This window comes from Pseudomonas sp. YY-1 (assembly GCF_002843095.1).
Taxonomy (GTDB): domain Bacteria; phylum Pseudomonadota; class Gammaproteobacteria; order Pseudomonadales; family Pseudomonadaceae; genus Aquipseudomonas; species Aquipseudomonas sediminis_A.
On record NZ_PJLX01000004.1, the window covers coordinates 1 to 57,061 of the forward strand.

The window sequence follows — 57,061 nt, forward strand, 5'->3', positions numbered from 1 at the left end:
GCGCGTCAAGCTTATTTTGCAGTTTTATTACTCAGCTTTGAGGGTGATACGCGCAAAGGCCCTCTTGCCGGCCTGACAGACATGAGCAGAACCCAGTTTGAACAGGAAGGTGCGATCAACCACTTCACCATCGACGCGCACGCCTCCCGAGCCCAACAGGTCGCGAGCAACCGCAGCATTTTTCACCAGGCCTGCTTTATTAAGGACGGACGAGATCGGCATATCTTCAGCCGATACCAGTTCGACCTCGGGCAGATCTTCCGGCAGCTCGCCATCCTTCATACGGTTGCCAGCGGAACGGTGAGCATTGGCCGCAGCCTCTTCACCATGAAAGCGCGCCACAAGCTCTTCGGCCAGCTTGATCTTGATATCACGCGGGTTCGCACCCTGCTCGACATCGCGCTTGAACTGCTCGATCTCCTCCATGGAGCGGAAGCTGAGCAGCTCGAAGTATCGCCACATCAGCGCATCAGGCATGGACACGAGCTTGTTGTACATCACACCCGGCGCTTCCTGGATGCCCACGTAGTTGCCCAGAGACTTGGACATCTTCTTCACGCCATCGAGGCCTTCCAGCAACGGCATGGTGACGATGCACTGCGACGCCTGCCCATAGGCTCTCTGCAACTCGCGCCCCATCAGCAGATTGAACTTCTGGTCAGTGCCGCCCAGTTCGACATCGGCTTTCAGCGCCACGGAGTCATAACCCTGCACCAGCGGATAGAGAAACTCGTGAATGGCGATCGGCTGGTTGCTGCTGTAGCGCTTGTCGAAGTCATCACGCTCCAGCATGCGCGCCACCGTGTACTGCGACGTCAGACGAATGAAATCGGCAGGCCCCATCTGGTCCATCCAGGTGGAGTTGAAGGCCACCTCGGTCTTGGCCGGGTCGAGAATCTTGAAGACCTGCTGTTTATAGGTCTCGGCATTATCCAGAACCTGCTCACGGGTCAGCGGCGGACGAGTAGCGCTCTTACCGCTGGGGTCACCGATCATTCCGGTGAAATCCCCAATCAGGAAGATCACATGGTGGCCGAGTTCCTGGAACTGGCGCAGCTTATTAATAAGAACGGTATGGCCGAGGTGCAGATCTGGAGCAGTAGGGTCGAAACCCGCCTTGATCCGCAGCGGCTGACCACGCTTGAGCTTTTCGACCAGCTCAGCCTCAACCAGAACCTCTTCCGCACCGCGCTTGATCAGCGCCAGCTGCTCTTCAACCGACTTCATAAAATGACTCACAATGACCTTGTTCGAAAGGGAACCAACCATACAAGAACGCCGACAAATCACAAGTTTTGCTCAGCGTAAGGCAGACCATGCGCCGATCATCATCTGCAGGGTTGCCTCTCGGCGGTTTTGGTTATATTTTATACAGTTAGTGCATATTCATCATGCTCTTCTTTTAATCTTCATCTTTTCACTTCAAAAGCAGCCCTATGACCTCTACACCTAAAGCGCCGCCGCTCTATCCAAAGACCCATATTCTTGCAGCGAGCGGCGTAGCCGCGTTGCTCAGCCTTGCCCTCCTGGTTTTTCCTTCGCGTGAAGTCGAGGCACAGAAAACCTTCATAGACCTGGATCTGGGCAACGATGCCGAGATGGCGCTACAGGAAAAGGATGACCTCCGAGCGGGACTACCAGTGCCAGGCGCCGTCTCGCCATTCGCCGAGATCGAGCAAGGCACCGACACTGCCGAATACAGCGCACAAGACGCTGACGAAGACCTCCTAGAAACAGCCGACTCCTCTCCTCCCTCCGATCCCAACCACCACAACATCACGGTCAGTAATGGCGATACGCTTTCTACCGTGTTCGCCAAGGTCGGTCTGAGCGCCAACGATCTGCATGAGGCCCTGAACAGTAATAAAGAGGCCAAACAATTCAGCCGCCTTAAAGTGGGCCAGGTGCTGGACTTCGAACTGAACGAAGACGGCAAGCTGAAAAGCCTGCAGAGCAAACTCAGCGACCTGGAAACCATTCGCCTGAGCCGTACCGATAAAGGCTTCGATTTCCAGCGCGACCAGGTCAAGCCTGAGGTGGTCACCGCTTACAGCCGTGGCGTGATTAACAGCTCGCTGTTTCTCTCCGCCAAACGTGCAGGCCTGTCGCATAGCCTGACCATGGACCTGGCCAACGTATTTGGTTACGACATCGACTTCGCCATGGATATTCGCGAAGGGGACGAGTTCGAAGTGATCTACGAAGAGAAGGTGGTCAACGGCAAACGTGTCGGCACCGGCAATATTCTCTCGGCGCGCTTCACCAACCGCGGCAAGACCTACACCGCCGTGCGCTACACCAGCAAGCAAGGCATCACCAGCTACTACAACGCCGATGGCGAGAGCATGCGCAAGGCGTTCATCCGTACGCCGGTGGACTTCGCTCGCATCAGCTCGCGCTTCTCCACTGGGCGCAAGCACCCGATCCTGAACAAGATTCGCGCGCACAAGGGTGTCGACTATGCCGCGCCACGTGGCACGCCGATCAAGGCTGCCGGTGACGGTCGCGTAACACTGGCAGGTCGTAATGGCGGCTACGGTAATACCGTGATCATCCAGCACGGCCAGCGCTACCGCACTCTTTACGCACACATGCAGGGTTTTGCCAAAGGTGTTCGCAACGGTTCGAACGTCAAGCAAGGCCAGATCATCGGTTACATCGGTACCACCGGGCTCTCCACCGGCCCTCACCTGCACTATGAATTCCAGGTCAACGGCGTACACGTAGATCCACTCAGCCAGAAGCTGCCGATGGCCGACCCGATTGCAGCGAGCGAGAAGCAACGCTTCATGCAACTGAGCAAGCCGCTGATGGCGCGCATGGACCAGGAAAAGACCACCATGCTAGCCGCTAACCAGCAGTAAGCCGTGCCCCTCTATATTGGTGTGATGTCCGGCACCAGCCTGGACGGGCTGGACATCGCGCTGATCGATCTGGATCAGCGCCCCAAACTCCTCGCAACGCTCTACCGCCCCATGCCAGAACAACTGCGTAGCGACCTCCTGGCGCTGTGCACCTCGGGCGATGATGAGCTGGCGCGCGCAGCCATCGCAGAACAGCGCTGGGTCGAATTGGCCGCTGTCGCCATCAACGAACTCCTGCAGCAACAGAACCTTACCGCGCAGCAGATTCGCGCCATCGGCAGCCATGGCCAGACCGTGCGCCATGAGCCTGCACGCGGCTTCACCATTCAGATCGGCAATCCAGCGCTGCTGGCCGAGCTCACCGGGATTTGCGTGGTCGGCGATTTTCGTCGCCGCGATGTGGCAGCCGGCGGACAAGGGGCTCCCTTGGTCCCTGCTTTTCACCACGACCTGTTCGGCAACAGTCAACGTCATGTCGCCGTGCTCAATGTCGGCGGCTTCAGCAACCTCAGCCTGCTTTCACCCGGCCAGGAGGTTCTGGGATTCGACAGCGGCCCTGGTAACGTTCTGCTCGATGCCTGGATTCAGTATTGCCAGGGCCTGACCTATGACCGTGACGGCGCCTGGGCATCCAGCGGCAAGGTAGACGCAGAGCTGCTGTCGCGACTACTGAGCGATCCCTTCTTCGCCACCCAGGGTCCGAAGAGTACCGGCCGCGAGCTATTCAACCTCGACTGGCTGCTGGCCCATTTGCATGGATCACCGCGCCTGGCCAACGAAGATGTACAGGCGACCCTGGTAGAACTCACCGCACACAGCATCGTCAGCGCCTTGCGCAACGCGCAAGCTCACACTGATGTCCTGCTGGTGTGTGGCGGCGGTGCTCACAACGCTTGTCTGATGAAGCGCCTGAGCGAGATGCTGCCTGGAACCGAAGTCAGCAGCACCGCAGCTGCAGGTGTTGACCCGGACTGGGTCGAGGCAATGGCCTTCGCTTGGCTGGCACATTGCGCCCTTGAGGGCATTGCTGGCAATCGCCCGAGCGTGACCGGAGCCAGAGGCCTGCGCGTGCTCGGCGCCATCTACCCGGCCTGAAAACGAAAACGCCGCGCATAGAGCGCGGCGTCTGTCATCAGGCGAAGCATTCAGATCGAGAAGGACGACCCGCAACCACAGGTGGTGGTGGCGTTGGGGTTCTTGATCACGAAGCGCGAACCTTCCAGCCCCTCCTGATAGTCCACCTCGGAGCCCGCCAGATACTGGAAGCTCATGGCATCGACCACCAGGCTTACACCTTCACGCTCGACGATGGTGTCATCCTCGGCTACTTCCTCATCGAAGGTAAAACCGTACTGAAAGCCCGAGCAGCCGCCGCCCGTGACGAACACGCGCAGCTTCAGGCGCGGATTGCCCTCTTCATCGACCAGGTTCTTCACCTTGCCGGCCGCGCCCTGGGTGAAGTGCAAGGGGGCAGGGGTGAAGGTTTCGACGCTCATTCTGGACTCCCGGCGCTATGCGCCATACTGCTTTGGGCGTGCATTATCCGCTTGCCCGACGAAATTGGTCAACTATTGCTCGATTTCCAGCGTCGCCGGAAGCTCGAGTGGCCGCTCACCATCCTTGAGGTGACAGAGGCGCCCTTCGATCTGCGCCCCCATGGCCATCTCCATAAGGCCGTAATGCAGGTTACCGCGAACCCGGGAGCGCGAGCCTAGTTCCAGATGGCCGCTGGCGAACACATCACCATTCACCTCGCCATCGATCACTATATGGGGTGCACGTATCTCACCTTCAACCAGGCCGCCCGCGCTCACGCGCACCAGACCTTCGGTAGCCAGCAGATTACCGGTGACCCGACCGTCCACTTGCACTGCGCCCTGAAAGCGCATGTCGCCTAACAGCTCAGCGCCAGCGGCAATCAGGCTGGTCTTACCGCTGAAACGCTGCAAGTCGGGTTTGGTCTTGTCTTTACTCCACATGGGTGGCTATCGCTCCTGATTTTATCCATTCGAATGTACGGCTCAGCGGTTTGTCGCCCTCGACCTCAGCCTGCACCTTGACCTGACGCGGCTCGAAGCCCTCAGGTAGTTGTAGCTCGCCAAAACGACCCGCCTCGGGGAAGGACTGGAAGTGCTTGAAGGAGAACGCAATGCTGCTCTCGCTGACCTCGTCGGACAGCGCCGCGAGCTCCAGCACAGCCGGCTTACCGTTCTGCTGCCCTTCGATCGTAATGCGCAAACGCCCCTGCAATGCGTCATCACTGGCGCCGACTCGGCTCATCAGCAATTTGTAGCGGAATCGTAGCGGCACGTCCGTGGCTTGCAACTCAAAGGCACGAATGCGAATGCCTTCACGACGGCTGGCAGGTGCCAGCACACCTTTGTAGAAGGCCAGGTCCTGCTGTTGCTTGAAGATCTGCTCCTCCAGCAACTTGATGGTGCGACGATTCTGCTCCATGGCTTGCTGAGTGACTTTGTCGCTACTGCCGACCACAGCCAGACGCTGGCGCAACAGTTCCAGCTCCTGCTCCTGTTCGGCAACGCGAGTCAACAACGCATGTGGCTCTTCGGCTGCCTGCGTAGGCTGCACTTGTGGCCAGTACCAACCCAGGGCAAAGGCCGCTGGCACAGCGAGCACCAGCAGCAGTTGCAGCCAGCGACGCCTGCGCTCACGGCGCGGATCGCTGAGGCGGACCTCCCAGCCAGGTATCACGGCAGCAGGGCCGCGTGCGACAGGCCGAGGCGCTCGTCGAGACCGAAAAGAATGTTCATGTTCTGCACCGCCTGACCGGATGCGCCCTTGACCAGGTTGTCGATCACCGAGAGCACCACCACCAGATCGCCGCCTTGCGGACGGTGCACGGCGATGCGGCAAACATTGCCTCCGCGCACGCTACGGGTTTCCGGGTGACTGCCCGCCGGCATGACATCGACGAACGGCTCGCCGGCGTAACGCTTCTCGAACAGCGCCTGAAGATCGACCGAGGTATCGGCCACGCGTGCATAAAGGGTCGAGTGAATGCCGCGAATCATCGGCGTCAGGTGTGGAACGAAGGTCAGACCAACGTCGCTGCCTGCGGCCTGGCGCAGCCCCTGACGAATTTCCGGGAGGTGACGATGGCCCTTGACCGAGTAGGCCTTCATGCTTTCGCCAGCCTCACAGAACAACGAACCAACGCTGGCTCCGCGGCCCGCACCGCTGACGCCGCTCTTGCAGTCGGCGATCAAGCTGCCGACATCGGCCAAGCCGGCTTCCAGCAGCGGAATCAGGCCGAGCTGAGTAGCGGTCGGGTAGCAGCCGGGTACGGCGATCAGACGCGCGGTCTTGATCGCCTCTCGGTTGACCTCGGGCAGACCATATACCGCCTCACTCAGCAGCTCGGGCGCGCCATGAGGCTGGCCGTACCACTTGGCCCACTCCTCGGCGTCCTGCAAACGAAAATCGGCGGACAGATCGATCACTCGCGTGCCTGCGGCCAGCAGTTCACCCGCCAGCGCGTGAGCCACACCGTGGGGGGTGGCGAAGAACACCACGTCACAGGCGCCCAATGTGGCAACGTCCGGCACGCTGAAAGCCAGATTCGGGTAGTGACCGCGCAGGTTGGGGTACATCTCATCAACGCGCAGGCCGGCCTCGGAACGGGAAGTGATCACGGTCACCTCTGCCTGCGGGTGTTGCGCCAGCAGACGCAGCAGTTCGACACCGGTGTAGCCCGTGCCGCCGACGATACCGACCTTGATCATCACATGCCCCTTTGCAAAAGCCATTGGAAAGCTGCCGATGATAAAGCCGCATCGGCCAAGCTCCAACCACGGAGGTGACGCAGGGCGTCAGCTGCCTCTACTATCGAGGCCATTTTTTTTCAGCGCGGGAAGCGAAAATGCTCTATCTCTGGCTCAAGGCTCTGCACATCATCGCCATGGTATGCTGGTTCGCCGGCCTGTTCTACCTGCCACGCTTGTTCGTCTATCACGCCATGAGCAGCGACGCCGCCAGCCACGAACGTTTCTGCATCATGGAGCGCAAGCTGTATCGCGGCATCATGATTCCCTCAATGATCGCCACGCTGGGCCTGGGCATCTGGTTACTCAGCCTCAACTCGGCGTACTACTTCACGCAAGGCTGGATGCACGCCAAGCTTACGCTGGTGGTGGCGTTGGTGATCTATCACCACTTGTGCGGGGCTCAGCTCAAGCGCTTTGCTCGCGGCGAGAACAGCCGCAGTCACGTGTTCTATCGTTGGTTCAATGAAGCCCCGGTACTGGCACTGCTGGGCATCGTCATCCTGGTCGTTGTCCGCCCCTTATAAGGAATTCGCCATGTCTCTGCCTGCCCTGCTCGAAGAACGCCTGCGCCTGCCCTTGGTAGCTGCACCGATGTTTCTGGTATCCAACCCGGCGCTGGTCAGTGCCTGCTGCAACAGCGGCATTGTCGGCAGCTTTCCGGCGCTGAACCAGCGCGAGAGCGCCGGTTTCGCCGCCTGGCTCGACGAGATCGAAGCGAGCCTGGCGAGCAATGCTGCCCCCTACGCCGTCAACTTGATCGTGCATGACAGCAACCCACGCCTACAGGCGGATCTGGCCATCTGCGTCGAACGCCGCGTACCGATCGTCATCACCAGCCTGGGCGCGGTGAAGGAAGTGGTCGATGCCGTGCACAGCTATGGCGGCCTGGTGTTCCATGACGTGACAACCCGCCGCCATGCCGAAAAAGCTGCCGAGGCTGGCGTGGATGGTCTGATCGCCGTGGCAGCTGGCGCGGGCGGCCACGCCGGCACCTGGAGCCCCTTTGCCCTGCTGGCCGAGATTCGTCAATTCTTCGACAAGACCGTGCTGCTGTCAGGCTGCCTCAACCACGGCCACGAGATCCTCGCGGCACAACTGCTCGGTGCCGACCTGGCCTATATGGGGACCCGCTTTATCGCCACCCAGCAAAACAATGCCTCCGAAGACTACAAGCACATGATTCTCGGTGCCCGGGCCGCCGATATCATCCATACGCCGGCTGTGTCCGGTGTGCCGGCAAGCTTCATGCGCCAGAGCCTGGAACAGGCCGGCTACGGCTTGAAGCAGTTGCAGAACAAGGCCGATATCAACTACGGCGAGAAGCTCAAGCCGATGGATGAAGAAGCCAAGGCCTGGAAGACCGTCTGGTCGGCCGGCCAGGGGGTCGGTGGCATTGACGACCTGCCATCGGTGCAGGAGCTGATAGCGCGCCTCGACCGCGAATATCGCGCCGCACTGACGCGCAGCCAGCAGCTGGGGCAATGCTGGCCACGATGAAACGCCGCCACCTGCTCGGTCTGAGCGCGCTCGGCTTACTCGGTGGTTGGGCGCTGCGTCCAACTGATCACGGTCGTGAGCATGACGCCTACTTCGCCGAGCTCAACCGGCAGTTGCAGCGCGATAGCGAGGGCATTCCGACCCTGCTGCTCGACCTTGATCGACTAGACGCCAACGCCGACCTGCTGGCCGCAAGACTGGGCGGCCGCCTCCAGCTGCGCCTGGTCGCCAAGTCGCTGTCCAGCACCGGCCTGCTGGAATACCTGGCCAAGCGCCTGCAGACCCAGCGTTTCATGGTCTTTCATCAGCCACAGCTCAATCGCCTGGCCAGGAGCTTTCCACATGCCGATCTGCTGCTTGGCAAATCTTTGCCGGTAGCTGCAGCCCTGAACTTCTATCGCCAGCTTGCGCACCATCTGGATTTCGATCCCGACCACCAGGTGACTTGGCTGATCGACAGCCAGCAACGTCTGGTGCAGTACAGTGAGCTGGCCAAGGCGCTGGGGCGACCGCTGCGCATCGCACTGGAAATCGACGTTGGCCTGGAGCGCGGCGGTTTCGCCACCCCGCAGGCGTTTGCTCAGGCGCTGCAGCTGCTTCGCCAGCAGCCGGCACTGCGACTGCAGGGTCTGATGGGTTATGACGCGCACGTCGCGCACAGCCCGCCCTGGCAGACCCCGTTGCGAGCATTCAGCGAGACCGATGAGCGCTATCGACTATTCATCAGCAGCGCCCAGCAATTCAGCGATCTTTGGCCGGCAAAGCCGCTGCTCAACGGTGCTGGCAGCCTGACCTACCCGCTGCACAGCCAGCAGGAGACTTCGCTCAATGAAGTCGCTGTCGGTTCAGCCCTGCTCAAGCCCGCGGAGTTCGACACGCCACTGCTCAAGGAGCATCAGCCAGCCCTGTGGATCGCCAGCCCCGTGCTCAAGGCGGTCGACGGCGCCCTGCCCTATCTGCAACCGCTGCAACCTTTGATCAGTGCCTGGAACCCCAACCGCGAGCATGCCTACTACCTCTATGGCGGTCGCTGGCCGGCGCAGCCTGTTTCACCTGCGGGGCTCGACTACGACGACCTGTATGGCCGTAGCGCCAATCAAGAGCGCCTGATCGGTGGTAACGGTACACAACTGACGAGCAACGACTGGGTATTTCTGCGCCCAGCGATCAGCGAAGGTGTGTTGGGTGATTTCAGCGAAATACGTCTACTACGCCGCGGCCAACTGGTCGGCCGCTGGAGCACAATAGGCAATGCCTGAAAAATGCCTGCCCATGGCGCTTCAGGCCGCTTGTATATTGGCCTCGCGGCACTCTAGGCTTATGCCTCGCCCGCATTGACCGGGCACTTTGCTCCCCCACCCTTCCCGCCGACAAGGAAGCTCGCATGAACCCACCGCGTTACAAGATCGTGTTCGACGGCCAACTGATGCCCGAGGCGTCGTTGGAAATGGTCAAGACAAACCTGGCCCGCCTGTTCAAGAGCGACCTTGCTCGTATCGACAGTCTGTTCAGCGGAACGCCGGTGGCGCTCAAGCGTGATCTGAGCGAAAGCGAGGCAGAGCAGTACCTCAGCGCCCTGCAGAAGGCGGGGGCCAACGTGCGCAGGGAGCTGGATCAGGCCGCCAGCCTGAGCCTGGTGCCGACCGAGGCTGAAACCGAGCAGGCTGCGGACGCGGCCACACCGCACATGACCTGTCCCAAATGTGGTCATCAGCAGGCCAAGGCGAGCGAGTGCTCCGCCTGCGGCATCATCATCGAGAAATACCTCGCCCGTCAGGCTCAACTGGCCGAAGCTGCTCCAGCCACAGCCACAGCCGCAGCGCCTGCCGCAGCGACTGCATCGCCCTATGCGCCGCCACAGGCGAATGTCGCCGAACAATTGCCGCAATACTCCGAGCTCAAGGTCCTCGGCGTCAGCGGCCGGATCGGCCGCGTGCGTTACCTCGGCTGGCTGATGGCGATGACACTGTGCTTCATCCCGATCATGTTGATCGGTACCGGCATTGCAGCGATGTCTTCGACCCTGGCCATGCTAGCGCTGGGCATCGTCAGTATTGCCGCGGTGGTGATCGGTATCTTCATCGGCGTGCAGCGTCTGCATGATATCGGTTGGTCCGGCTGGCTGCTGCTGGTGCACCTGATCCCGGTAGTCGGCAGCGTGTTCGCCCTGCTGATGCTGATCATCCCGGGCACTCAAGGCGTCAACCGCTACGGCCCACCACCCCCCCCCAACAGCACCGCAGTCAAGGTACTGGCCTGGTTGTTCCTGCTCATCCCCATCAGCGGCATCGTCGCTGCCATCGCCATTCCCCAGTATCAGGGCTATGTCGAGCGCGCCGCCGAGTATCAGGAGCAGTAATTCCCGACCATGCGCAGCTATGCATTGATCACCGGCGCGTCCAGCGGCATTGGCCTGGCCTTGGCAGAAGCCCTGGCACGCCGGGGGCGCAACCTGATCCTGGTGGCGCGCCGGCGTGATGCGCTGGAAAGCATCGCCTGCGAGCTGGCCCAGCGCTTCGGCGTCGAGGTGCTGTTTCGACTCTGCGACCTGAGCGAGCCGCTACAACTGTCCGGCCTGTTGATGGAGCTTGAGGAAGGCCAGTGGCACGTCGATCTGCTGGTGAACAACGCCGGCCTTGGCTGCGCAGGTCCGTTCCTGGAACAGGACTGGAGTCGCGAGCTGGAGCAACTGGAAGTCAACGTGCTGGCGTTGACCCGCCTGTGTCACGCATTCGGTCAGCGCATGGCCGAGCACGGCAGCGGGCAGATTCTCAACGTCGCCTCGGTCGCGGCCTTCCAGCCCGGCCCCTGGATGAGCAGCTACTACGCCAGCAAGGCCTATGTGCTGAACTTTTCCGAGGGTTTGCGCGAGGAGCTGAGAGGGCGCGGCGTGCGTGTGTCAGTGCTCTGCCCTGGCCCGACCCACAGCGCCTTCTTCCGCGCCGCACAGATGGACGTCGCGCGGATCGCCGGCAGCAAGCTGATGATGAGCGCCGAGGAGGTCGCGCTGATCACCGTTCGCGCACTGGAAAAGAACCGCGCCATCATCATCCCTGGCTGGCGCAACCGCCTGCTGGCCCTGAGTCCACGTCTCGGACCGCGCTGGCTGGTGCGCAAGCTCAGTGGTCGCCTGACCCGTCCCTTAACCGGCGCCTGATCGGCTGTTCAGCCGGCATTAACCGTCCGCCCATCTGCCCACTCCCGCAGCGCCATCAATCGCTCGGCCATTACCACCGACAGCGGCGCCGTGCTTTGTAGTGCGCGTAGCAGCAATCCCTGATCGACCGCCTGCTGCTGCGCCTGACCTGCGTAGAGCGCGCTGACCACCGCCTGCTCGATCTCGGCGCCGGAGTAGCCCTCGCTGGCAGCAGCGAGTTGCGCGAGATCGAAGGTGTCTGGCTCCAGTTCACGGCGCTGCAGGTGGATACGGAAGATGTCGGCCCGCACCTCTGCACTGGGTAGGTCGACGAAGAACAGTTCGTCGAAGCGCCCCTTGCGTACCAGCTCGGGCGGCAGACGGTCGATGGCATTGGCCGTAGCCACCACGAACACTGGCGCCTTACGCTCGGCCATCCAGGTCAGCAGGGTGCCGAGTACCCGCTGGCTCACGCCGCCATCGTGGTCGCCACTGGCAAGCCCTTTTTCCACCTCGTCCATCCACAGCACGCAGGGTGCCATCTGTTCGGCCAGACGCAGTGCCTCGCGCAGGTTGCGCTCGGTCTCGCCGAAGAACTTGTTGTACAGGCAAGCGAAATCCAGACGCAGTAGCGGCAAGCCCCAGAGTCCGGCCACTGCCTTGGCCGCCAGGCTCTTGCCGCCGCCCTGTACCCCGACCAGCATCACGCCTTTCGGCGCATCGAGGAGCTTGCCCTCGAGAAAGCCAGCCTGACGTTCAGCCAACCAGCGTTTGAGATTGACCAACCCGCCGACTTCGGCGAAGCGTGCGGTGTCGTATTCGAAGCTGAGCACGCCCTCCAGATCCAGCAGCTGGAACTTGGTCTTGTTCAGTTCAGGGATGTCTTCCTGAGTGATCGCGCCGTCGTCGCAGATCACGTTGCGCGCCAGCGCGCGTGCCTCGGCATGGCTCAGGCCGCGCAGATTCTTCACCACCTGCTGCAGCGTGCGGTTGTCGGTGCGCACGCGAGCGCCGCGATTGCCTTCGCTCCAGCGCGTCGCCTCATCACGCACGATGCCCAGCAGCTCGTCTTCCGACGGCAGCGCGAGACTGAAACGTGCCGCGAAACGCTGCACTTCAGCAGGCAGTTTGAGCGCATGCGACACCAGCACCAGCGTCGGCTTGTGCACTGCCTCGCTCATGGCGATTTCCTTGAGCAAGCGTACCAGCCTGGGGTTGTCATCAAGGAAGGGATGCAGGTCGCACATCACGTAGAGGTTCGGCTGCAGATCGGCCTTGATCATGCGCAGCGCCGCTTCCGGCTCAAGGGTCGGTGATTCATCCACCGACGCGCCACCGAAGCCCAGGCGCTGCAGGCCCTCGGTCACTGACCAGGTATGCAGGCCGAGACCGCGCTTGATCGCCAAACCGGTCAGGGTTTCCAGCACGCGCAGCTCGTCCCAGGACTCGATCACCACCAGCTTGACCTTGGAGTCCAGCACCAGCCCAAGATCATGAATATCGTTCTTCAACACCGACTCCTTGTGAGATTTGGCCAGCCAGGCACGCAGGGTTACCATCCGCGGTTTAACAGAATCGAGAACTTACAGCATGGGCCGCCTGAACACGCAGATCGTCGCCGGAGGCATCACGCCGTGCAAGTGCTGAACGCGCGTCACATCACAGTATCCATGACCATCGCGGCCGGCCTGCTGGTTAACCTGCCGGCCGTCGCCATCGAAACCATCAGCGACCCGTTGCCCAGCGGTGCCCGAGGCCCCGAGATGGTGGTGATTCCAGCTGGCGAGTTTCGTATGGGCGATGCCAGCGGTCGTGGCAATGACAACGAGCGCCCGCCACGGGCGATTGTGCTCGATCAAGCCTTCGCCATCGGCCGCTACGAGGTCACCTTCGCCGACTGGCAGAAATACGCCGACGCCAACGAATTGCCCATGCCTGACAACGAGGGCTGGGGCCTTTCGGCGCAGCGCCCGGTGATTCATGTTTCCTGGCGCGACGCTCACGCCTACACCCAGTGGTTGTCACGCGAGACGGGCGCGCGCTATCGCCTGCCGACCGAAGCCGAATGGGAGTATGCAGCGCGTGGCGGCAGCCAGAGCTACTACTGGTGGGGCGACCAGCTCGACAGTAGCGAGCAGGCGCCACGCGCTCACTGCCGCGGCTGCGCCAGCTCGCGCCTGTTACGCAACAAGACGGCAGCCGTCGGCCAGTTCCCGGCCAACGGCTTCGGCTTGCATGACACCGCGGGCAATGTCTGGGAATGGACGGCCTCGAACTTCACCCAGCGCTTCGATGGTAGTGAAACGCAGAGTGCCAGCTTGCTCGACAACAGCCCGCGCGTGGTGCGAGGCGGCGCCTGGAACAGCGGTCCGGTCTATCTGCGCAGCAGCATGCGCGACCTCAAGCAACCGCATCACCGCGACTATGCGCTGGGGTTTCGCGTGCTGCGCGAGCTGCCCTGAGCGCGGACGATCTGGTGACTTTGCAGTAAACTAGTCAGGTTGTTTCTTCTGGAGGTGCCTTATGGCCAGCGAACGCCAGTATTCCCCCGTCGACCGCCTGCTACTGCAAGCCGATGCCGCGCTGCGCACGCTGTTGCCATTCAGCGGTGCCTCGGGCCGCCCCTCGCCCGCCATCGTGCAGAACGACAGCGAGCTGAGCAGCGAGGAGTCGCGTCACGTAGCCGGTCTGATGCGCATCAACCACACCGGCGAGGTCTGCGCCCAGGCGCTCTATCAGGGTCAGGCGCTGACCGCCAAACTGCCGGAAGTGCGTAGTGCCATGGAGCATGCGGCCGACGAGGAAATCGACCACCTGGCCTGGTGCGAGCAGCGCATCCGCGAACTGGGTAGCCACCCGAGCGTGCTGAACCCGCTGTTCTATGGCCTGTCCTTCGGTGTGGGCGCCGTCGCCGGCCTGGTCAGTGATCGCGTCAGCCTGGGTTTCGTCGCAGCCACTGAAGATCAGGTGTGCAAACACCTGGATGAGCATCTGGAACAACTACCCGAGCACGACACCAAGTCGCGCGCCATCCTCGAGCAGATGCGCGTCGACGAACAGCAACATGCCAACAGTGCCATGGCAGCCGGCGGCGTGCGTTTCCCGGCACCAGTCAAGTTCGGCATGACCTTGCTGTCGAAGGTCATGACCAAGAGCACCTACCGCATCTGAAACGAACGAGGGCGCCAATCGGCGCCCTCGTCATTTCCAGCGGACCTCAGCCCAGCTCAACGATTTCGTAGTCGTGGCTGATGTCCACACCGGCACGGCCCAGCATGATCGAGGCCGAGCAGTACTTCTCCGCCGACAGCTCCACCGCCCGCTTCACCTGAGCCTCTTTCAGCCCACGGCCCTTGACCACGAAGTGCAGGTGGATCTTGGTGAACACCTTGGGCTCCTCGCCTGCACGCTCGGCATCGAGGAACACTTCGCAGCTTTCTACCGGCTGGCGGCCCTTGCGCAGAATGCTGACCACATCGAAGTTGCTGCAGCCACCGAGGCCAATCAACAGCATCTCCATCGGCCGAACACCAAGGTTACGCCCACCGGCATCGGGCGGGCCGTCCATCACCACGGCATGGCCACTACCGGACTCGCCGAGGAACAGAGCTTCACCGGCCCATTGCACACGCGCTTTCATCGTTCTTGGCTCCCAGAGTGGAAAAGTCCGGCAGATTAGCACAGCCGGGCAGCAGTCCGATGTTCGTCGATTACGCTAAAGTTCCGCCGGGTTATGTTACCCAGGTCGCAAAAAAGACCCCACTCATAGCGTGTCTGTTAAGCTGACGTCGGATTGCTGGCACACTTGGCCGGATAACAAATAAGAAATTGCCGTTGGACAAAGGCCTTCATTTTTTCATATTCGGGACTCGGGCATGGTTGCTATTACCCTTACACCTAAAATCAAGAATCTCGACAAGCTTCTCGCGCACTGTCATCGCCGCCGCTACACCTCCAAAAGCACCATCATCTATGCAGGTGATCGCTGCGAAACCCTGTTCTTCATCGTCAAGGGCTCGGTCACTATCCTCATCGAGGACGACGACGGGCGTGAAATGATCATCGCCTATCTGAACTCTGGCGATTTTTTCGGCGAGATGGGGCTGTTCGAAAAGGATGGTTCAGAGAAGGAACGCAGCGCCTGGGTGCGCGCCAAGACCGAATGCGAAGTAGCGGAAATCAGCTACGCCAAGTTCCGCGAACTGACTCAGCAAGACCCTGAAATCCTCTTCGCCCTCGGTAGCCAGATGGCCGAGCGCCTGCGCAATACCACGCGCAAGGTCGGCGACCTGGCCTTCCTCGATGTCACCGGCCGCGTCGCGCGCACTCTGCTCGACCTGTGCAAGCAGCCAGATGCCATGACCCATCCGGATGGCATGCAGATCAAGATCACCCGCCAGGAAATCGGCCGCATCGTCGGTTGCTCGCGCGAGATGGTCGGCCGTGTACTCAAGTCGCTGGAGGAACAGGGCCTGGTGCACGTCAAAGGCAAGACCATGGTGGTCTTCGGCACCCGCTGAAACCAGCCCAATAAAAAGCCGGCTTGATCGCCGGCTTTTTCATGCGTGCTATTCGGGGTCGGTGCCGATCACGGCTGGCCGTCCGCGCTCGGGAAAGAACAGGCGCTGCAATTCACTGCCGGGACTTTCCGCGCGCATGAAGGCTTCGCCGACCAGGAAGGCGTAGACCTCGTTGATCTCCATCAGCTCAACATCGGCGCGATTGAGAATGCCACTCTCGGTGACCACCAGGCGGTCACGCGGAATGCGTGGCAGCAGGTCGAGAGTGGTTTCCAGGCTGACATCGAAGGTATGCAGGTTGCGGTTGTTGATCCCCACCAATGGTGTGTCCAACGTATTCAGCGCCCGCTCCAGTTCGGCGCCGTCATGCACCTCGACCAGCACGTCGAGGCCGACATCCTTGGCAACAGAGGCCAGCTCGGCCATGCGCACGTCATCCAGGCAGGAGACAATCAGCAGCACGCAGTCGGCGCCCAGTGCGCGCGCTTCGACGATCTGATACGGATCGACCATGAAGTCCTTGCGGATAACCGGCAGCGCACAGGCAGCACGGGCCTGCTGCAGGTACTGGTCGGCGCCCTGGAAGAAATCGATATCGGTCAGCACCGACAGGCAGGTGGCGCCTCCCGCCTCGTAACTCCGGGCGATATCCGCCGGGACGAAGTCGGCGCGCAGCACGCCCTTGCTCGGCGAAGCCTTCTTGATCTCGGCGATCACCGCCGGCTCCTTGCGCGCCGCCTGCTCCAGCAGCGCGCGGGCGAAACCTCGCGGAGCGTCGGCACTGCGTGCAGCAGCCTCGACCTCGGCCAGGCTGACCTGGGCACGGCGCGCGGCCACTTCCTCGAACTTACGGGCGACGATCTTCTCCAGTACGGTTGGTACGCTCACCCTTCGTTCTCCTGTTTGAATACCGCGGTAAAGGACACCAGCTCTTCCAGCTTCTCACGCGCCAGGCCGGTGTGCAGGGCGTCGTGCGCCAGTTGCATGCCTTCACGCAGGCTGCTGGCATGATCCGCAGCGTAGAGAGCCGCGCCAGCGTTGAGCACGATCATGTCGGCAGCTTTCTGGCCATTATCGGTCTTGCGCCGGCCGAGGGCGTCGCGAATCAGTTCCAGCGACTGTTCGGCATTGTCGACGGTCAGACCGATCAGGCTCTGGCTCTTGATGCCGAAATCCTCGGGCTGGATACGGTACTCGCTGACCACGCCATTCTTCAGCTCGGCGACGAAGGTCGGCGCAGCCAGGCTGACCTCGTCCAGACCGTCCTGCGCGTGCACCACCAGCACGTGCTCGCTGCCCAGACGCTGCAGCACTTCGGCCATCGGCCGGCACAGCGCCTGGCTGAACACGCCGATGACCTGATGCTTGGCGCCGGCCGGATTGGTCATCGGGCCGAGCATGTTGAAGATGGTGCGCAGGCCCAGCTCGCGGCGCGGGCCAATGGCATGCTTCATCGCGCCGTGATGAGAGGGGGCGAACATGAAGCCGACCCCGACGCTTTCGACGCAGCGCGCCACCTGCTCGGGCTTGAGCCCCAGGTAGACACCAGCCGCCTCCAGCAGATCGGCGCTGCCGCTCTTGCCGGACACCGCACGGTTGCCGTGCTTGGCCACCTTGCCGCCCGCCGCCGCGACGACGAAGGCCGCCGCGGTGGAGACGTTGAAGATGTTCATGCCATCGCCACCGGTGCCGCAGGTGTCGACCAGGCGCTCGGCGTCGATTTCCACTGGCGAGGCCAGCTCACGCATGACGCTGGCGGCACCGACGATCTCGTCGATGGTCTCGCTCTTCATGCGCATGCCCATGAGAAAGGCGCCGATCTGCGCCTCGGTGCACTGGCCGGTCATGATCTCGCGCATGACCGCCTGCATTTCCTCGGTGGTCAGGTCGAGCTGGGCGACGATGCGGTTGAGGGCTTCCTTGATATTCATGCGCGCACGCCTCCGGTCTGCTTGAGGAAGTTGGCGAACAGTTCATGGCCCTGCTCGGTGAGGATGGACTCAGGGTGGAACTGCACACCCTCGATGTTCAGGGTCTTGTGGCGCAGGCCCATGATCTCGTCGACCGAGCCGTCTTCATGCTGCGTCCAGGCAGTGATTTCCAGGCAATCCGGCAGGGTTTCGCGCTTGACCACCAGAGAATGATAGCGGGTCACGGTGAGCGGGTTGTTGAGGCCGGCGAATACGCCCTTGTCTTCGTGGAACACCGGGCTGGTCTTGCCATGCATCACCTGGCGCGCGCGCACCACATCGCCGCCGTAGGCCTGGCCGATGCTCTGGTGGCCGAGGCAGACGCCGAGGATCGGCAGCTTGCCAGCGAAATGCAGGATGGACTCGATGGATACCCCCGCTTCGGTCGGCGTGCACGGGCCGGGCGAGACGACGATGCGCTCGGGCTTGAGCGCTTCGATTTCGGCGATGGTCAGTTCGTCGTTGCGAATCACGTGAACATCGGCGCCCAGCTCACCCAGATATTGCACGACGTTGTAGGTGAAGGAGTCGTAGTTATCGATCATCAAAAGCATGGTACGGCTCCTCTTATTCCTGGGCCTGGACGGCAGTCTGTTCGGCGAGCGCAACGGCGCGGAACATGGCGCGGCGCTTGTTCAGGGTTTCTTCCCACTCCAGCGCGGGCACCGAGTCGGCGACGATGCCGGCGCCGGCCTGCACGTGCAGTTCGCCGTCCTTGATCACCGCGGTGCGGATGGCGATGGCGGTGTCCATGTTGCCGTTCCAGGCGTAGTAACCGACCGCGCCGCCATAGACGCCGCGCTTGACCGGCTCCAGCTCGTCGATGATTTCCATCGCGCGGATCTTCGGCGCACCGGACAACGTGCCGGCCGGCAGGATGGCGCGCAGGGCATCCATCGAAGTCAGGCCTTTTTTCAGCTCGCCGGTAACGTTGGAAACGATGTGCATGACGTTGGAGTAGCGCTCGATGACCATCTTCTCGGTCAGTTTCACCGAGCCGATTTCCGAGACGCGGCCAGTGTCGTTGCGGCCCAGGTCGATGAGCATCAGGTGCTCGGCGACTTCCTTGGCATCGGCCAGCAGATCTTCTTCCAGCGCCAGGTCCTGCTCCTCGGTGGCGCCGCGCGGCCGAGTGCCGGCGATGGGCCGCACGGTGACCAGGTTGTCTTCGACGCGCACCAGCACTTCCGGCGACGAGCCGACGACGTGGAAGTCGCCGAAGTTGAAGAAGTACATGTACGGCGTCGGGTTGATGCAGCGCAGCGCACGGTACAGGTCGATGGGCGCGGCCTTGAACGGAATCGACATGCGCTGGGAAATCACCACCTGCATGCAGTCGCCAGCGAGGATGTAATCCTTGATGGCGCTGACCGAGCGTTCGTAATCCTCGCGGCTGAAGCTGGAGCGGAACGCCGGCTCCGCGCCTGCTGGCTTGTTCAGATCCACACCCAGACGCGGTGTGAACGGCTGACGCAGCTTGTGCAGGATGTCCTGCAGCTGCTGCTGACCACGCTCGAAGGCATCGCTCTCAGCCGGATCGGCCAGCACGATGGCGTGCATCTTGCCGGCCAGGTTATCGAACACCACCACGGCATCGGAGACGTTGAGCAGGATATCCGGCGTGCCCAGCGCGTCGGGGTTCACCCCGGCGGCCAGTTTGGGCTCGACGTAACGCACGCTGTCGTAGGCGAAGTAGCCGACCAGGCCGCCATTGAAGCGCGGCAAACCAGCAATGGTCGGCACCTTGTAACGCGCCTTGAACTGCTCGACGAAGGCCAGCGGGTCGGCACATTCGTGGCGCTCGATTTCGACACCGTCGGTGGTGATCACTACGTCATGACCGTGCACACGCAGCACGGTGCGCGCCGGCAGGCCGATGATCGAGTAACGGCCCCATTTTTCGCCGCCCTGCACGGACTCCAGCAGGTAGGAGTTGGGCGCATCGGCTAGTTTCAGGTAGATCGACAGCGGCGTGTCGAAGTCGGCGATGGTTTCGCAGGCAAGCGGAATGCGGTTGTAGCCTTCATCGGCTAAACGCAGGAATTCTTCATGGGTCATGATCAGCCTCATGGCTCGGGGTAAACGGTCGGGTGCAAACGGGCCGCGCAGCGGCGGCAGGACGAAATCAGGCGCGCCAGCGCCAACGGGCCAGGGCCTTGATCACTTTCATCCAGAGTTTGCAGCTAACCACCACGGTGCGATCTCGACAGGCGGGGGAATAAGGAGAGCGGCCACGGTAGCGCAGCCGCTCGGGCTAAGCAACTATCAGAGCAGTTCGGCGAGACTATCGACTACCAGCCCCGGTTTTTCTTCGGCAATCGGCCGGCCATGGTTATAGCCGTAGCTCACTGCGATGCACGGTACGCCCGCAGCGCGTGCGGCCAGCACGTCGTTGCGCGAGTCACCGATGAACAGCGACTGCGCCGCCTCGACCCCAGCCAGATGCATCACCTGCAGCAGCGCCGCAGGGTCCGGCTTCTGCTGCGGCAGGGTATCGCCGCCGATGATCCAGCGGAAATAACCGCCGAGACCCACCTGCTCCAGCAACGGCGCAACGAAACGCTCCGGCTTGTTGGTCACCACCGCCAGCTCCACAGCTGCAGTGCTGAGCGCCTCGAGCAGCTCGTGCACACCGGGATAGAGTGCGGTCAGGTTGTGGCAGTCGGCGTAGATATCGAGAAAGCGCGCCAGCGCCTCTTCCGTCTCGGCTTCACCCACGGCGGCGTGATCCAGACCACCGGCCAGGGCACGGCGCACCAACACCCGTGCGCCATTGCCGACCCAGTCACGGACCTTTTCAACGCCAGCAGGTGCACGCCCCATTTCGACCAGCATGCGGTCGACGGCTTCGGCCAGGTCTGGCACCGAGTCGATCAGCGTGCCATCCAGGTCGAACATCACCAGGCGCGGCAGCTCACCGGCGCACAGCGCGCGCAGCGGTTTCATCCACGCACCTGGGCCAGTTCGGCGCGCATGGCGTCGATCACGGCCTTGTAGTCCGGCTGGTTGAAGATCGCCGAGCCGGCGACGAAGGTGTCGGCGCCCGCCTCGGCGATCTCGCGGATGTTCTGCACGTTGACGCCGCCGTCGATCTCCAGACGGATCTCGCGGCCGCTGGCGTCGATCAGCGCGCGGGCTTCACGCAGCTTGTCGAGGGTGCCTGGAATGAACTTCTGCCCGCCGAAGCCGGGGTTGACGCTCATCAGCAGAATCATGTCGACCTTGTCCATCACGTACTTGAGCACATCGAGCGGGGTGGCCGGATTGAACACCAGGCCCGCCTTGGCGCCGCCCGCCTTGATCAGTTGCAGCGAGCGGTCGACGTGCTCGGACGCTTCCGGGTGGAAAGTGATGTAGCTGGCGCCAGCTTCAATGAAGTCGCCGATGATGCGATCCACAGGCTTGACCATCAGGTGCGCGTCGATGGGCGCGGTGATGCCGTACTTGCGCAGCGCGGCGCAGACCATCGGGCCGATGGTCAGGTTGGGCACGTAATGGTTGTCCATGACATCGAAGTGGACGATGTCCGCACCGGCGGCGAGTACGTTGTCCACTTCCTCACCCAGGCGGGCGAAGTCGGCGGAAAGGATCGACGGGGCGATGGCGAAGGGTTGCATGGCGCACCTCTAAGGGCTTGGGTCACGGTGGCGCGCATTGTAGCGGCTGTAGAGCCTTCAATCGACCGGAGCCAGCTTCGCGTAGGGTGCGACATGCCGAAAGTTTGTCCACCATGGGCCGGCAGCGGCGCAGTAAGAAAGGTGGACAAGCTTCGCGTTGTCCACCCTACGCACTCGCGCAATAGCGACCTGATTCAGATACCGCCGAGGCAGAGGTACTTGATCTCCAGGTACTCATCCAGGCCGTACTTGGAGCCTTCGCGGCCCAGCCCTGAAGCCTTCATACCGCCAAATGGCGCCACTTCGTTGGAGATCAGCCCGGTATTGATACCAACCATCCCGTACTCCAGCGCTTCGGCTACACGGAAGGTGCGACCCAGATCGCGGGTATAGAAGTAGCCGGCCAGGCCGAACTCGGTGTCGTTGGCCTGACGCACCACCTCGGTTTCGTCGCTGAAGCGGAACAGTGGCGCCAGCGGGCCGAAGGTCTCTTCACGGGCCACGCGCATATCCACGGTGACGCCCGTGATGACCGTGGGCTCGAAGAAATGCCCGCCCAACGCGTGCGCCTTACCGCCCTGCAGTACCTTGGCGCCCTTCTCCAGCGCATCGGCCAGATGAGCCTGCACCTTGGCCACGGCATTGCCGTCGATCAACGGGCCAATGACCACGCCCGCCTCATCACCCGGGCCAACCCGCAGTTTGGCCACGGCCGCGGCCAGCTTTTCGGCAAAGGCTTCGTAGACGGCATCGTGTACATACAGGCGGTTGGCGCAGACGCAGGTCTGCCCAGCATTGCGGTACTTGGCCACCAGCGCGCCTTCGACCGCTGCGTCGAGATCGGCATCCTCGAAGACGATGAACGGCGCATTGCCGCCCAGCTCCAGCGAAAGTTTTTTCAGGGTCGGAGCGCATTGCTCCATCAGCTTGATGCCAACACCGGTGGAGCCGGTGAACGACAACTTGCGCACGATGGGGTTAGCGCACAGCTCGGCGCCGACTTCGCGAGAACGCTCGGCATCAGCCGGCAGTACGCTGAACAGCCCGGCCGGGATGCCCGCGCGCTCGGCCAGCACCGCCAGCGCCAGGGCACTGAACGGTGTCTGCGGCGCCGGCTTGAGCACCATGGCGCAGCCAGCGGCCAATGCCGGACCGGCCTTGCGGGTGATCATCGCCGCCGGGAAGTTCCAGGGCGTGATCGCCGCGGTCACGCCAATGGGTTCCTTGGTCACTATCAGGCGCTTGTCCGGCTGATGGCCGGGAATGGTGTCGCCGTAGACGCGCTTGGCCTCTTCCGCGAACCACTCGATGAAGGATGCCGCGTAAAGCACCTCACCGCGCGCCTCGGTCAGCGGCTTGCCCTGCTCGGCCGTCATGATCCGCGCCAGATCTTCCTGGTTGGCCAGCATCAACTCGTACCATTTGCGCAGCCGCGCCGCGCGCTCCTTGGCCGTCAACGCACGCCAGGCGGGCTGAGCAGCCTGCGCCGCCTCGATGGCCTGACGGGTCTGCACGCCACCGATGTTTGGCACGACACCCAGCGACTCGCCGTTGGCAGGGTTGAAGATTTCAGTCACATCGCCATTGCTGGCATCGCACCACTGGCCGTCGATATAGGCCTGATGGCGCAGCAGATCGGGATCATTCAGTTGCATGATTTTCTCCTGCTGCCGAGGGAGGAGATCACCCCTCGGCTGAATTAGGGATTGCACAGGCCTCACTCGCCTGGCGGCAGATCCTTGGTGAAGGTCTGGTCGTTCTCGCCGCGGAACATCTGCGCCCCGTAAATCAGCGCGCACAGGCCAACGCCGATGGCGAAGGCCCAGCCGGCGCCTTTGATCGCCAACACTGCGCCGATCACCCCGGCGATGCCCAGATCACGCTGGCTGCGCGCTTCCATGATGCCCAGACGCACGCTGACGTAGCCCTGGATCAGCAAGGTCAGCGCCAGCGCCACGCCGAGAATCGGCTGCAGCAGGGTGACCACCGGCAGCAGCAACAGGCCGGTGTTGGTGCCCCAGCGGAACGAGCCAACACCGCCGTAGATGGACTTCATCGCCTGGGCACCGCCCTTGAAGCGCTCGGTGATCACCACCTGCATGGCCGACCACTGCGGCCCGCACATGGCCACGTCCGGACCAAAGATACTCATCAAGGCATTGCGCCCACCGAAGATCATGTGCGAACGGTTCGGGTTGAAGTCGACCTTCTCGTCACTGCGAATATGGTCGGCCTCGGAGAGGATCGCCCTGGCGCCCAGCACATCGCCGAACACCACCAGGTAGGCGGCGAACACGGTGGGAATGGCAGTGACGAACATCATCAACGGCGGCATGCCGAGGCCGAACACGGTGTACTCGTTCCACAAGGTGACGAAGTCCGGCTTGCTGATGCCCCACTCGATGTTCGGCCAGGGCGCCTCACCAAAGATCGGCGCGACGAACACCGCCAGCAGGATGATCGGGAAGATGCCCAGCTTGGCGAAGTTCCACCAGAAGCGGCTGCGCTTCTTCAGTTGCTGGAAGTGCAGGGAGAACACCAGGTAGAAGGCGATGCCGACCGCGATGGAAATGGTCCAGGGGAAGCTGTCGAAGCGACCGCCTTCCTTGAATACCGTCACCACCGCGCTGAGGCCGGCGCCCATGATGATCCCGGCCTTGAGCGCCGAGGGCACCAGCGACACCACCTTGCGCGCCATGCCGGTCATGCCCAGGCCGATGGAAAATATCCCCAGCATCAACTGGAAGGCAATCAGCGCATGCACCCGCTCCGGGCCCTCCGGGAACTGGCTGCAGTAGGCCATCAGCAGTGGGATCGCCGGGGTGATCCAGCCCGGAACGACCGGATCGCCCAGCAAATGGTGAGTCAAGTACAGCAGGCCATTGAGCATGACCACTGCCAGCGCCACCTCGAAGGGCATGCCGAGGAACTCGGTCATCAGCGGAATCGCCGCCAGATCCACCGCGCACATGAGCAGGCCCTGCATGTAGTCGGAGATCTCGAAGCGGTAATGAATGAAAGGCAGACGCACCTTGAATGGCCCCACCGGCCAGTAGGGGGCTTCCACACCAAGGTCTTGTTGATGCAGTTCGGACATTTGAGTCACCCAGCTTTATTAGAGTTGTATTTCAGCCGGCCCCAGCACCCTGGGGCCTTTCATCTTCGTTGCGGTAATCAGTAGGCAGCGCGGTAGATCTGTTCGATGTCGCCAGCCGTCAGGCGCCGCGGGTTGTTGCGCATCAGCCGATCGATCTTGCTCGCTTCCTCGGCCATGGCCGGGATGGCGTCTTCCGGCACGCCGAAGCTGCGCATGCCCTTGGGAATGTCGACGCTGGCGCACAGCTCGGCCATGGCCTCGACGGCCAGGTCGGCGGCGGCCTTGTCGCTCAGGCCATGGGTTTGCACACCGAGAGCAGCAGCGATCTCGGCCATGCGCTCGACACAGGCCAGCTTGTTCCAGGCCATCACGTAAGGCAGCAGCAAGGCATTGCTGACGCCGTGAGCGATATTGAAGCGACCGCCCAGCGGATAGGCCAGCGCATGCACCGCGCCCACGCCGGCATTACCGAAGGCCATGCCGGCCATCAGGCTGGCGGTCGCCATATCCTCCCGAGCGAGCAGGTCAGCCGGATTGGCATAGGCCTTGGGCAACGCCTTGGCGATCAGCTTGATGGCGCCGATGGCCAGGGCGTCGGTGATCGGCGAAGCATTAACCGACAGGTAGGACTCCACCGCATGGACCAATGCATCGACGCCACTGGCGGCGGTCACGCCACGGGGGCAGGTTAGGGTCATCAGCGGGCTAACCAGGGCCACGTCGGGCAGCAGGTAGTCGCTGACGATGCCCTTTTTCAGTTGCGCCTGCTTATCGGAGAGGATCGACACGTTGGTCACTTCCGAGCCGGTGCCAGCAGTGGTCGGAATGGCAATCAGCGGCGGGCCTTTACGCTTGATCTGATCGACGCCGAACAACTCTTCCAATGCACCGTCATGACCGACGTAACCGGCCACGGCCTTGGCGATATCGATGGCGCTGCCGCCACCGACGCCGATCAGGCCATCGTGGCCGCCGTCGCGATAGACCTTGGCGCAGGCTTCGACGATGGCGATCTCCGGCTCCGGCTCGACACCGTCATAGATGCCATAGCGGCGCTCGCCGAGTTGCTTGAGGACATGCTCAACCGTACCGGACTTGATCAGGATGGCGTCAGTAACGATCAGCGGGTTGGTGATATTCAGTCGAGACAGTTCGAGCGCCAGTTGCTCCACGGCCCCTTGGCCGGTCAGCAGCTTGTTGGCGATCTTGAATGCGGCAGTGTTCATCAGCAGGCCCCTTGTGCGTTGTTGTGCTGAGCGGGTTCGGGGCTTGCCATAGCCAATCCTGTGCCAGCTCGCTGAAAGCGGCGTGCTAGAAGGCTTGCGTCGATTTGTCACAACGCGCAGCGGGTTGCGCTTGATCAGAAAACCAATCAAATGAGCCTTTTACGATCCATTTTCCAATCAACCCTGCTCCCAGCGCTTCATCTTCTGCACCAGGGTCGCCTGGCTCAGACCGAGCACCTTGGCCGCTTCACGGGTGGTCTTGTGCTGCATCAGGGCGCGGCGGATGAGGCGCCGCTCGAGGTTCTCCACCTGCTTGCGCAATGGCAGCAGGTCGTCGACATCGCTGCGAGCAACGCGCATTTCCTCCGGCAGATCGCACAGTTCGATGCGTTCACCACTGCTGGTCACTACCAGGCGCTCGACCAGATTGATCAGCTCACGGATGTTGCCGGGCCAGGCGTAGTCGGTCAGCGCGTCGAGCGCCTCGAGCTCCCAACTCAGCACTCGACCATAACGCTGATTGAATTCGGCCAGGTAGAAATCCAGCAACGGCTGAATTTCCTCGGGCCGCTCGCGCAGCGCCGGAATGTGGATTGGCACGACGTTGAGGCGGTAGTAGAGGTCGGCGCGAAAACGGCCCTCGGCGACCATCGTGCGCAAGTCGTGGTGGGTGGCGGTGATGATGCGCACGTCCACCTCCTTCAACTCCAGACCACCGACCGGGATGAAGCGGCTCTCCTCGATAACCTTGAGCAGCTTGACCTGCAGCGGCAATGGCAGATCACCGATCTCATCGAGAAAAACCGTGCCCTGGTGCGCCAGCTCCAGCAGACCGCGCTTGCCCTTGCTGCCGGCGCCGGTGAACGCACCCGGCACATAGCCGAACAACTCGGCCTCGATCAGGTTCTCCGGCAGCGCACCGCAGTTCAGCGCCAGAAACGGCTGCGCCGCGCGCGGGCTGCTCTTGTGGATGTACTGGGCGATCAGGGTCTTGCCGACACCGGTCTCACCCTGCAATAGCACCTTTACGTCGCTGGCCGCGACCTGCCGCGCCTGCATGAAGACGCGCCCTGAAGCGGGCTTGTCGGCGACCGGCGAGGCATCGAGCAGGTCGTCACGCTGGCCGGCATGCAGCTTGGCCGTGCTGTTACGCAGCTGCTTCAGTTGCTGCAGCTCGTCGCGCTCGTGCTTCATGCGCAACAGCTCGGTCATGTCGCGCACGGTACTGACCACATAGCGCACGCGTCCATCGGCGGCGAAGATCGGCGTGCCACTGACCAGCAGGCGTTTGCCCTGGCTGACGCTCTGCATCAGCGACAGCGCCTTGCCTTCCTTGAGCACACGCAAGGACACCGACTGCGAGATCACACCCTGCTCTACCAGCGCCTGCATATGCTGGCCGACGACGTCCTCGGCACGCAGCCCGGTCAGACGCTCATAGGCACTGTTGACCTTGAGGGTGATGCCATCGGCGTCGGTGATGTAGACGCCATCGTGCAACGCGTCGATCAGCTCACGAAAACCGGGATCATCGAAGTCCATCTGGCTGCCTTGTTGGGTCAGGAGAAACTACACATTCTACGCCCGGAAATGAGCAAGGCCTCGCCGGTTTCCCGGCGAGGCCTTGAACATGCAGCTGCGGCGATTTATTCCGGCGTCGAAGTACGCAGCTTCTCGCTGCGCCCACGCAGCCACTCCAGAGTCAGCAGCAGCAGGACGGAGAAACCGATCAGCAGGGTCGCTGCGGCGGCGATGGTTGGCGACAGGTTCTCGCGGATGCCGCTGAACATCTGCCGCGGCAGAGTGGCCTGCTCGGGGCCGGCGAGGAACAGGGTCACCACCACTTCGTCGAACGAGGTGGCGAAGGCGAACAACGCACCCGAGATCACGCCCGGCGCGATCAGCGGCAGGGTCACCCGGCGAAACGCCGTCAGTGGCGAGGCCCCAAGGCTGGCGGCGGCGCGTACCAGGTTGTGGTTGAAGCCCTGCAGCGTGGCCGACACAGTGATGATCACGAACGGCACGCCGAGCACCGCGTGTACCAAGATCAGCGACAGGTAGCTGTTGCCCATGCCCAGCGGCGCGAAGAACAGGTAACTGGCCACACCGATGATCACCACCGGGACGATCATCGGTGAGATCAGCAGGCTCATCACCAGCGCCTTGCCACGGAATTCGCCACGGGTCAGACCGATGGCCGCCAGGGTGCCGAAGACCATGGCCAGCAGAGTGGCGGCCGGGGCGATGATCAGGCTGTTCTTCAGCGAACGCATCCAGTCGGCGGACATGAAGAAGTCCTCGTACCAGCGCAGCGAGAATCCTTGCAGCGGGTAGACCAGGAAGGTGCCGGAGTTGAACGACAGCGGCACGATCACCAGCACCGGCAGGATCAGAAACAGCAGCACCAGGCCGCAGAGAATGCGCAGGCCGTAGTACCAGAGGCGCTCGACGGGTGACATGTAGGGGCTGAGCATGGCTGTGACTCCATTTAGCATTTAGCTCCCCTCTGCCATTTATGGGAGAGGGGCTGGGGGAGAGGGCGCTCTTCTTGTGCCCTCCTCCCGAGTTCGGTTACCGAGAGACGGGGGTGCCGAAACAAGCACCCTCTCCCGCCCTTCGGGCACCCTCTCCCATGAATGGGAGAGGGTCATCAGATGGCCTGCTGCGCAGACCGCGTTTATCCCAGGCGCAGTTTGCTGGCGCCGACCAGCCAGCTGTACACCACGTAGAGCACAAGCGTCGCGGCCAGCAGCAGGCCGCCGAGGGCCGTGGCCATGCCCCAGTTGATGGTGGTGTTGGTGTAGAAGGCGACGAAGTAGCTGATCATCTGGTCGTTCGGGCTGCCCAGCAGCGCCGGGGTGATGTAGTAGCCGATGGACAGGATGAACACCAACAGGCAACCCGCACCGACACCGGCCAGCGTTTGCGGGAAGTACACCCGCCAGAAACTGGCGAACGGGTGGCAGCCGAGCGACACCGCCGCACGCATGTAGCTGGGCGAGATGCCCTTCATCACGCTGTAGATCGGCAGGATCATGAACGGCAGCATGATGTGGACCATGGCCACGTACACACCGCTGCGGTTGAACACCAGTTGCAGTGGTTGCTCGATGATCCCCAACGATATCAGCGCGCTGTTGATCAGCCCTCCGGACTGCAAGAGCACGATCCAGGCCGCGACCCGCACCAGGATCGATGTCCAGAACGGCAGCAACACCAGAATCATCAGCAGGTTGCCCTGCCGCGTCGGTAGGTTGGCCAGCAGGTAAGCCAGTGGGTAAGCCAGCACCAGGCAGATGGCGGTGATCACCAGGCTCATCCAGAAGGTGCGGGCGAAGATATCCAGGTAGATGGCCTGATCCGGCGTGGCCTTGGCCAGTTCGCCGAGGTCGTCGATGCGGTGATCGAGCGCGGCCAGCAGGTAATAAGGCGTAACCGACGAGGCATTGCGGCGGATCACCTGCCAGTAGGCGGGGTCGCCCCAGCGCTCGTCCATATCAAGGAAAGCTTCCTGGTAGGACGCTGGCTCCTCGCGGAGCGGCAGCTTGCGTGCGGTGGCGCTGACCAGGCTACGGAAGCCCGCCAGCTCCATGTTCAGGCGCTTGGACAGATCGCCAAGGCTCTGATTGCGCCGTGCCTCGAGCATATCGCTGGCAATCGCCTGGTATACCGCTTCATCCGGCAGGCCACGGCCATCCCAGGCAGCAATCGCCTCGACGGTGCGCGGCAGGCTGCCGACCACTTCCGGGTTGTCCACACTGCGCATGAGCAGTGCGCCGATAGGCAGCAAGAAGGTCAGCAGAAGAAACAGCAACAGCGGCAGGATCAGCGCCTTGGATTTCAGGCGATTGAAACGCTCGGCACGGGCCAGTCGCTGCTTCAGGCTCGGCCCGGGCAAATCATTGGCAGGCAGTACGGCGGCCATGGACAACTCCGCAAGCAAGAAAGGAATTCAGACGGCCCCGCCATGAGGCGGGGCCGGATAGGCGACTTAGCGCGCGGCCCAGGCGTTGAAACGCTGCTCCAGCTGCTCGCCGTAGTCAGCCCAGAAGGTCACATCGATGGCCACCTGGTTGGCGATGTTTTCCGGGGTGGTCGGCATCAGGTTCAGACGCTCCGGCGCCAGCAGCTCGATGGCCTGCTTGTTGGCCGGGCCGTAGGCGATGTTCTCCGAGTAGGTCTTCTGCGCTTCGGGCTTGACCGAGTACGCGATGAACTCCTTGGCCAGCTCGGCGTTCTTGGCTCCACGCGGGATGGCCCAGGAGTCGAAGTCGTAGATACCACCGTTCCACACCACCTGCAGGTTGCTTTCGCCCTGCACCGCCGCGATACGACCGTTGTAGGCCGAGCTCATCACCACGTCGCCGGAGGCCAGGTACTGCGGCGGCTGGGCTCCAGCTTCCCACCACTGGATGTTCGGCTTGAGTTCGTCGAGTTTCTTGAACGCGCGATCCTGGCCTTCTTTGGTGGCCAGCACCTTGTACACGTCCTTGACCGGCACGCCGTCGGCCATCAGGGCGAATTCCAGGGTGTACTTGGCGCCCTTGCGCAGGCCGCGTTTACCCGGAAATTTCGCTACATCCCAGAAATCGGACCAACTGGTCGGTGCGGCGCTCAGTTTGTCGGCGTTGTAGGCCAATACCGTGGACCAGACGAAGAAGCCCACGCCGCACGGCTGGATGGCGCCCTCGATGAAATTGGCCTCGTCGCCGAACTGCGCCGGGTCAAGCTCCTCGAACAGGCCTTCGTCACAACCGCGGGCCAGTTCCGGCGACTCCACCTCCACCAGATCCCAGCTCACGCTGCGGGTGTCGACCATGGCTTTGACCTTGGCCATTTCACCGTTGTATTCGCCGCCCAGCACCTTGTTGCCGGTTTCCTTCTCGAAGGGTTCGTAGAACGCCTTGACCTGCGCCGCCTTGTTCGCGCCGCCGAAGGATACCGCTGTCAGATCCACCGCCAGTGCCGGCATGGCACAGCTAACGCCCAGGGCCAACGCCGCGAGCTTCAGGGATTTCGTCATTCTTATCAGCTCCTCTGTGTTACGGGGTAAAGGTGAAGCACTGCGCGAAAGGCTCACTCGATGTGGAGTGGATCCAGCGCGCGGACATGCTCGACAGACCAGCCGAGCGGAACCAGGTCACCAACCGTCAGCGCCGGATCGAGCTCGGCCACGGGTTGCTTGACGTAGAAATCGGACTTGCCGCAGACCTCCATGCGGATGCGCACGTGGTCGCCCAGGTAAATGAACTCGGCGATACGCCCGGAGAAGCGGTTCGGGCAGGCCTCGCTGTGGCCGTTGAGGCGAATGCGCTCGGGACGAATCGACAGGCTCACTGCCTCGCCGACGGCACCGACGTTGACCGCCGTGGCGCGCACTTCCTCACCGCGCGCCAGGCGCACCACGCACTGTTCGCCATCGCGACTGACCAGCTCGCCAGCCAGACGATTGTTCTCGCCGATGAACTGGGCGACGAAGGTGTTGTGCGGCGCTTCGTAGAGTTCGCGCGGTGGGGCGATCTGCTGGATCTCGCCCTGATGGAACACGGCCACGCGGTCGGACATGGTCAGCGCCTCGCCCTGATCGTGGGTGACGTAGACCACGGTCACGCCGAGGCGCTGGTGCAGGTGCTTGATCTCCATCTGCATGTGTTCACGCAGTTGCTTGTCCAGCGCGCCGAGGGGTTCATCCATCAGTACCAGCTGCGGCTCGAACACCAGCGCACGGGCCAGGGCCACACGCTGCTGCTGACCACCGGAAAGCTGGCCGGGGTAACGGTTGCGGAAGCTGTCGAGCTGCACCATCGACAGGGCGCGTTTGACCCGCTCGCTGATATCGGTGCGCGACATGCCGCGCACGCTCAGCGGGAAGGCCAGGTTCTCGGCCACGGTCATGTGCGGGAACAGCGCGTAGTTCTGGAACACCATGCCGATGTCACGCTTGTGCGGCGGCAGTTTGTTCAGCGAGCGGCCATCGAGGAGGATCTCGCCAGCGGTCGGCGTCTCGAAACCGGCCAGCATCATCAGGCTGGTGGTCTTGCCGGAACCGGACGGGCCGAGCAGGGTCAGAAACTCACCCTTGCGGATATCCAGGTTGAGGTCTTTGACGATCAGCGTTTCGCCGTCATAGCTCTTCTGTACGCCACGGAAGCTCACCAGTACATCGTTTGCCATCACACCACACCCTTGTTCTTGTCTCAGGCCGATGAGCCAAGATTAGGTCGGCGCGACAGGGTGAAAAATCGGGCGGGATGACAAGCTGATATCAGGCGCGAGGAGAATCTTGTGTAGGGATCGCCCTACAAATTCCGAGTGATTACCTCGGTTTTCGAGCGCCCGACGAACCGTAGGAGCGGCTGGGCGGCATTGCGCTTCAGCCGCGATGAATTGCCTATGAGAGCTTCGCGGCTGAAGCCGCTCCTACGGACACTGGTCTCAGACCAGGCGATGCTCCATCGCGTAGCGCACCAGATCGGCCATCGAATGCGCGCCGAGCTTCTGCATCAGGCGCGCCTTGTGCGTGCTCACGGTCTTGTTGCTGATCGCTAGGTGCAGGGCGATGTCGTTGACCCCCTCGCCCCGCACCAAACGCTCGAACACCGAGAACTCGCGCTCGGACAGTTGCGCGTGGGGCGGGCGCGAATCGGTCAGGCCCACCTCGAAGACCATGCGGTCGGCCAGCGCCGGGTCGATATATCGACCACCGCCGGCCACCTTGCGAATCGCAGTGATCAGCAGCGCCGGGTCGCTGTCCTTGGTCGCGTAGCCGGCAGCGCCAGCCTTGAGCGCGCGTGCCGCCATCTGCGCCTCGTCGTGCATCGACAGCACCAGAATCGCCGGGGCCTCGTTCAGCGCGCGGATGCGCGGAATGGCCTCCAGACCGTTGACGCCGGGCATGGAGATATCCAGCAGCACCACGTCGCAAGGCGTGCGACGCAGCACCTCGATCAGCTGCTCGCCATTGCAGGCTTCGCCAGCCACCTCGAGATCACGCGCCATGCCGATCAGTTGCTTGATGCCTTCCCGCACGATGGTGTGGTCTTCGGCCACCAGTACCCGAATCACGCTGCGATCTCCTCTTCCAGATTGATGCACGCGCACAGGGTAGTGCCCTCGCCAGGCTGGCTGTCAATCTGCAACTGGCCACCGAGCATGAGCATGCGCTCCTGCATGCCGACCAGGCCGAAGGATTGCCCCGGCTTGCGCAGCGCCGGATCGAAGCCCTTGCCATCGTCGACCACCGACAGACACAGGCTGCCACCCTCCTGCCACAGGCGCACCTCGACGCTGTGCGCGCCAGCGTGGCGCATGACGTTGGTCAGCGCCTCCTGGAGAATGCGGAACATGCCGATGGCCTGGGCATCCGGCAGATGCGGCAGGTGCTCCGGCACATCAACCAGGCAGGGAATCTGCGTGCGCTCCTCGAAGCGCCGCACTTGCCACTCGATGGCCGAGGCAATGCCGGCATCGAGAATCGGCGGCCGCAGCGCCGTGGCCACGTCGCGAACCAGCTGGAACAACTGCGCGATCAGGCGCTTCATGCTCGCCAGGCGCTCGTCCAACTCGGGCATCTGCCCGGCGCAAACCAGCTCGCACATCGCCGTCTCCAGCTTGAGTACGGTCAGCACCTGGCCCAGCTCGTCATGCACTTCGCGGGCGATGCGCGCCTTCTCTTCCTCACGCACGCTTTCCAGGTGCGCCGACAATTCGCGCAGACGCGCCCGCGAATCGGCCAGGGCCAGCTCGGCCAGCTTGTTCTCGGTGATATCCCAGAGGATGCCGTCCCACACCACCCGGCCATTGCCCAGCGGACGCGCGGTGGTACGAATGTCGGCCCACAGCACCTCCTGCTCGGCGGTGAGGATGCGCCCCTGCCAGTACCAGTCGCTCTCGCCTTCCAGCGCCAGCGTCTGGCTGTTCAGATAGCTGTTCAGATCCTGCGGATGCACCAGGCTGCGGATGCCGCGCTCCTCACGCTGCAGCTCCTGCGCCGGCCAGCCGACCATGTCCTGGCTGGCCTCGCTAATGTAGGCAAAGTTGACCACCGCTCCCGGCCCGGCGCGCTCCAGGCGAAACACCAGCCCGGGCACGTTGCCGGCAATGCCCTTGAAGCGCGCCTCGCTCTCCTCCAACGCGGCACGCGCACGGCGGCGCTCGGTAACGTCACTGAGAAACACCACCAGGTACTCGGCCTGGCGATAGCGTAGAAAACTCAGCGATACGTCAGCCGGCATGCGGCTGCCATCGGCGCGCAGGCAGTCGACCTCGAAGCTGGGTGAACCCTCGTCCTGCTCGCGCACGCGCTTCCACAGGTTGAGCCAGCGGTCCATATGCAGGCCCGGCTCCAACTGACTCAATGGCTTGTCCACCAGCTCACCGGGGGCGTAGCCGAGCATGCGTTCGGCAGCGCGGTTGGCGTAGCGCAGGTGACTGTCCCAGTTGACCCAGAGAATGCCCACCGTGCTGTGGTCGATGGAGAACTGGCTCAGGCGCAATGCCTCGGCGGCCTGCTGGTGACGATCCAGCTCGCCACGCGCGCCCAGCAGCCCGCGCTCGAGCAAACGCGTCTGCTGTCGTTGCCGATAAAGCGCGGTTGCCCCCAGCATCAGCAGCAGGCCGAAAAATAGCGCGAGCGTCTTCCAGAAGCCGACGAAGTCGGTGGATTGCGGATAGCGCAGCGGCATCCAGGTGTCGCGCAACTCCTCCAGTTCACGGGCAGGCAGCGCTTGCAAAGTCCGGTCGACAATACCGGACAGAAGCGGCTGGTCACGCCGCGTAGCCAGGCGCAGCAGCTGCGGCAAGCCGATATCACCGACGATGCTCAAGCTGGAGAAACGCGATTCGCGGAGCAGCAGGCTGAGGCTCGCTTCATCCAGCACGGCGTAGCTGACTTCCTGGTTGAGCACCAACAGCAAGGCGGCGCGCTCCGACGGCGTCGCGCGCAGACGCAGGTTGGTGTGGGTGCGCTCCAGGTATTCGGCAGCCTGGCTCGGCGTGCGCAACGCGACCGTCTGCTCCAGTGGCAATTGATCGAGATCCACCGCACCGCTGCCACTGCGCTCCCCAACTACCAGATGCGGCACACGTAGGTAGGGCATGGAGTAATGCCAGATACGCAGACCAGCCGGCGTCTGCTGCAGCCCCGGCGCCAGGTCCACCTCACCGGCGTTGGCGGCCTGATCCAGCGCCTCCTGGCTCGTATACAGGCGCCACTCGGGCGCGACACCCATGCCTTCGAGCAAGCGCTGCATCAGCTCGACATTGGCGCCCGTCAGCTGCCGGTTCTGCCCGCGCTGCACCCAGGGCGCCTGCTGGATCATGCCCACGCGCAGCACTGGATGCTCCTTGAGCCAGGCACGCTGCTCTGCGTCGAAAGCCGGGCGCAATGGCATGCGCGCACTCTCGGCCCAGACGCAGGATGTCGCCACTATCAACAGGTAAATAAGGGAACGGAGAAGGGACTTCATGCACGGTGAATCCGCTGACGCGATTGCTTACCTTACTCCAGTCTTTCGCTAATGGCCTGACAAAAGCGAAGCTCGGCATTAGGCTCTGTAGCAGACCCCAAGGAGCTTCATCGATGCGCCTGAACTCACTCGCACTGCTCGGTTTCTGCCTGCTCTGCGCCACCACGGGCTGGGCACAGGAACCGACCGGGGATGCCCAGAGCGCCGCGCCTGGCGAAGCCGACAAGCCGGCGTCGAACGAGCGACCGTCACTGCCCGAGCGTAGCGTCAGCGATGCGCTGACGCTGGAGCAGCGCCTGGACAAACGTGAGCAGCAGATGCTGCAGGCCGGCGCCGAAAGTTTCCTCGCGCTATGGCTGCCGGCCAACGTCGGTGAACCCAGCGGTGCGGTGATTCTGCTACCCGGTGACGTGGAAAACGCCGACGGCGCCGCCGCAGTGGGCCCGCTAAGACGCAAGCTGCCTGACGCCGGCTGGCACAGTCTGAGCCTGACACTACCGGACCCGGACGGAGACCCGCTGCCGCTGCGTGATGCAAGCGCCGAAACCGCAGCAGCGCCCGCTGACCCAGCAAGTACCGAGGTGCTCCCCGCAGCCGATAGCCCTCCACAAGCACCGGAGACACAAGCCACACAGGCCACGGACAGCGGCACAACCAGCCCGGATCAACGGCGCCAGGCCCATGTCGAGCGCGTGATGGCGCGCATCGATGCCGCCATCGCCTTCGCCAGCCAACAGCAGGCCAAGGAAATCGTCCTGCTTGGCCACGGCAGCGGCGCCTACTGGGCCGCGCGCTACCTGAGCGAACGCAAGCCCGCGAATGTCCAGAACCTGCTGATGGTGGCGGCGGATGTACCAGCAGGGTTCGCCCCACCGCTGGACGAACTGGTCGCCCAACTGCCGGTGGCCACTGGCGACTTCTTCTACAAGGATCAGGCCGCCGACCGCACGGCTGCCCTGAAACGTCTGCAAGCCAGCAAGCGGGCCAAGCTGCCCACCTATGTACAGGTAGCGATGAAGGCGCTGCCGGGCAACCTGGATGTCCAGGAGGAGCAGCTGTACCGCCGTCTACGTGGCTGGTTGAAACTGCATATTCGCGCTGCGGGCAGCTAACGAATTCCGCGACGCTGGCGAATCAATGCATAGGCCTGATGCAGCTGACGCGTGGTGTCAGTGGCCTCACGAATGCGCTCAGGCGAGGCGCCCGAGCCAGCCAGTTTGTCCGGATGATGCCGGCTGAGCAGGCGCCGGTAGGCGCGTTTGATCTGCTCAGGCTCGCTGCCTTCATTGACGCCTAGCAGTCGCAACGCCTCCTGATAACTGCCGCCCGCTGGCGCAGGTTGCTGGCTGCGACGTGGCGCGTACTCCTCGCCCAGGCTATCGAGTCGGGCGCTGTCCCAGCCGAGCCACTTGCCCCAGAGCAGGATCAACTCATGCTCGCTGGGCGACACCCGCCCATCGACCCAGGCCATGCGCCAGCAAGCTCGCAGCATGGCATCGGCACGCTCGCGTTGACGCTGCAGCGGGGCACGCAGGTTGTCCCGTCCGGTCTTGCCACGGGCAAAGGCTTCGATGGCACGACGCTGAGCCATCGCGTCCAACCCCAGCCGCTGCATTTCCGAACGCGCCTGCTGGATATGGCTCTGTACAACCCGGCCGTCACTCTTGGCCAGACGTCCCAGCATCAGAAACAACAAGTCGTCATCCGTCGGCGCAGCACGACCGCCCAGACGCTCACGCAGATTGTCCCAGCCGTGCAGGCGCAGGCGACGGTCCAGCACCTGCCCAAGTAGACCGCCTAGCAGTGCACCCGGAATGCTGGCCAGAGCGAGCCCGGCCGCCGCCCCGAGCATGGTGGCCGGCCACAACACTTAACGTGCCTCCTGCAGCAAGCGTTCGACTTCAGCCAGGCGCTCGTGCGTACCGACGTCGACCCAACAGCCACCATAGTGCTCGCCACTCACCTGTCCTGCCGCCATGGCCTCACGCAGCAGCGGCGCCAGCTTGAAAGCGCCCGGCGCAGAGCCGGCGAACAGACGCGGATGCAGCACGGCGAGACCGCTGTAGGTCAGCCGCTCGCCTGTCGCCTCGCCGTCATGCACCTGGCCAGCCGCGAGAATGAAATCACCCTGCGGGTGATGGGTCGGGTTATCCACCAGCACCAGATGCGCCAGACCGACAAGCGGCTGGCGCAGCGCGGCGAAGGCGTAGTCGGTGAAGACATCGCCATTGACCACCAGAAACGGCTCAGCGCCCAGCAGCGGCAGCGCCTTGAAGATGCCGCCACCGGTCTCCAGCGGCTCGCCTTCGGCGGAATAGACGATATGCACGCCAAAGCGCGCGCCATCGCCCAGATAATCCTCGATCTGCTGGCCTAGCCAGGCATGGTTGATCACCAGCTCGGTGAAGCCCGCAGCAGCCAGGGCGCGGATGTGGTACTCGATCAACGGCACACCCGCCGCCTTTACCAGCGGCTTGGGCGTATGCAGGGTCAATGGCCGCATGCGCTCGCCCTTACCCGCCGCGAGGATCATCGCCTTCATGCACGTGCCCCTTCATCTTTCGCCAGGCTGGCGAACAGCTCACCCAGCTCGGCGAGCTCCGGCCGACGCGCCAAAACGGCCTCTATATAAGAGAAGAAACGCGGTACGTCGCCCAGGTACTTGGGCTTGCCATCGCGGTGACAGATGCGCGCGAAGATACCGATGACCTTGAGGTGGCGCTGCACGCCCATCAGGTCGCTGGCCCGTAGAAAGTCGTCGAGCGATGCCTGCACCGGAATACCCGCCGCCTTGGCGCGCTCCCAGTACCCGTGCAGCCAGTCCTGCACGCGCGCCTCGGGCCAGCTGAGGAATGCATCCTTGAACAGACAGGTGATGTCGTAGGTGACCGGGCCGTTGACGGCATCCTGAAAATCCAGCACGCCGGGGTTAGGCGCGCTCTGCATCAGGTTGCGCGGCATGAAATCGCGATGTACCACCACCTTGGGCTGTTCCAGGGCGCTGTCGATCAACAACCGACTGATGCGCTGCCAGGCGGCCTCCTGCTCGGCGGTAAAGCTGTATCCCAGGTGGCGCTGTACGTACCACTCGGGAAACAACTGCAACTCACGCCGCAGCAACGCCTCATCGTAATGCGGCAGATGGCTGTCGAGCGGCAAGCGCTGCTGCCGGAGCAAGGCCTCGATGGCATCGTCGAACAGTTGGTCGGCGTTGTGCTCGTTGATCACATCCAGATAGGTCTGGCGGCCCAGGTCATCGAGAATCAGGAAGCCCTGCTCAAGATCGGCAGCCAATACCTGTGGCACATGCACACCTGCACTAGCCAGCAAGGCCGCAATACGGACGAACGGCTCGCAGTTCTCCTGGGGCGGTGGCGCATCCATCAGAATCAGGCTGCGCTCACCGGCCTGCCAACGAAAATAGCGGCGAAAGCTGGCGTCGCTGCTGGCGGGAGTGAGCTCGGCCTCCGGGACCGCTCCCCAGTCGCGTGCTGCGAACAGGAGGGGCAGTTGCTCGGCGAGCCATGTTTGCAGCTGTTGCAGACGTACATCGTGTTCAGACATCGAGGGGTCTCCGACGGCGCTAGCCGTTGCGCGGGTCATGCTTTATTATCCAGCATCTTTTTCAGCCCATCGAGAGGCGTGCGGCCCCTGGGCCGATAGCGCGCAGGAAGCCCGGACTAACAAGATGGCAGTAAAATACCCCGCGTTCCGCAAGAAATTCCCGCTGCTGGTCACCGGCAGCCTCCTGGCCTTACAGCCCGCGTTTAGCCTACAGTCCTTTGCCGCCGAGCAATACGATTGCCAGGCATCGCCCACGGGCGGCTGGGCCTGCGCGCCGAAATCGGCGGCCAGCGCCCTGCCTCCGCGTCCAGTGCACAGCCGCGATGCTGTCAGCTCGGGTGGCACCACCAGCGAGGCGGTAGCCAAGCAGGATGCTGCCCCGGTGCTGGTCACCGAGAGCAAGGGCCGTGCCCTTACCTCGCGCAGCCCCGATTACAGTCACTTGGACTGGGTCCCGCGCGATAAGTTGACTGCAGCACAGTTGGCCGAGGCTGGCCCTTACTGTGCAGGCGCCTATGTCGAGCCGCTGCGTCCGGGCATGGATGACACCACGCCGCTGGACGAGTCGCCGATGTTCGTTTCCGCCAAAGCCTCGCGCTTCGAGCAGGAAAAGCAGATCGCTACCCTCGCCGGTGATGTCGTCCTGCGCCAATCCGGCATGCAAGTCGAGGCCGACGAAGCCAGCCTGCACCAGACGGAAAACCGTGGCGAACTGGTCGGCAACGTACGCCTGCGCGACAAGGGCATGCTGGTGGTCGGCGACCGTGCTGAACTGCAGCTGGATAATGGTGAAGCCCGTATCGACAATGCCGAATACGTGATGCACCAGGCCCACGTGCGTGGTAGCGCGCTCTACGCCAAGCGCGAAGAGACCGCGATCATCCGCCTCAAGGATGGCACCTATACCCGTTGCGAGCCGGGCGACAACGCCTGGCACCTGAAAGGCAACAACGTCACTCTGAACCCGGCGACCGGCTTCGGCACCGCCACCAACGTGACGCTGCGGGTCAAGGACATTCCGGTGTTCTACACCCCGTACATCTACTTCCCGATCGACGACCGTCGCCAGTCCGGCTTCCTGCCGCCAAGCATCGGCACGTCGAGCGGCAACGGTTTCTCGCTGCAAACGCCGTACTACTTCAACCTGGCGCCGAACTACGACGCCACGCTGTACCCGACCTATATGGCCAAACGCGGCCTGCTGATGGAAGGTGAGTTCCGCTACCTGACCGAGAGCAGCGAAGGCCAGGTCGGCGGCGCATGGCTGAACGACAGCGAAGACGAGCGCAAGCTGCAGTCCGAGTACGAAGACCAGCGCTGGATGTACAGCTGGCAGCACAAGCAGGGCCTGAACTCGCGCCTGCTCGCCGAAGTCGACTACACCGATATCAGCGACCCGTACTACTTCCAGGATCTCGATACCGATCTGGGCATCGACAAGCAAACCTACGTAGACCAGCGCGGCACGCTGACCTATCGCGGTGACAGCTATACCGCACGCCTGAACGTGCATGCATACGAACTGGCTAACATCACTGATGTGACGCCGTATGATCGTCTGCCGCAGATCACCCTGGATGGCAAACTGCCGTTCAATCCGGGTGGCCTGGACTTCACCTATGGCACCGAATACGTGCGCTTTGATCGCAACCTGCGCTCGGGCTTCTTCACTGACAAAGACGGGGTAACCGGCCGGCCGCAAGACCTCTGGTACGACGAACGTCTGACCGGACTGGACCGTGCAGATGGTGAACGTCTGCACCTGGAGCCAGGCGTTGCTCTGCCACTGAACTGGAACTGGGGTTTCATCAAGCCTCAAGTCAAGTACCTGCAGACGCAGTACCAGGTAAACCTCGACGGTCAAGGCAAGGCAGATCTGGCAACCAATGACCCCGAAAGCCAGTGGTTCGGTGTCGACTACAAGCGCTCGCCCAACCGTGGCGTTGGCCTGCTCAGCGTTGACAGCGGCCTGTATTTCGACCGCAACACCCAGCTGTTCGGCAAAGATTTCCGCCAGACCCTGGAACCGCGTGCGTTCTACCTCTATGTGCCGGAAGAAGACCAGACCGACATCCCGGTGTTCGATACGGGCGAGCCGACCTTCAGCTACGCCTCGCTGTGGCGTGAAAACCGCTTCAGTGGCAAGGACCGCATCGGCGACGAGAACAAGCTGTCGCTAGGCGTGACCAGCCGCTGGATCGAGCCTAACGGCTTCGAGCGCCAGCGTTTCAGCATCGGCCAGGCATTCTACTTCGAAGACCGCAAGGTTCAACTGCCGGGTATCGACTACCGTACCCGCCAAGAAGCTACCGCCGATGTGTCGCCTTATGCGCTGGAGTACCTGTATCGCTTCAATCGCGACTGGCGTTTCTCGTCCACCTTCAACTGGGATCCGGACCAACACGCCACCCGCTCGGGCAGCGCGATGTTCCACTACCAGCCAGAAGCCAATCCGGGCAAGATCGTCAACTTCGGCTATCGCTATCGTAACGACACCGTGCGTTATGACCGTGACAGCGGTACCTGGACCACCAACCCGGACTACGGTAACGAGACCCTTGCCGACGGCTCGCCGAACCCCAACTACATCAAGAACTACTACAAGATCGACCAGCATGACTTCTCCGTCATCTGGCCGCTGGCTCCGCAGTGGAGCCTGATCTCGCGCTGGCAGTACGACTATGGCCGCAACCGTACTCTCGAAGCCTTCGGTGGTTTCGAATACGACAGCTGCTGCTGGAAGCTGCGCCTGATCAACCGCTACTGGATCGATTACGACGAAGTCAGCCTCGACCCATCGCGCAACGACGAGCCGGACCGCGGCATCTTCCTGCAGATCGTCCTCAAGGGCCTCGGCGGCGTTGTTGGCAACAAGGTGGAAACTTTCCTCGACCAAGGCATTCAAGGTTACCGTGAACGTGAAGACCAAGCTTTCTGATCGCCTGCGCCCCCTGCTGTTGGGCGCAGCACTGCTGGCAGCAACGGCTCAGGCCCAGGTTCGCCCACTGGATCGCGTCGTGGCCATCGTCGACAACGACGTGGTCATGCAGAGCCAACTCGACGCTCGCCTGCGTGAAGTGCAACAAACCATCGACAAGCGCGGCGGCTCCCTGCCTCCTGGCAACGTACTCAGCCAGCAGGTGCTCGAGCGCCTGATCATCGAGAACATCCAGCTGCAGATCGGCGACCGCTCCGGCATTCGCATCACCGACGAAGAACTGAACCAGGCCATGGGCACCATCGCTCAGCGCAATGGCATGAGCCTGGAGCAGTTCCGTGAAGCACTGGCACGCGACGGTCTGTCCTATGCCGATGCACGTGACCAGGTGCGTCGCGAGATGGTCATCAGCCGTGTGCGCCAGCGCCGCGTGGCCGAACGCATTCAGGTTACCGATCAGGAAGTGCAGAACTTCCTCGCTTCCGACCTGGGCAAGATGCAGCTGTCGGAAGAATTCCGTCTGGCCAACATCCTGATTCCGGTTTCCGAAGGTGCGTCCTCCAGCGAAATCCAGACGGCCGACCGTCAGGCGCAGGAGGTTTATCAGCAACTGCAGCAAGGCGCGGACTTCGCCCAACTGGCTGTCTCTCGCTCTGCCAGCGAGAACGCCCTGGAAGGCGGTGAAATGGGCTGGCGTAAAGCGGGCCAGCTGCCTCCGCCGTTCGACAACATGATCAGCCAACTGAACCCGGGCGAGGTTACCGAGCCGGTGCGTACGCCGGGCGGTTTCATCATCCTCAAGCTGATCGAGAAGCGCGGCGGCGAAACCCAGGTGCGCGACGAAGTACACGTGCGCCACATTCTGATCAAGCCCAGCGAAATTCGCAGCGAAGAAGAAACCCGTCGCCTGGTCGAGCGCCTGTATCAGCGCATCATCGATGGCGAGGACTTCGCTGAGCTGGCGAAGAGCTTCTCCGAAGATCCGGGCTCTGCGCTCAACGGCGGCGACCTGAACTGGATCGACCCGAACGCACTGGTGCCCGAATTCCGCGAGGTGATGAACAACACCCCAAGCGGCGAGCTGTCCAAGCCATTCAAGAGCCCTTACGGCTGGCATGTGCTGGAAGTCATGGGCCGCCGCGCCACTGACAGCAGCGCGCAGTTCCGCGAGCAACAAGCCGTTAACGTGCTGCGCAACCGCAAGTACGACGAGGAGCTGCAGGCCTGGCTGCGCCAGATCCGCGACGAAGCCTACGTCGAGACCAAGCTGTAACAGCGTCATCGCGTACGAAAGCCCGGTCCTGTGCCGGGCTTTTTCGTTATTGGCTCGGCAGCGTAAACTGACGCCCCCGCGCCCACACAGAGAGCGACCATGACTGCGCAGCAATGCTTTGCCATCACCCCAGGCGAGCCCGCCGGCATCGGCCCCGATCTCTGCCTGCTGCTGGCCCAACAGGCCCAGCCTGCGCCACTGGTCGCCATCGCAAGTCGCGAGCTACTGGCGGACCGCGCAAAACAATTGGGGCTGACTATCGAGTTGCTTACCGTCAGCCCGCAGCACTGGCCAGACAAGCCCGCAGCAGCGGGCGCTCTTTATGTCTGGGATACGCCGCTGGCTGCCCCCGCAACCCCAGGCAAACTGACACCCGCCAACGCCGCCTACGTACTGGAAACCCTCACCCGCGCAGGCCTAGGCTGTATGGATGGGACATTTGCCGGAATGATCACCGCCCCCGTGCACAAAGGTGTGATCAACGAAGCGGGCATCGCCTTCTCCGGCCACACCGAGTTTCTCGCCGAGCTGACCCACACCGAGCAGGTGGTGATGATGCTGGCAACCCGCGGCTTACGTGTGGCGCTGGTCACCACCCATTTGCCCCTGAAGGACGTTGCAGCCGCTATCACAGCCGAGCGCCTGGAACGCGTCACGCGCATCCTGCATACAGATCTACAAGGTAAATTCGGTATCGCCCAACCGCGCATTCTGGTCTGCGGGCTCAACCCCCACGCCGGCGAAGGCGGCCATCTGGGTCGCGAGGAAATCGAGATCATCGAGCCGACGCTGGAACGCCTGCGCACGGAAGGCATGAACCTGATCGGCCCGCTGCCGGCCGACACCCTGTTCACCCCGAAGTATCTCGAACAGGCCGATGCGGTATTGGCCATGTACCACGACCAGGGCCTGCCGGTGCTCAAGTTCAAGGGCTTCGGCGCCGCGCTGAATGTCACCCTGGGCCTGCCGATCATCCGCACCTCGGTGGATCATGGCACCGCGCTGGACCTGGCCGGCACTGGCAAGGTCGACATCGGCAGCCTGCAAGTGGCGCTGGAGACCGCCTACCAGATGGCCGCCAGCGGCACGACATGAGCCGCTGAGGCCACGGCCCGCGCCCGCGACGCCATTCGCTGGTAGACTGTGCGACTTTCTTTTTTGCATCCAGCCTCGAGCAACACGACTCGGGGCGTTGCGCGGAGCCGTACATGTCCGAATACCAACACCGCGCGCGCAAGCGCTTCGGCCAGAACTTCCTGCATGATGCCGGGGTAATCGACCGTATCCTGCGCGCCATTCGCGCCAAGGAAGATGAACGCCTGCTGGAGATCGGCCCAGGTCAGGGCGCCATTACCGAGGGTTTGCTCGGCAGCGGCGCGCAGCTCGACGTGATCGAACTCGACCTCGACCTGATCCCCATCCTGCAAAACAAGTTCGGCGACAATCCGCGTTTTCGCCTGAATCAGGGCGACGCGCTGAAATTCGACTTCGCCCGCCTCGACGCGCCACCACGCAGCCTGCGCGTTGTCGGCAACCTGCCCTACAACATCTCCACGCCGCTGATTTTCCACCTGCTGGATAACGCACCGCTGATTCGCGACATGCACTTCATGCTGCAAAAGGAAGTGGTCGAGCGCATGGCCGCAGGCCCGGGCGGCGGCGATTGGGGGCGGCTGTCGATCATGGTGCAATACCACTGCCGCGTGGAACACCTGTTCAACGTCGGCCCCGGCGCTTTCAACCCGCCGCCCAAGGTCGACTCGGCCATCGTGCGCCTGGTGCCGCATGAGACCTTGCCGCACCCCGCCAAGGACCACCGCTTGCTCGAACGCGTCGTGCGCGAAGCCTTCAATCAGCGCCGCAAGACCCTGCGCAACACGCTCAAGCAGTTGATGCCAGCCGATGCCATCGAGGCCGCGGGGGTCGACGGCAGCCTGCGCCCCGAGCAACTGGATCTGGCCGCCTTCGTCCGCCTGGCCGACCAACTGGCTCTACAGCCCTCTGCTGCGCAGGACTAAACTGCAATCACGCCCAACGGATCATTCGCATGTCCGACCCTCGTTATCAGATCGACGTCAGCGTCACCACCCGCTATCTGGCAGCGCAGTCGCAGCCGGAGCAGAGCCGCTACGCGTTCTCCTACACCGTGACCATCGTCAATAACGGCGAGCTGCCGGCTCAGCTGTTGTCGCGCCACTGGATCATCACTGACGGCGACGGTCGCGTGCAGGAAGTGCGCGGCGCCGGCGTGATCGGCCAGCAACCGCATATCGAGCCCGGCGCCAGCCACACCTACAGTAGCGGAACGGTCATGACTACCCAGGTCGGCACCATGCAGGGCAGCTACCAGATGCTCGCCGAAGACGGCAAACGCTTCGATGCGAGCATCGCGCCGTTCCGTCTGGCTGTGCCAGGGGCCCTTCACTGATGGCGGTGTATGCCGTCGGCGACCTGCAGGGTTGCCTCAAACCGCTCCAGTGCCTGCTCGAGCAAGCGTCTTTCGATCCCACGCATGACCAGTTGTGGCTGGTGGGCGACCTGGTCAACCGTGGCCCGCAGTCGCTGGAAACCCTGCGTTTCCTCTACTCCATCCGCCAGGCGGTCACCTGCGTGCTGGGCAACCACGACCTGCACTTGCTGGCGGTGGCGCACAACATCGAGCGCCTGAAGAAGGGCGATACCCTGCGCGAGATTCTCGATGCGCCGGATCGCAACGACCTGCTCGACTGGCTGCGCATGCAGAAACTGGTGCACCACGACGCCGAGCGCAAGGTGACCTTGGTGCATGCCGGCATCCCGCCGCACTGGACACTGAGCAAGGCGCTGCGCCGCGCCGCTGAAGTCGAAGAGGCACTGCGTGACGATGCTCGTCTGCCGCTGTTTCTCGATGGCATGTACGGTAACGAGCCGGCCAAGTGGAACAAGGAACTGCACGGCGTGACCCGCCTGCGGGTGATCACCAACTATTTCACCCGCATGCGCTTCTGCAAGGCCGACGGCACCCTGGACCTCAAGAGCAAGGAAGGCGTCGGCAGCGCACCGTCCGGCTTCGCACCCTGGTTCAGCTACCCACAGCGCAAGATGCGCGGCGAGAAGATCATCTTCGGCCACTGGGCAGCACTGGAGGGCAACTGCCCGGAACCAGGCCTCTACGCGCTGGATACCGGCTGCGTCTGGGGCGGCGCGATGACCCTGCTCGATGTCGATAGCGGCGCACTTCACCGCTGCACCTGTCCCAAAGAATAAGCCCGCCACCCACCTGGTAAAGGTCCCCGAACATGAGCGAATTCAAGCGTATCTCCCCGCAACAGGCGCAAGAACTGCGCAACCAGGGCGCCGTCGTGGTCGACATTCGCGACCCACAGAGCTTCGCCAATGGTCATATCAGCGGCTCGCGCCACCTCGACAACCACTCGCTGCATGACTTCATCACTCAGGCCGACCTCGACGCGCCACTGATCGTTTCCTGCTACCACGGCAACTCCAGCCAGGGAGCCGCGGCCTACTTGGTCGGTCAGGGTTTTTCCGAGGTTTATAGCCTCGATGGTGGTTTCGAGTTGTGGCATGCCACCTACCCGAGCGAAACCGCGCAAAGCAGCGAAGAATAAATTTCTTCAGCCGGCAGGCCGCGCCCGCTCTGGCCTGCCGCCCTTTCCCGACGCACGGTAACATCCCGTTATCGTTGTCCCGCCCTTGACGCTCTGCAGAACGAACTATTCTGTTACTCAGGCCATCCCACTGAAGGTAGAGCCGGCAAACCGGCATCGGGCCATCGGTAACGACTTTTGGGTTTTGGGGGATTCTTCCCGACTTGTATCCGAGCCGGGGTTACCCAGCACCTGCACGCACGACCGATCCCGAGCCAGCTTTCAGCATCGAGCGAGGTGAAGTCATGAGCATTTTCAGTCACTTCCAACAACGTTTCGAGGCGACCCGCCAGGAGGAGTACTCGCTGCAGGAGTACCTCGAACTGTGCAAACAGGATCGCAGCGCCTACGCCACTGCGGCCGAACGCCTGCTGATGGCCATTGGTGAACCTGAGTTGCTGGACACCTCCAGCGACTCCCGGCTGTCACGCATATTCTCCAACAAGGTCATCCGCCGCTATCCGGCCTTTGCCGACTTCCACGGCATGGAAGAGTGCATCGACCAGATCGTCTCCTACTTCCGCCATGCTGCTCAGGGCCTGGAAGAGAAGAAACAGATCCTTTATCTGCTCGGCCCGGTGGGTGGCGGCAAATCCTCGCTGGCCGAGAAACTCAAGCAACTGATGGAGAAGGTGCCCTTCTACGCCATCAAGGGCTCACCGGTGTTCGAGTCGCCGCTGGGGCTGTTCAACGCCACCGAAGACGGCGCCATTCTCGAAGAGGACTATGGCATCCCGCGCCGTTACGTCAGTTCGATCATGTCACCGTGGGCCACCAAGCGCCTTCAGGAGTTCGGTGGCGACATCAGCCAGTTCCGCGTGGTCAAACTCTACCCCTCGATCCTCAATCAGATCGCCGTGGCCAAGACCGAGCCGGGCGACGAGAACAACCAGGACATCTCCGCCCTGGTCGGCAAGGTGGACATCCGCAAGCTGGAGGAGTACCCGCAGAACGACGCCGATGCCTACAGCTACTCGGGCGCGCTATGCCGGGCCAACCAGGGCCTGATGGAATTCGTCGAGATGTTCAAGGCACCGATCAAGGTGCTTCACCCGCTGCTGACCGCCACCCAGGAAGGCAACTACAACAGCACCGAAGGCCTCGGTGCCATCCCCTACAGCGGCATTCTGCTGGCCCACTCCAACGAATCGGAATGGCACAGCTTCCGTAACAACAAGAACAACGAGGCCTTCATTGATCGTATCTACATCGTCAAGGTGCCGTACTGCCTGCGCGTGACCGACGAGATCAAGATCTACGACAAGCTGTTGATCAACAGCTCGCTGGCCAAGGCCCATTGCGCGCCGGACACCCTGAAGATGCTTGCCCAGTTCTCCACCCTCTCGCGCCTGAAAGAGCCGGAGAACTCCAACATCTACTCGAAGATGCGCGTCTACGACGGCGAGAATCTCAAGGACACCGACCCGAAAGCCAAATCGATCCAGGAGTACCGTGACAGCGCCGGCGTCGACGAGGGCATGAATGGCCTGTCGACCCGCTTCGCCTTCAAGATCCTGTCCAAGGTGTTCAACTTCGACCCGCACGAAGTGGCCGCCAACCCGGTGCACCTGCTCTACGTACTGGAGCAGCAGATCGAGCAGGAACAGTTCCCGGCCGAAGTGCGCGAGCGCTACCTGCGCTACATCAAGGAATACCTGGCACCGCGCTACATCGAGTTCATCGGCAAGGAAATCCAGACCGCTTACCTGGAGTCCTACAGCGAGTACGGGCAGAACATCTTCGACCGCTATGTGCTGTACGCCGACTTCTGGATTCAGGATCAGGAATACCGCGACCCCGAAACCGGCGAGATCCTCAACCGCGTCGCCCTCAACGAGGAGCTGGAGAAGATCGAGAAGCCGGCCGGCATCAGCAACCCGAAGGACTTCCGCAACGAGATCGTCAACTTCGTGCTGCGCGCCCGCGCCAACAACAACGGCAAGAACCCCACCTGGCTCAGCTACGAGAAACTGCGGGTGGTGATCGAGAAGAAGATGTTCTCCAACACCGAGGACCTGCTCCCGGTCATCAGCTTCAACGCCAAGGGCAGCAAGGAGGATCAGCAGAAGCACAACGACTTCGTCAAACGCATGGTCGAACGCGGCTACACCGAGAAGCAGGTACGCCTGCTATCGGAGTGGTACCTGCGGGTTCGCAAGTCTCAGTAAGCCCTGTCCGGCGCGCGCCGCGTGCCGGGTCATTCGCTGCCTGCCTGTGGCTATGGGCAGGCTAGGGAGACGTCATGAGCTACGTGATCGACCGACGCCTGAATGGCAAAAACAAGAGCACGGTGAACCGCCAGCGCTTTTTGCGGCGTTACCGTGAACACATCAAGAAGGCGGTGGAGGAAGCCGTCAGCCGGCGCTCCATCACCGACATGGAGCACGGCGAGCAGATCAGCATTCCCGGCCGCGATATCGACGAGCCGGTGCTGCATCACGGTCGCGGCGGCAGGCAGACCACCGTTCATCCAGGCAACAAGGAATTCACCACTGGCGAACGCATCCCGCGCCCTCAGGGTGGCGGCGGTGGGCGTGGCAGCGGCAAGGCGAGCAACTCCGGCGAAGGCATGGACGAGTTCGTGTTCCAGATCACCCAGGAGGAATTTCTCGACTTCATGTTCGAGGATCTGGAGCTGCCAAACCTGGTCAAGCGCCACCTCACCGGTGCGGAAACTTTCAAGACCGTACGCGCCGGCATCAGCAACGAAGGCAACCCCTCGCGTATCAACATCGTCCGCACCCTGCGTTCGGCTCACGCACGGCGCATCGCCCTGTCCGGCTCCAGCCGCGCCAAGCTGCGCGAAGCCAAGGCCGAACTGGAGCGACTGCGACGTGAAGAGCCGGACAACTTCGGCGATATCCAGGCCATTCAGGAGGAAATTGAACGACTCAGTGCACGCATTCATCGTGTGCCGTTTCTCGACACCTTCGATCTCAAGTACAACCTGCTGACCAAACAGCCCAACCCCAGCTCCAAGGCAGTGATGTTCTGCCTGATGGACGTGTCCGGCTCCATGACCCAGGCCACCAAGGACGTGGCCAAGCGCTTCTTCATCCTCCTGTACCTGTTCCTCAAGCGCAATTACGACAAGATCGACGTGGTGTTCATCCGTCACCACACCAGCGCCAAGGAAGTGGACGAGGAGGAGTTCTTCTACTCCCGCGAGACCGGCGGCACCATCGTATCCAGCGCCCTGAAGCTGATGCAGGAGGTCATGGCCGAGCGCTACCCGATCAACGAGTGGAACATCTACGCCGCCCAGGCGTCGGACGGCGACAACTGGAACGACGATTCACCGGTGTGCAGGGATATATTGATCAACCAGATCATGCCGTTCGTGCAGTACTTCACCTACGTCGAGATCACCCCACGTGAGCATCAGGCGCTGTGGTTCGAGTACGAACAGGTGGCCGAGGCCTTCGCCGACAGCTTCGCCCAGCAGCAACTGGTGTCCGCCGCGGACATCTACCCGGTGTTCCGCGAACTGTTCCAGCGTCGCCTGGTGAGCTGAGGGCCAAGCCATGAATGCCAGTACGAGAAAGCGCGAGCCAATCTCCACCGGCTCGGAATGGACCTTCGACCTGATCCGCCAGTACGACAAGGAGATCGCGCGCATCGCCGAGCGCTATGCGCTGGATACCTACCCCAACCAGATCGAGGTGATCACCGCCGAGCAGATGATGGATGCCTACGCCTCGGTCGGCATGCCGCTGGGCTACCACCACTGGTCATACGGCAAGCATTTCCTTTCCACCGAGAAAGGCTACAAGCGCGGGCAGATGGGCCTGGCCTACGAGATCGTGATCAACTCCGACCCATGCATCGCCTACCTGATGGAGGAGAACACCATCTGCATGCAGGCGCTGGTGATCGCCCACGCCTGCTACGGCCACAACAGTTTCTTCAAGGGCAATTACCTGTTCCGCACCTGGACCGACGCCAGCTCGATCATCGATTACCTGGTGTTCGCCAAGCAGTACATCATGCAGTGCGAGGAACGCTACGGCATCGACGCGGTGGAAGAGCTGCTCGACTCCTGCCATGCCCTGATGAACTACGGGGTAGACCGCTACAAGCGCCCCTACCCTATCTCCGCCGAGGAGGAGCGCCGGCGCCAGAAGGAGCGCGAGGAACACCTGCAGAAGCAGATCAACGACCTGTGGCGCACCATCCCCAAGAACGCCGACAAGGCCGGCGAGAAAGACAACAAGCGCTTCCCCGCCGAGCCGCAGGAGAACATCCTCTACTTTCTGGAAAAACACGCCCCTCTGCTGGAGCCCTGGCAGCGCGAAGTGATCCGCATCGTGCGCAAGATCGCCCAGTACTTCTACCCGCAACGCCAGACCCAGGTGATGAACGAAGGCTGGGCCACCTTCTGGCACTACACGCTGATGAACGACCTGTACGACGAAGGCCTGGTCACCGACGGCTTCATGATGGAGTTCCTGCAGTCGCACACCAGCGTGGTCTACCAGCCGCCTTTCGACAGCCCCTACTACAGCGGCATCAATCCCTACGCGCTGGGCTTCGCCATGTACCGCGACATCCGTCGTATCTGCGAGGAGCCCACCGAGGAGGACAAGCACTGGTTCCCCGACATCGCTGGCAGCGACTGGCTGACCACGCTCAAGTTCGCCATGAACAGCTTCAAGGATGAGAGCTTCATCCTGCAGTTCCTCTCGCCCAAGGTGATTCGCGACTTCAAGCTGTTCGGCATTCTCGACGACGACCAGAAGGACGAACTGCTGGTGCCGGCCATTCATGACGAACCGGGCTACCGCACCATCCGTGAGCTGCTCGCCGCGCAGTACAACCTGGGCAACCGCGAGCCCAACGTGCAGATCTGGAACATCGACCGCCGCGGCGACCGCTCGCTGACCCTGCGCCATCAGCAGCACGACCGCAAACCACTGGGCGATTCCACCAGCGAGGTGCTCAAGCACCTGCATCGGCTGTGGGGCTTCGATATTCATCTGGAGGTCTGCCAGGGTGACCAGTTGATCACCACCCAGCATGTGCCACCACGCGGCAGCTCGGAGGGCGACAGCGAATACCCGAGACTGGACCTGATCATTCCACCGATTTGATCGGCAGCTGGAGCGCACGCCCAGCTGCCGAACATTGCCACGTCTTAGCGCGATAAGCCTGCGCACACGACGCGCCCCATCTCGATCTTCGGTATCCTCTGCGCTCAGTGGAGGAACACACATGCAGATCTACACAGTCGGCGGCGCGGTACGTGATCGCCTGCTCGGCCGTCCCATCAGTGAAGTGGACTGGGTCGTGGTCGGCGCCAGCGCCGAACAGATGCTCGAACTCGGCTATCGCCCGGTGGGCGCCGATTTCCCGGTGTTCCTGCACCCGCAAACGGGCGAGGAATACGCCCTGGCCCGCACCGAGCGCAAGAGCGGGCGCGGCTATGGCGGCTTCACCTTCCACGCCAGCCCCGACGTCACCCTGGAACAGGACCTGATCCGCCGCGACCTGACCGTCAATGCCATGGCCGAAGACAATCACGGCAACCTGATCGACCCCTATGGCGGCCAGCAAGACCTCGAGGCCCGCATCCTGCGCCACGTTTCCCCGGCATTTGCCGAAGATCCGCTGCGTGTCCTGCGCGTCGCCCGCTTCGCCGCGCGCTACGCGCCGCTTGGTTTCAGCGTGGCGCCGGAGACCCTCGAGCTGATGCGCCAGCTGGCCGAGTCCGGCGAACTGAGCCACCTAACTGCCGAGCGCAGCTGGAAGGAAATATCCCGCGCATTGATGGAGCCGCGCCCAGATGTGTTCGTCCAGGTGCTGCGCGACTGCGGCGCACTGGCCGCCCTGCTGCCGGAAGTGGACGCTCTATTCGGTGTGCCGCAACCGCAAGCTCATCACCCGGAAATAGATACCGGCGTGCACGTGCTCAGCGTGCTGCGCCAGTGCGCGGAGCATGACCAGCCGCTGAACGTGCGCTGGGCCAGCCTGCTGCATGACGTGGGTAAAGGTCTGACGCCCGAGGATGAGTGGCCACGGCATATTGCCCATGAGCACAAGGGGCTGCCACTGATCCAGGCGATCAATGGACGCTGCAAGGCACCCCGTGACTGCGCCGAGCTGGCACTGCTGGTCGGCGAGCTCCACACCCACGGCCACCGCGCGCTGGAGCTGCGCCCGTCAACATTGCTGGAGCTGCTACAACGCTTTGACGTGTTCCGCCGCCCGCAGCGCTTCGCCGAGTTCGTCGCCGCCTGCGAGATGGATGCTCGCGGACGCCTGGGTCTGGAGCAACGCGACTATCCACAGGCCGCTTATCTGCTGGGCGCCGCCGAGGCTGCACGGCAAGTGCCGGTCAAACCGCTGCTGGAGAAGGGATTCAAGGGTGCAGAGTTGGGCGAAGCGCTCAATCGCGAGCGCCTGCAGGCGCTCAAGGCCTACAAGGATCAATAGCCTTGTAGGAGCCGCGCCTCGCGGCGAATCGTGGCCAAGCCGCAGATTTTTCTGAACGGCCACAATCACTTTCGCCCCGGGGCGGGGCTCCTACACTGATATGTGCGGTTAAACAGAGGCCAGCAACTCAGCCGGCGTCAGCTCGGCGCCACGCCACTGGAAAGCAGCAGGCCACAGCTGCTGATCGATCTGTGCCGAAGCCCACAACTGCGCGAACGAACGGCCGTCGACTGGGTGGCACACGTCCGGCGCCAGCAAGGCCAGCGGCCAGAGCACGAAGGCGTTCTTGAGAATTTCCGCGCGCGGCAGGATCAGGCCGTTGAAATTGCCGACCTGCTCGCCGTATAGCAGCACGTCGATGTCCAGCGGCAAACCCTTGCGGTCCGGCGCGTAGCGGCCATTGTCGGCTTCGATGAATTTCAGCCGGCGGTCCAGCTCCAGCAGCGGCAGCTCCGTCTCGCCGACCACCACCAGATTGAAGAAGTTACCGCTCTTGATACCCACGGCATGGCTCTCGAATACCGGCGAGCAGCGCATGTCGCTGAGCAGCCCCGCCAACGCGTCGAGGCCCGCAACCAGGTGAGCCTCGCGCTCGATATTGCTGCCGAGGCCGAGAAAGACGCGTGTCAGAGGCATCCGCGCTCGATCTCCACGCCCACGCCGTCACGGGCGGCTGGCACCGCGCCGGGCTTGGTCAGCTTCAGACGCATCCAAGGAATGTTGAACTCGTCCATCAGGGTCTGCACCAGGCGTTCAGCGAAAGTCTCGACCAGGATGAACTGCGACTCGGCCGCGAAGGCTTGAATGCGCGTGGAGACGCTGGCGTAGTCGAGCGCCAGGTTGAGGTCGTCGCCGGCTGCCGCTGGGCGGTTATCCCAGCCCATCTGCAGGTCCAGACGCAGGCACTGGCGAATGTCGCGCTCCCAATCGTAGGCGCCGATCACCGTGTCGACCTCCAGCCCCTCGATAAATACTCTGTCCACCGCACTCTCCGCGCCACGACAAGGGCGCTGCACCTCGTTAGAATCGGCCCACCCCATGCCCTGGAATGGCCACCATGTTCTGGCTTCTGGCAATCCTTGCCTACCTGCTCGGTTCGTTGTCCTTCGCCATCCTGCTCAGCCGACTTGCAGGCGGGCCAGACCCGCGCGCCAGTGGTTCGGGCAACCCCGGCGCCACCAACATGCTGCGCGTCGCCGGCAAGAAGCTCGCCGTGATGACGCTGATCGGCGACCTGCTCAAGGGCCTGCTACCAATCCTGATCGCCAAGCTGCTTGGCCTGAGCCTGCATCAGCAAGCCTGGATCGGCCTGGCTGCCGTGATCGGCCATCTCTACCCGCTGTACTTCCGCTTTCGCGGCGGCAAGGGCGTAGCCACTGCCGCCGGCATGCTGCTTGGCCTCTATCCACCGGCGGCCCTGCTCGCTCTGGCGGCCTGGGCGCTGGTATTCCTGCTGACCCGCACCAGCTCGCTGGCCTCGCTGATCGCCACGCCGCTGACGCTTCCTCTGCTTGCATGGCAACAACCGGCTGCCTTGCTGCCAGCCTGCGTGCTGACCGGGTTGATCGTCTGGCGCCACCGTCACAATCTGCGCGACCTTTTCGCCGGACGCGAACGGCGTTTTTGACTGAAAAACAAAACCTGTAGGAGCGAGCTCTGCTCGCGAACCGAAAAGCTTCGCGAGCAGAGCTCGCTCCTACGCGTAAATTCCAACGAGAACTCAAATCGCCGGCAGCGACTCCATCGGCCAGCGCGCCTGCACCTTGATCGCCAGATCCTCATGCTGCCCGGCCAGCAAGCGCTGGCAACCGGCATAGGCGATCATCGCGCCGTTGTCGGTGCAGAAACGCGGCCGCGCGTAGAACACCTTGCCCTTCATCTCGCCCAACATGCGCTCCAGATGCTCACGCAGCGCCTTGTTGGCACTCACGCCACCAGCGATCACCAGGCTGTTCAGCCCGCTCTGCTTGAGCGCACGTTTGCACTTGATGGTCAGAGTCTCAACCACCGCCTGCTGGAAGGCCAGCGCGATGTCGCGACGGGCTTGGTCGAGGTCGTCGTCACTATTACGGCATTGCTGCCAGGTATTGAGTGCAAAGGTCTTCAGACCACTGAAACTGAAATCCAGGCCCGGGCGATCTGTCATCGGCCGCGGGAAGACAAAGCGCCCCGGCGTGCCTTGCTCGGCCAGCTTGGCGATTTCCGGACCACCCGGGTAATTCAGCCCCATCAGCTTGGCAGTCTTGTCGAAAGCTTCACCGGCAGCGTCGTCCAGCGACTCGCCGAGCAACTGGTACTGGCCGATGCCATCGACGCGCACCAACTGAGTGTGCCCACCGGACACCAACAAAGCGACGAACGGAAAGGCCGGCGGCTGCTCTTCCAGCATCGGTGCCAGCAGGTGACCTTCCATATGGTGCACGCCGACGGCCGGCACGCCCCAGGCAAAGGCCAGCGCCTGAGCACAGGACGCGCCCACCAGCAGCGCGCCGACCAGGCCAGGGCCTGCTGTGTAAGCCAGCGCGTCGATGTCGCTGGCCTGTTTGCCCGCCTCATCCAGCACCTGGCGGATCAGCGGCAGCATGCGTTTGACGTGATCGCGCGAGGCCAATTCGGGCACTACGCCGCCGTAGACACGATGCAGGTCGATCTGGCTGAACAGGGCGTCAGCCAGCAGGCCACGCTCACTGTCATAGAGCGCGACGCCGGTTTCATCGCAGGAGGTTTCCAATCCCAGTACGAGCATGGAGCTTGAGCCTTGATTTGCCGCGTGGAACAAAGGCGCGCATGATAAGCGCCGCCCGGCGGAGCGGCCAGCGCTTTTCGATCAGAGGCCTTTGCATTCCTCGGCTCGAGGGGGTAACATCCGCAACCCTTAAAAACCGACGCAACCTGAGCCATTTGCCGGGAGCGCGTCGAACACCGGTAATTAAACGAAGGTACGACCTGGATGCCAGCCGTCAAAGTTAAAGAGAACGAACCCTTCGACGTAGCCCTGCGTCGTTTCAAGCGCTCCTGCGAAAAAGCCGGCGTACTGGCTGAAGTCCGTAGCCGCGAATTCTACGAAAAGCCGACCGCTGAGCGTAAGCGCAAGGCCGCTGCCGCTGTTAAGCGTCACGCCAAGAAAGTGCAGCGCGAGCAGCGTCGCAGCGTTCGTCTGTACTAATCCGTACAGCAACGCCCGAATGCCCGGCCCTGGCCGGGCATTGCATTTGAAAGACTCCGCCTCGCGCCTCAGCGAGTAAGCGGAGTTTTTGCTTTTCTACCAATCGTTGTCCCGCGCTCGCGCCGGGCAGTATGCTGAGCGCCTATGGCCGGCCTGATCCCGCAATCCTTCATCGATGACTTGCTCAACCGCACCGACATCATCGATGTGGTGAGTTCGCGCATCCAGCTGAAGAAGACCGGCAAGAACTACAGCGCCTGCTGTCCTTTCCACAAGGAAAAGACCCCCTCCTTCACCGTCAGCCCCGACAAGCAGTTCTACTACTGCTTCGGCTGCGGCGCCGGTGGCAACGCGCTCGGCTTCGTCATGGACCACGATCAACTGGAGTTCCCCCAGGCGATCGAGGAGCTGGCCAAACGCGCCGGCATGGATGTGCCGCGCGAAGAAAGTGGCCGCGGGCACAAACCCAGACAGCCAGTCGACTCACCGCTCTACCCGCTGCTCAATGCCGCTGCCGAGCACTATCGCCAGGCACTGAAAAGCCATCCGCAGCGCAAATACGCGGTGGACTACCTCAAGGGCCGCGGCCTGACCGGCGAAATAGCCCGCGACTTCGGCATCGGCTTCGCCCCACCCGGCTGGGACAACCTGCTCAAGCAACTGGGCGCCGACGCCCTGCAGCAGAAAGTCATGATCGACGCCGGCCTGCTGATCGAGAACGCCGAGAACGGCAGGCGCTACGATCGCTTCCGCGACCGCATCATGTTCCCCATCCGCGACAGCCGCGGCCGGGTGATCGCCTTCGGTGGCCGCGTACTCGGTGACGACAAGCCCAAGTACCTCAACTCGCCGGAAACCCCGG

General features: G+C 62.7%; 53 protein-coding genes and 1 pseudogene (1 of these 54 cut by a window edge). 25 read left to right on the forward strand and 29 right to left on the reverse strand.

What is annotated here, in order from left to right; all coding sequences use genetic code 11:
* Positions 1-27: 27 nt before the first annotated feature.
* Complete coding sequence (gene tyrS / locus CXP40_RS06845; protein ID WP_106733170.1) at positions 28-1,227, reverse strand: tyrosine--tRNA ligase; 1,200 nt, start codon at positions 1,225-1,227, stop codon at positions 28-30.
* Between the two features lie 209 nt (positions 1,228-1,436).
* Here tyrS and CXP40_RS06850 point away from each other — a divergent pair, with 209 nt between their 5' ends.
* Entirely contained in the window at positions 1,437-2,864 is a 1,428-nt protein-coding gene (locus CXP40_RS06850) for a peptidoglycan DD-metalloendopeptidase family protein (protein WP_106733171.1), read from the forward strand.
* Positions 2,865-2,867: 3 nt separating this feature from the next.
* Entirely contained in the window at positions 2,868-3,959 is a 1,092-nt protein-coding gene (locus CXP40_RS06855) for an anhydro-N-acetylmuramic acid kinase (protein WP_106733172.1), read from the forward strand.
* Positions 3,960-4,009: 50 nt separating this feature from the next.
* Here CXP40_RS06855 and erpA read toward each other — a convergent pair whose 3' ends face one another.
* From erpA to argC, 4 genes are all read right to left on the reverse strand, one after another.
* Positions 4,010-4,360 carry an iron-sulfur cluster insertion protein ErpA gene (gene erpA / locus CXP40_RS06860; protein ID WP_099525802.1) on the reverse strand — a complete coding sequence of 117 codons (351 nt, stop codon included), beginning with the start codon at positions 4,358-4,360 and terminating at the stop codon, positions 4,010-4,012.
* A 72-nt stretch (positions 4,361-4,432) separates the two neighbouring features.
* A complete protein-coding gene (locus CXP40_RS06865) occupies positions 4,433-4,843 on the reverse strand; it encodes a polymer-forming cytoskeletal protein (protein WP_106733173.1) in 411 nt (136 codons plus the stop codon).
* Positions 4,833-5,576 carry a DUF6776 family protein gene (locus CXP40_RS23815; RefSeq protein ID WP_256579257.1) on the reverse strand — a complete coding sequence of 248 codons (744 nt, stop codon included), beginning with the start codon at positions 5,574-5,576 and terminating at the stop codon, positions 4,833-4,835. Before CXP40_RS23815 ends, CXP40_RS06865 begins: the two co-directional genes overlap by 11 nt.
* Positions 5,573-6,607: an N-acetyl-gamma-glutamyl-phosphate reductase gene (gene argC / locus CXP40_RS06875; RefSeq protein WP_106733174.1), complete on the reverse strand. Its 1,035-nt coding sequence runs from the start codon at positions 6,605-6,607 to the stop codon at positions 5,573-5,575. Before argC ends, CXP40_RS23815 begins: the two co-directional genes overlap by 4 nt.
* Positions 6,608-6,744: 137 nt before the next feature.
* Between argC and hemJ the strand changes: the two genes are divergently transcribed.
* From hemJ to CXP40_RS06900, 5 genes are all read left to right on the forward strand, one after another.
* Positions 6,745-7,173 carry a protoporphyrinogen oxidase HemJ gene (gene hemJ / locus CXP40_RS06880; RefSeq protein WP_106733175.1) on the forward strand — a complete coding sequence of 143 codons (429 nt, stop codon included), beginning with the start codon at positions 6,745-6,747 and terminating at the stop codon, positions 7,171-7,173.
* 10 nt (positions 7,174-7,183) lie between these two features.
* Positions 7,184-8,146 carry a nitronate monooxygenase family protein gene (locus tag CXP40_RS06885; RefSeq protein WP_106733176.1) on the forward strand — a complete coding sequence of 321 codons (963 nt, stop codon included), beginning with the start codon at positions 7,184-7,186 and terminating at the stop codon, positions 8,144-8,146.
* Complete coding sequence (locus CXP40_RS06890) at positions 8,143-9,405, forward strand: alanine racemase (RefSeq protein WP_106733392.1); 1,263 nt, start codon at positions 8,143-8,145, stop codon at positions 9,403-9,405. The genes CXP40_RS06885 and CXP40_RS06890 overlap by 4 nt, the downstream gene beginning before the upstream one ends.
* A gap of 125 nt (positions 9,406-9,530) precedes the next feature.
* Positions 9,531-10,505, forward strand: a complete 975-nt coding sequence (locus CXP40_RS06895) for a DUF805 domain-containing protein (protein WP_106733177.1) — start codon at positions 9,531-9,533, stop codon at positions 10,503-10,505.
* A 9-nt stretch (positions 10,506-10,514) separates the two neighbouring features.
* A complete protein-coding gene (locus CXP40_RS06900) occupies positions 10,515-11,303 on the forward strand; it encodes an SDR family oxidoreductase (protein WP_106733178.1) in 789 nt (262 codons plus the stop codon).
* Positions 11,304-11,311: 8 nt separating this feature from the next.
* On the opposite strand, the gene CXP40_RS06905 is transcribed toward CXP40_RS06900, so the two are convergent.
* Positions 11,312-12,793, reverse strand: coding sequence for an AAA family ATPase (locus CXP40_RS06905; protein ID WP_106733393.1), 1,482 nt, complete (start codon positions 12,791-12,793; stop codon positions 11,312-11,314).
* A 123-nt stretch (positions 12,794-12,916) separates the two neighbouring features.
* Between CXP40_RS06905 and CXP40_RS06910 the strand changes: the two genes are divergently transcribed.
* Together CXP40_RS06910 and coq7 are read left to right on the forward strand one after the other, a co-directional pair.
* Positions 12,917-13,744 (forward strand): formylglycine-generating enzyme family protein, encoded by an 828-nt coding sequence (locus tag CXP40_RS06910; protein ID WP_106733179.1) that lies wholly within the window; start codon positions 12,917-12,919, stop codon positions 13,742-13,744.
* Positions 13,745-13,805: 61 nt separating this feature from the next.
* Entirely contained in the window at positions 13,806-14,453 is a 648-nt protein-coding gene (gene coq7, locus CXP40_RS06915) for a 2-polyprenyl-3-methyl-6-methoxy-1,4-benzoquinone monooxygenase (protein WP_099525810.1), read from the forward strand.
* A gap of 46 nt (positions 14,454-14,499) precedes the next feature.
* On the opposite strand, the gene CXP40_RS06920 is transcribed toward coq7, so the two are convergent.
* On the reverse strand, positions 14,500-14,922 hold the full coding sequence (locus CXP40_RS06920) for an OsmC family protein (RefSeq protein WP_017675647.1): 423 nt from the start codon (positions 14,920-14,922) through the stop codon (positions 14,500-14,502).
* Positions 14,923-15,157: 235 nt separating this feature from the next.
* On the opposite strand from CXP40_RS06920, the gene crp reads away from it, so the two are divergent.
* Positions 15,158-15,802 carry a cAMP-activated global transcriptional regulator CRP gene (crp, locus tag CXP40_RS06925; protein ID WP_106733180.1) on the forward strand — a complete coding sequence of 215 codons (645 nt, stop codon included), beginning with the start codon at positions 15,158-15,160 and terminating at the stop codon, positions 15,800-15,802.
* 48 nt (positions 15,803-15,850) lie between these two features.
* On the opposite strand, the gene trpC is transcribed toward crp, so the two are convergent.
* The 16 genes and pseudogenes from trpC to CXP40_RS07005 all read right to left on the reverse strand — a co-directional run bounded on the left by trpC (position 15,851) and on the right by CXP40_RS07005 (position 35,179).
* A complete protein-coding gene (gene trpC, locus CXP40_RS06930; protein WP_106733181.1) occupies positions 15,851-16,690 on the reverse strand; it encodes an indole-3-glycerol phosphate synthase TrpC in 840 nt (279 codons plus the stop codon).
* A complete protein-coding gene (gene trpD, locus CXP40_RS06935) occupies positions 16,687-17,733 on the reverse strand; it encodes an anthranilate phosphoribosyltransferase (RefSeq protein ID WP_106733182.1) in 1,047 nt (348 codons plus the stop codon). Before trpD ends, trpC begins: the two co-directional genes overlap by 4 nt.
* Positions 17,730-18,326 (reverse strand): aminodeoxychorismate/anthranilate synthase component II, encoded by a 597-nt coding sequence (locus tag CXP40_RS06940; RefSeq protein WP_106733183.1) that lies wholly within the window; start codon positions 18,324-18,326, stop codon positions 17,730-17,732. Before CXP40_RS06940 ends, trpD begins: the two co-directional genes overlap by 4 nt.
* A 13-nt stretch (positions 18,327-18,339) precedes the next feature.
* Positions 18,340-19,830 carry an anthranilate synthase component I gene (trpE, locus tag CXP40_RS06945; protein ID WP_106733184.1) on the reverse strand — a complete coding sequence of 497 codons (1,491 nt, stop codon included), beginning with the start codon at positions 19,828-19,830 and terminating at the stop codon, positions 18,340-18,342.
* 67 nt (positions 19,831-19,897) lie between these two features.
* Positions 19,898-20,718 (reverse strand): annotated as a pseudogene (locus CXP40_RS06950) (phosphoglycolate phosphatase).
* Positions 20,715-21,389: a ribulose-phosphate 3-epimerase gene (gene rpe / locus CXP40_RS06955; protein ID WP_055985392.1), complete on the reverse strand. Its 675-nt coding sequence runs from the start codon at positions 21,387-21,389 to the stop codon at positions 20,715-20,717. Before rpe ends, CXP40_RS06950 begins: the two are co-directional and overlap by 4 nt.
* 194 nt (positions 21,390-21,583) lie before the next feature.
* Positions 21,584-23,044, reverse strand: a complete 1,461-nt coding sequence (gabD, locus tag CXP40_RS06960; RefSeq protein ID WP_106733186.1) for an NADP-dependent succinate-semialdehyde dehydrogenase — start codon at positions 23,042-23,044, stop codon at positions 21,584-21,586.
* A gap of 62 nt (positions 23,045-23,106) precedes the next feature.
* Positions 23,107-24,486 (reverse strand): hypothetical protein, encoded by a 1,380-nt coding sequence (locus tag CXP40_RS06965; protein WP_106733187.1) that lies wholly within the window; start codon positions 24,484-24,486, stop codon positions 23,107-23,109.
* A 77-nt stretch (positions 24,487-24,563) separates the two neighbouring features.
* Positions 24,564-25,712, reverse strand: coding sequence for an iron-containing alcohol dehydrogenase (locus CXP40_RS06970; protein ID WP_003463513.1), 1,149 nt, complete (start codon positions 25,710-25,712; stop codon positions 24,564-24,566).
* 177 nt (positions 25,713-25,889) lie between these two features.
* On the reverse strand, positions 25,890-27,254 hold the full coding sequence (locus CXP40_RS06975) for a sigma-54-dependent Fis family transcriptional regulator (protein WP_106733188.1): 1,365 nt from the start codon (positions 27,252-27,254) through the stop codon (positions 25,890-25,892).
* Positions 27,255-27,358: 104 nt separating this feature from the next.
* Positions 27,359-28,186: an ABC transporter permease gene (locus tag CXP40_RS06980; protein ID WP_017675659.1), complete on the reverse strand. Its 828-nt coding sequence runs from the start codon at positions 28,184-28,186 to the stop codon at positions 27,359-27,361.
* Positions 28,187-28,389: 203 nt separating this feature from the next.
* Positions 28,390-29,637 carry an ABC transporter permease gene (locus CXP40_RS06985; protein WP_106733189.1) on the reverse strand — a complete coding sequence of 416 codons (1,248 nt, stop codon included), beginning with the start codon at positions 29,635-29,637 and terminating at the stop codon, positions 28,390-28,392.
* Between the two features lie 66 nt (positions 29,638-29,703).
* The gene (locus CXP40_RS06990; protein ID WP_106733190.1) at positions 29,704-30,735 is read right to left on the reverse strand and encodes an ABC transporter substrate-binding protein; all 1,032 of its coding nucleotides are present in this window, start codon (positions 30,733-30,735) and stop codon (positions 29,704-29,706) included.
* Positions 30,736-30,788: 53 nt separating this feature from the next.
* Entirely contained in the window at positions 30,789-31,886 is a 1,098-nt protein-coding gene (locus CXP40_RS06995; protein ID WP_106733191.1) for an ABC transporter ATP-binding protein, read from the reverse strand.
* 261 nt (positions 31,887-32,147) lie between these two features.
* Positions 32,148-32,777 (reverse strand): response regulator transcription factor, encoded by a 630-nt coding sequence (locus CXP40_RS07000; RefSeq protein WP_106733192.1) that lies wholly within the window; start codon positions 32,775-32,777, stop codon positions 32,148-32,150.
* Positions 32,774-35,179: a PAS domain S-box protein gene (locus CXP40_RS07005; RefSeq protein ID WP_106733193.1), complete on the reverse strand. Its 2,406-nt coding sequence runs from the start codon at positions 35,177-35,179 to the stop codon at positions 32,774-32,776. The genes CXP40_RS07000 and CXP40_RS07005 overlap by 4 nt, the downstream gene beginning before the upstream one ends.
* Positions 35,180-35,292: 113 nt before the next feature.
* On the opposite strand from CXP40_RS07005, the gene CXP40_RS07010 reads away from it, so the two are divergent.
* Positions 35,293-36,291 carry an alpha/beta hydrolase family protein gene (locus CXP40_RS07010; RefSeq protein WP_106733194.1) on the forward strand — a complete coding sequence of 333 codons (999 nt, stop codon included), beginning with the start codon at positions 35,293-35,295 and terminating at the stop codon, positions 36,289-36,291.
* Here CXP40_RS07010 and CXP40_RS07015 read toward each other — a convergent pair.
* Genes CXP40_RS07015 through CXP40_RS07025 form a run of 3 tightly spaced genes read right to left on the reverse strand, consistent with a single transcriptional unit; the run spans position 36,288 to position 38,743 of the window.
* Positions 36,288-37,049 (reverse strand): DnaJ domain-containing protein, encoded by a 762-nt coding sequence (locus CXP40_RS07015; RefSeq protein ID WP_106733195.1) that lies wholly within the window; start codon positions 37,047-37,049, stop codon positions 36,288-36,290. The two genes, CXP40_RS07010 and CXP40_RS07015, sit on opposite strands and share 4 nt — an antisense overlap.
* The gene (murU, locus tag CXP40_RS07020) at positions 37,050-37,721 is read right to left on the reverse strand and encodes an N-acetylmuramate alpha-1-phosphate uridylyltransferase MurU (protein WP_106733196.1); all 672 of its coding nucleotides are present in this window, start codon (positions 37,719-37,721) and stop codon (positions 37,050-37,052) included. It abuts the gene before it with no gap.
* Complete coding sequence (locus CXP40_RS07025; RefSeq protein ID WP_106733197.1) at positions 37,718-38,743, reverse strand: aminoglycoside phosphotransferase family protein; 1,026 nt, start codon at positions 38,741-38,743, stop codon at positions 37,718-37,720. The genes murU and CXP40_RS07025 overlap by 4 nt, the downstream gene beginning before the upstream one ends.
* A 124-nt stretch (positions 38,744-38,867) precedes the next feature.
* Between CXP40_RS07025 and CXP40_RS07030 the strand changes: the two genes are divergently transcribed.
* From CXP40_RS07030 to CXP40_RS07080, 11 genes are all read left to right on the forward strand, one after another.
* Positions 38,868-41,681: an LPS-assembly protein LptD gene (locus CXP40_RS07030; protein WP_106733198.1), complete on the forward strand. Its 2,814-nt coding sequence runs from the start codon at positions 38,868-38,870 to the stop codon at positions 41,679-41,681.
* A complete protein-coding gene (locus tag CXP40_RS07035; RefSeq protein WP_106733394.1) occupies positions 41,662-42,954 on the forward strand; it encodes a peptidylprolyl isomerase in 1,293 nt (430 codons plus the stop codon). Before CXP40_RS07030 ends, CXP40_RS07035 begins: the two co-directional genes overlap by 20 nt.
* 99 nt (positions 42,955-43,053) lie before the next feature.
* Complete coding sequence (gene pdxA / locus CXP40_RS07040) at positions 43,054-44,049, forward strand: 4-hydroxythreonine-4-phosphate dehydrogenase PdxA (RefSeq protein WP_106733199.1); 996 nt, start codon at positions 43,054-43,056, stop codon at positions 44,047-44,049.
* A 113-nt stretch (positions 44,050-44,162) separates the two neighbouring features.
* A complete protein-coding gene (rsmA, locus tag CXP40_RS07045; protein WP_106733200.1) occupies positions 44,163-44,972 on the forward strand; it encodes a 16S rRNA (adenine(1518)-N(6)/adenine(1519)-N(6))-dimethyltransferase RsmA in 810 nt (269 codons plus the stop codon).
* A 29-nt stretch (positions 44,973-45,001) separates the two neighbouring features.
* Positions 45,002-45,382 carry a Co2+/Mg2+ efflux protein ApaG gene (apaG, locus tag CXP40_RS07050; RefSeq protein ID WP_017675673.1) on the forward strand — a complete coding sequence of 127 codons (381 nt, stop codon included), beginning with the start codon at positions 45,002-45,004 and terminating at the stop codon, positions 45,380-45,382.
* A complete protein-coding gene (locus CXP40_RS07055) occupies positions 45,382-46,200 on the forward strand; it encodes a symmetrical bis(5'-nucleosyl)-tetraphosphatase (protein WP_106733201.1) in 819 nt (272 codons plus the stop codon). Before apaG ends, CXP40_RS07055 begins: the two co-directional genes overlap by 1 nt.
* Positions 46,201-46,232: 32 nt before the next feature.
* Positions 46,233-46,562 (forward strand): thiosulfate sulfurtransferase GlpE, encoded by a 330-nt coding sequence (glpE, locus tag CXP40_RS07060; protein ID WP_106733202.1) that lies wholly within the window; start codon positions 46,233-46,235, stop codon positions 46,560-46,562.
* A 284-nt stretch (positions 46,563-46,846) separates the two neighbouring features.
* A complete protein-coding gene (locus CXP40_RS07065) occupies positions 46,847-48,769 on the forward strand; it encodes a PrkA family serine protein kinase (protein WP_106733203.1) in 1,923 nt (640 codons plus the stop codon).
* A 74-nt stretch (positions 48,770-48,843) separates the two neighbouring features.
* Entirely contained in the window at positions 48,844-50,115 is a 1,272-nt protein-coding gene (locus CXP40_RS07070) for a YeaH/YhbH family protein (RefSeq protein ID WP_106733204.1), read from the forward strand.
* 10 nt (positions 50,116-50,125) lie between these two features.
* Entirely contained in the window at positions 50,126-51,691 is a 1,566-nt protein-coding gene (locus CXP40_RS07075; protein WP_106733205.1) for a SpoVR family protein, read from the forward strand.
* 121 nt (positions 51,692-51,812) lie between these two features.
* Entirely contained in the window at positions 51,813-53,033 is a 1,221-nt protein-coding gene (locus tag CXP40_RS07080; protein ID WP_106733206.1) for a multifunctional CCA addition/repair protein, read from the forward strand.
* 108 nt (positions 53,034-53,141) lie between these two features.
* Here CXP40_RS07080 and folK read toward each other — a convergent pair whose 3' ends face one another.
* Together folK and folB are read right to left on the reverse strand one after the other, a co-directional pair.
* Positions 53,142-53,669, reverse strand: coding sequence for a 2-amino-4-hydroxy-6-hydroxymethyldihydropteridine diphosphokinase (gene folK, locus CXP40_RS07085; RefSeq protein WP_106733207.1), 528 nt, complete (start codon positions 53,667-53,669; stop codon positions 53,142-53,144).
* Positions 53,660-54,016: a dihydroneopterin aldolase gene (folB, locus tag CXP40_RS07090; RefSeq protein ID WP_106733208.1), complete on the reverse strand. Its 357-nt coding sequence runs from the start codon at positions 54,014-54,016 to the stop codon at positions 53,660-53,662. The genes folK and folB overlap by 10 nt, the downstream gene beginning before the upstream one ends.
* A gap of 74 nt (positions 54,017-54,090) precedes the next feature.
* On the opposite strand from folB, the gene plsY reads away from it, so the two are divergent.
* Complete coding sequence (plsY, locus tag CXP40_RS07095) at positions 54,091-54,660, forward strand: glycerol-3-phosphate 1-O-acyltransferase PlsY (protein ID WP_106733209.1); 570 nt, start codon at positions 54,091-54,093, stop codon at positions 54,658-54,660.
* Between the two features lie 93 nt (positions 54,661-54,753).
* Here plsY and tsaD read toward each other — a convergent pair whose 3' ends face one another.
* Positions 54,754-55,779 carry a tRNA (adenosine(37)-N6)-threonylcarbamoyltransferase complex transferase subunit TsaD gene (tsaD, locus tag CXP40_RS07100; protein WP_106733210.1) on the reverse strand — a complete coding sequence of 342 codons (1,026 nt, stop codon included), beginning with the start codon at positions 55,777-55,779 and terminating at the stop codon, positions 54,754-54,756.
* 204 nt (positions 55,780-55,983) lie between these two features.
* Between tsaD and rpsU the strand changes: the two genes are divergently transcribed.
* Both rpsU and dnaG read left to right on the forward strand, forming a co-directional pair.
* On the forward strand, positions 55,984-56,199 hold the full coding sequence (gene rpsU, locus CXP40_RS07105; RefSeq protein WP_003290642.1) for a 30S ribosomal protein S21: 216 nt from the start codon (positions 55,984-55,986) through the stop codon (positions 56,197-56,199).
* A gap of 144 nt (positions 56,200-56,343) precedes the next feature.
* A protein-coding gene (dnaG, locus tag CXP40_RS07110) for a DNA primase (RefSeq protein WP_106733211.1) crosses the window boundary here: on the forward strand, positions 56,344-57,061 show its 5' end (the start). The gene runs 1,259 nt beyond the window's last position; 718 of the gene's 1,977 nt are visible here — the first part of the coding sequence; its start codon is at positions 56,344-56,346; its stop codon lies beyond the right edge, outside the window.

What these genes read in the sequence shown, in the direction of transcription:
- CXP40_RS06975 (WP_106733188.1), bottom strand. Translation starts at nt 27,254, where the DNA reads ATGGACTTCGATGATCCCGGTTTTCGTGAGCTGATCGACGCGTTGCAC.
- CXP40_RS06995 (WP_106733191.1), bottom strand. Translation starts at nt 31,886, where the DNA reads ATGGCAAACGATGTACTGGTGAGCTTCCGTGGCGTACAGAAGAGCTAT.
- CXP40_RS06890 (WP_106733392.1), top strand. Translation starts at nt 8,143, where the DNA reads ATGAAACGCCGCCACCTGCTCGGTCTGAGCGCGCTCGGCTTACTCGGT.
- folK (WP_106733207.1), bottom strand. Translation starts at nt 53,669, where the DNA reads ATGCCTCTGACACGCGTCTTTCTCGGCCTCGGCAGCAATATCGAGCGC.
- CXP40_RS07025 (WP_106733197.1), bottom strand. Translation starts at nt 38,743, where the DNA reads ATGTCTGAACACGATGTACGTCTGCAACAGCTGCAAACATGGCTCGCC.
- trpD (WP_106733182.1), bottom strand. Translation starts at nt 17,733, where the DNA reads ATGAATATCAAGGAAGCCCTCAACCGCATCGTCGCCCAGCTCGACCTG.
- CXP40_RS07075 (WP_106733205.1), top strand. Translation starts at nt 50,126, where the DNA reads ATGAATGCCAGTACGAGAAAGCGCGAGCCAATCTCCACCGGCTCGGAA.
- CXP40_RS06865 (WP_106733173.1), bottom strand. Translation starts at nt 4,843, where the DNA reads ATGTGGAGTAAAGACAAGACCAAACCCGACTTGCAGCGTTTCAGCGGT.
- tyrS (WP_106733170.1), bottom strand. Translation starts at nt 1,227, where the DNA reads ATGAAGTCGGTTGAAGAGCAGCTGGCGCTGATCAAGCGCGGTGCGGAA.
- CXP40_RS07080 (WP_106733206.1), top strand. Translation starts at nt 51,813, where the DNA reads ATGCAGATCTACACAGTCGGCGGCGCGGTACGTGATCGCCTGCTCGGC.
- CXP40_RS06980 (WP_017675659.1), bottom strand. Translation starts at nt 28,186, where the DNA reads ATGCTCAGCCCCTACATGTCACCCGTCGAGCGCCTCTGGTACTACGGC.
- CXP40_RS06885 (WP_106733176.1), top strand. Translation starts at nt 7,184, where the DNA reads ATGTCTCTGCCTGCCCTGCTCGAAGAACGCCTGCGCCTGCCCTTGGTA.
- coq7 (WP_099525810.1), top strand. Translation starts at nt 13,806, where the DNA reads ATGGCCAGCGAACGCCAGTATTCCCCCGTCGACCGCCTGCTACTGCAA.
- CXP40_RS06920 (WP_017675647.1), bottom strand. Translation starts at nt 14,922, where the DNA reads ATGAAAGCGCGTGTGCAATGGGCCGGTGAAGCTCTGTTCCTCGGCGAG.
- rpe (WP_055985392.1), bottom strand. Translation starts at nt 21,389, where the DNA reads ATGCAACCCTTCGCCATCGCCCCGTCGATCCTTTCCGCCGACTTCGCC.
- CXP40_RS06985 (WP_106733189.1), bottom strand. Translation starts at nt 29,637, where the DNA reads ATGGCCGCCGTACTGCCTGCCAATGATTTGCCCGGGCCGAGCCTGAAG.
- rpsU (WP_003290642.1), top strand. Translation starts at nt 55,984, where the DNA reads ATGCCAGCCGTCAAAGTTAAAGAGAACGAACCCTTCGACGTAGCCCTG.
- murU (WP_106733196.1), bottom strand. Translation starts at nt 37,721, where the DNA reads ATGAAGGCGATGATCCTCGCGGCGGGTAAGGGCGAGCGCATGCGGCCA.
- hemJ (WP_106733175.1), top strand. Translation starts at nt 6,745, where the DNA reads ATGCTCTATCTCTGGCTCAAGGCTCTGCACATCATCGCCATGGTATGC.
- CXP40_RS06990 (WP_106733190.1), bottom strand. Translation starts at nt 30,735, where the DNA reads ATGACGAAATCCCTGAAGCTCGCGGCGTTGGCCCTGGGCGTTAGCTGT.
- CXP40_RS07055 (WP_106733201.1), top strand. Translation starts at nt 45,382, where the DNA reads ATGGCGGTGTATGCCGTCGGCGACCTGCAGGGTTGCCTCAAACCGCTC.
- CXP40_RS06895 (WP_106733177.1), top strand. Translation starts at nt 9,531, where the DNA reads ATGAACCCACCGCGTTACAAGATCGTGTTCGACGGCCAACTGATGCCC.
- glpE (WP_106733202.1), top strand. Translation starts at nt 46,233, where the DNA reads ATGAGCGAATTCAAGCGTATCTCCCCGCAACAGGCGCAAGAACTGCGC.
- CXP40_RS07065 (WP_106733203.1), top strand. Translation starts at nt 46,847, where the DNA reads ATGAGCATTTTCAGTCACTTCCAACAACGTTTCGAGGCGACCCGCCAG.
- CXP40_RS07070 (WP_106733204.1), top strand. Translation starts at nt 48,844, where the DNA reads ATGAGCTACGTGATCGACCGACGCCTGAATGGCAAAAACAAGAGCACG.
- CXP40_RS06970 (WP_003463513.1), bottom strand. Translation starts at nt 25,712, where the DNA reads ATGAACACTGCCGCATTCAAGATCGCCAACAAGCTGCTGACCGGCCAA.
- CXP40_RS07030 (WP_106733198.1), top strand. Translation starts at nt 38,868, where the DNA reads ATGGCAGTAAAATACCCCGCGTTCCGCAAGAAATTCCCGCTGCTGGTC.
- CXP40_RS07005 (WP_106733193.1), bottom strand. Translation starts at nt 35,179, where the DNA reads ATGAAGTCCCTTCTCCGTTCCCTTATTTACCTGTTGATAGTGGCGACA.
- trpE (WP_106733184.1), bottom strand. Translation starts at nt 19,830, where the DNA reads ATGACCCATGAAGAATTCCTGCGTTTAGCCGATGAAGGCTACAACCGC.
- rsmA (WP_106733200.1), top strand. Translation starts at nt 44,163, where the DNA reads ATGTCCGAATACCAACACCGCGCGCGCAAGCGCTTCGGCCAGAACTTC.
- CXP40_RS06965 (WP_106733187.1), bottom strand. Translation starts at nt 24,486, where the DNA reads ATGTCCGAACTGCATCAACAAGACCTTGGTGTGGAAGCCCCCTACTGG.
- CXP40_RS07010 (WP_106733194.1), top strand. Translation starts at nt 35,293, where the DNA reads ATGCGCCTGAACTCACTCGCACTGCTCGGTTTCTGCCTGCTCTGCGCC.
- apaG (WP_017675673.1), top strand. Translation starts at nt 45,002, where the DNA reads ATGTCCGACCCTCGTTATCAGATCGACGTCAGCGTCACCACCCGCTAT.
- CXP40_RS06900 (WP_106733178.1), top strand. Translation starts at nt 10,515, where the DNA reads ATGCGCAGCTATGCATTGATCACCGGCGCGTCCAGCGGCATTGGCCTG.
- pdxA (WP_106733199.1), top strand. Translation starts at nt 43,054, where the DNA reads ATGACTGCGCAGCAATGCTTTGCCATCACCCCAGGCGAGCCCGCCGGC.
- erpA (WP_099525802.1), bottom strand. Translation starts at nt 4,360, where the DNA reads ATGAGCGTCGAAACCTTCACCCCTGCCCCCTTGCACTTCACCCAGGGC.
- plsY (WP_106733209.1), top strand. Translation starts at nt 54,091, where the DNA reads ATGTTCTGGCTTCTGGCAATCCTTGCCTACCTGCTCGGTTCGTTGTCC.
- CXP40_RS06940 (WP_106733183.1), bottom strand. Translation starts at nt 18,326, where the DNA reads ATGCTTTTGATGATCGATAACTACGACTCCTTCACCTACAACGTCGTG.
- crp (WP_106733180.1), top strand. Translation starts at nt 15,158, where the DNA reads ATGGTTGCTATTACCCTTACACCTAAAATCAAGAATCTCGACAAGCTT.
- argC (WP_106733174.1), bottom strand. Translation starts at nt 6,607, where the DNA reads ATGATCAAGGTCGGTATCGTCGGCGGCACGGGCTACACCGGTGTCGAA.
- gabD (WP_106733186.1), bottom strand. Translation starts at nt 23,044, where the DNA reads ATGCAACTGAATGATCCCGATCTGCTGCGCCATCAGGCCTATATCGAC.
- CXP40_RS06850 (WP_106733171.1), top strand. Translation starts at nt 1,437, where the DNA reads ATGACCTCTACACCTAAAGCGCCGCCGCTCTATCCAAAGACCCATATT.
- tsaD (WP_106733210.1), bottom strand. Translation starts at nt 55,779, where the DNA reads ATGCTCGTACTGGGATTGGAAACCTCCTGCGATGAAACCGGCGTCGCG.